The 57316-nt window shown below is 65.9% G+C and carries 55 protein-coding genes, 1 tRNA gene and 1 rRNA gene (1 of these 57 cut by a window edge); 34 read left to right on the top strand and 23 right to left on the bottom strand.

Features of this window, described 5'->3' with window-relative positions; translation table 11 throughout:
- The first annotated feature begins 6 nt into the window (after positions 1–6).
- Positions 7–120, top strand: a 5S ribosomal RNA gene (gene rrf, locus TL10_RS01380).
- A 123-nt stretch (positions 121–243) separates the two neighbouring features.
- Here rrf and TL10_RS01385 read toward each other — a convergent pair.
- Both TL10_RS01385 and TL10_RS01390 read right to left on the bottom strand, forming a co-directional pair.
- A complete protein-coding gene (locus TL10_RS01385; protein ID WP_043984185.1) occupies positions 244–753 on the bottom strand; it encodes a methylated-DNA--[protein]-cysteine S-methyltransferase in 510 nt (169 codons plus the stop codon).
- On the bottom strand, positions 750–2261 hold the full coding sequence (locus tag TL10_RS01390; RefSeq protein ID WP_043984187.1) for a DNA-3-methyladenine glycosylase 2 family protein: 1512 nt from the start codon (positions 2259–2261) through the stop codon (positions 750–752). Before TL10_RS01390 ends, TL10_RS01385 begins: the two co-directional genes overlap by 4 nt.
- A 274-nt stretch (positions 2262–2535) precedes the next feature.
- Between TL10_RS01390 and TL10_RS01395 the strand changes: the two genes are divergently transcribed.
- A complete protein-coding gene (locus TL10_RS01395; RefSeq protein WP_234711339.1) occupies positions 2536–4527 on the top strand; it encodes a DUF1214 domain-containing protein in 1992 nt (663 codons plus the stop codon).
- 1 nt (position 4528) lies between these two features.
- Here the strand turns inward: TL10_RS01395 and TL10_RS01400 are convergent, their stop codons facing one another.
- Both TL10_RS01400 and TL10_RS01405 read right to left on the bottom strand, forming a co-directional pair.
- Positions 4529–4825 carry a hypothetical protein gene (locus tag TL10_RS01400; RefSeq protein WP_131630659.1) on the bottom strand — a complete coding sequence of 99 codons (297 nt, stop codon included), beginning with the start codon at positions 4823–4825 and terminating at the stop codon, positions 4529–4531.
- A gap of 43 nt (positions 4826–4868) precedes the next feature.
- Complete coding sequence (locus tag TL10_RS01405) at positions 4869–6461, bottom strand: adenylate/guanylate cyclase domain-containing protein (RefSeq protein WP_043984193.1); 1593 nt, start codon at positions 6459–6461, stop codon at positions 4869–4871.
- 64 nt (positions 6462–6525) lie between these two features.
- Here TL10_RS01405 and nucS point away from each other — a divergent pair, with 64 nt between their 5' ends.
- Both nucS and TL10_RS29935 read left to right on the top strand, forming a co-directional pair.
- Positions 6526–7194, top strand: a complete 669-nt coding sequence (gene nucS / locus TL10_RS01410) for an endonuclease NucS (RefSeq protein ID WP_043394692.1) — start codon at positions 6526–6528, stop codon at positions 7192–7194.
- Entirely contained in the window at positions 7191–7481 is a 291-nt protein-coding gene (locus TL10_RS29935; RefSeq protein WP_390892866.1) for an Rv1322 family protein, read from the top strand. The genes nucS and TL10_RS29935 overlap by 4 nt, the downstream gene beginning before the upstream one ends.
- Before the next feature lie 7 nt (positions 7482–7488).
- Here the strand turns inward: TL10_RS29935 and mce are convergent, their stop codons facing one another.
- Complete coding sequence (gene mce / locus TL10_RS01415) at positions 7489–7965, bottom strand: methylmalonyl-CoA epimerase (RefSeq protein ID WP_043394575.1); 477 nt, start codon at positions 7963–7965, stop codon at positions 7489–7491.
- 83 nt (positions 7966–8048) lie between these two features.
- On the opposite strand from mce, the gene TL10_RS01420 reads away from it, so the two are divergent.
- The 3 genes from TL10_RS01420 to TL10_RS01430 all read left to right on the top strand — a co-directional run bounded on the left by TL10_RS01420 (position 8049) and on the right by TL10_RS01430 (position 10634).
- Positions 8049–9230, top strand: a complete 1182-nt coding sequence (locus TL10_RS01420; protein WP_043984353.1) for an acetyl-CoA C-acetyltransferase — start codon at positions 8049–8051, stop codon at positions 9228–9230.
- A 131-nt stretch (positions 9231–9361) separates the two neighbouring features.
- Entirely contained in the window at positions 9362–9721 is a 360-nt protein-coding gene (locus TL10_RS01425) for a DUF3817 domain-containing protein (protein ID WP_043984198.1), read from the top strand.
- A 13-nt stretch (positions 9722–9734) separates the two neighbouring features.
- Complete coding sequence (locus TL10_RS01430) at positions 9735–10634, top strand: tetratricopeptide repeat protein (protein ID WP_043984200.1); 900 nt, start codon at positions 9735–9737, stop codon at positions 10632–10634.
- Between the two features lie 51 nt (positions 10635–10685).
- Here the strand turns inward: TL10_RS01430 and TL10_RS01435 are convergent, their stop codons facing one another.
- Positions 10686–11519, bottom strand: a complete 834-nt coding sequence (locus TL10_RS01435; RefSeq protein ID WP_043984354.1) for an alpha/beta fold hydrolase — start codon at positions 11517–11519, stop codon at positions 10686–10688.
- Positions 11520–11562: 43 nt separating this feature from the next.
- On the opposite strand from TL10_RS01435, the gene TL10_RS01440 reads away from it, so the two are divergent.
- On the top strand, positions 11563–12150 hold the full coding sequence (locus tag TL10_RS01440; RefSeq protein ID WP_043984202.1) for a TetR/AcrR family transcriptional regulator: 588 nt from the start codon (positions 11563–11565) through the stop codon (positions 12148–12150).
- A 72-nt stretch (positions 12151–12222) separates the two neighbouring features.
- Here TL10_RS01440 and glgB read toward each other — a convergent pair whose 3' ends face one another.
- Together glgB and TL10_RS01450 are read right to left on the bottom strand one after the other, a co-directional pair.
- On the bottom strand, positions 12223–14406 hold the full coding sequence (gene glgB, locus TL10_RS01445) for a 1,4-alpha-glucan branching protein GlgB (protein WP_043984203.1): 2184 nt from the start codon (positions 14404–14406) through the stop codon (positions 12223–12225).
- Complete coding sequence (locus TL10_RS01450; RefSeq protein WP_110788928.1) at positions 14403–16469, bottom strand: alpha-1,4-glucan--maltose-1-phosphate maltosyltransferase; 2067 nt, start codon at positions 16467–16469, stop codon at positions 14403–14405. Before TL10_RS01450 ends, glgB begins: the two co-directional genes overlap by 4 nt.
- A 149-nt stretch (positions 16470–16618) precedes the next feature.
- Between TL10_RS01450 and glgP the strand changes: the two genes are divergently transcribed.
- Together glgP and TL10_RS01460 are read left to right on the top strand one after the other, a co-directional pair.
- Positions 16619–19237, top strand: a complete 2619-nt coding sequence (gene glgP, locus TL10_RS01455; RefSeq protein WP_043984205.1) for an alpha-glucan family phosphorylase — start codon at positions 16619–16621, stop codon at positions 19235–19237.
- On the top strand, positions 19234–20079 hold the full coding sequence (locus tag TL10_RS01460) for a virginiamycin B lyase family protein (protein WP_043984207.1): 846 nt from the start codon (positions 19234–19236) through the stop codon (positions 20077–20079). The genes glgP and TL10_RS01460 overlap by 4 nt, the downstream gene beginning before the upstream one ends.
- Here the strand turns inward: TL10_RS01460 and TL10_RS01465 are convergent.
- Positions 20076–21290, bottom strand: coding sequence for an FAD-dependent oxidoreductase (locus TL10_RS01465; RefSeq protein ID WP_043984208.1), 1215 nt, complete (start codon positions 21288–21290; stop codon positions 20076–20078). The two genes, TL10_RS01460 and TL10_RS01465, sit on opposite strands and share 4 nt — an antisense overlap.
- Before the next feature lie 84 nt (positions 21291–21374).
- On the opposite strand from TL10_RS01465, the gene TL10_RS01470 reads away from it, so the two are divergent.
- A complete protein-coding gene (locus TL10_RS01470; RefSeq protein WP_234711340.1) occupies positions 21375–21842 on the top strand; it encodes a MarR family winged helix-turn-helix transcriptional regulator in 468 nt (155 codons plus the stop codon).
- 162 nt (positions 21843–22004) lie between these two features.
- On the opposite strand, the gene TL10_RS01475 is transcribed toward TL10_RS01470, so the two are convergent.
- Positions 22005–24002 (bottom strand): ATP-dependent DNA helicase, encoded by a 1998-nt coding sequence (locus TL10_RS01475; protein ID WP_043394559.1) that lies wholly within the window; start codon positions 24000–24002, stop codon positions 22005–22007.
- Positions 23999–25285, bottom strand: coding sequence for a nicotinate phosphoribosyltransferase (locus TL10_RS01480; protein ID WP_043984211.1), 1287 nt, complete (start codon positions 25283–25285; stop codon positions 23999–24001). Before TL10_RS01480 ends, TL10_RS01475 begins: the two co-directional genes overlap by 4 nt.
- 44 nt (positions 25286–25329) lie before the next feature.
- On the opposite strand from TL10_RS01480, the gene clpS reads away from it, so the two are divergent.
- From clpS to TL10_RS01520, 8 genes are all read left to right on the top strand, one after another.
- A complete protein-coding gene (clpS, locus tag TL10_RS01485) occupies positions 25330–25629 on the top strand; it encodes an ATP-dependent Clp protease adapter ClpS (RefSeq protein WP_043394555.1) in 300 nt (99 codons plus the stop codon).
- A 3-nt stretch (positions 25630–25632) separates the two neighbouring features.
- Positions 25633–26214 carry an oxidative stress transcriptional regulator AosR gene (aosR, locus tag TL10_RS01490; protein ID WP_043394554.1) on the top strand — a complete coding sequence of 194 codons (582 nt, stop codon included), beginning with the start codon at positions 25633–25635 and terminating at the stop codon, positions 26212–26214.
- The gene (locus TL10_RS01495; RefSeq protein ID WP_043984213.1) at positions 26211–27230 is read left to right on the top strand and encodes a P1 family peptidase; all 1020 of its coding nucleotides are present in this window, start codon (positions 26211–26213) and stop codon (positions 27228–27230) included. The genes aosR and TL10_RS01495 overlap by 4 nt, the downstream gene beginning before the upstream one ends.
- 57 nt (positions 27231–27287) lie before the next feature.
- Positions 27288–27947 carry a rhomboid family intramembrane serine protease gene (locus tag TL10_RS01500; protein ID WP_043984214.1) on the top strand — a complete coding sequence of 220 codons (660 nt, stop codon included), beginning with the start codon at positions 27288–27290 and terminating at the stop codon, positions 27945–27947.
- Between the two features lie 138 nt (positions 27948–28085).
- A complete protein-coding gene (locus tag TL10_RS01505; protein WP_043394551.1) occupies positions 28086–28853 on the top strand; it encodes a cyclic nucleotide-degrading phosphodiesterase in 768 nt (255 codons plus the stop codon).
- A 50-nt stretch (positions 28854–28903) separates the two neighbouring features.
- On the top strand, positions 28904–29686 hold the full coding sequence (gene rph / locus TL10_RS01510; RefSeq protein ID WP_043394550.1) for a ribonuclease PH: 783 nt from the start codon (positions 28904–28906) through the stop codon (positions 29684–29686).
- A complete protein-coding gene (gene rdgB / locus TL10_RS01515) occupies positions 29679–30284 on the top strand; it encodes an RdgB/HAM1 family non-canonical purine NTP pyrophosphatase (protein ID WP_043984217.1) in 606 nt (201 codons plus the stop codon). Before rph ends, rdgB begins: the two co-directional genes overlap by 8 nt.
- Before the next feature lie 158 nt (positions 30285–30442).
- Entirely contained in the window at positions 30443–31354 is a 912-nt protein-coding gene (locus tag TL10_RS01520) for an endonuclease domain-containing protein (RefSeq protein ID WP_234711342.1), read from the top strand.
- A gap of 61 nt (positions 31355–31415) precedes the next feature.
- On the opposite strand, the gene TL10_RS01525 is transcribed toward TL10_RS01520, so the two are convergent.
- Positions 31416–32030 (bottom strand): TetR/AcrR family transcriptional regulator, encoded by a 615-nt coding sequence (locus TL10_RS01525; protein WP_043984218.1) that lies wholly within the window; start codon positions 32028–32030, stop codon positions 31416–31418.
- 55 nt (positions 32031–32085) lie between these two features.
- On the opposite strand from TL10_RS01525, the gene TL10_RS01530 reads away from it, so the two are divergent.
- A complete protein-coding gene (locus TL10_RS01530) occupies positions 32086–32979 on the top strand; it encodes a haloalkane dehalogenase (protein ID WP_043984221.1) in 894 nt (297 codons plus the stop codon).
- Between the two features lie 6 nt (positions 32980–32985).
- Here the strand turns inward: TL10_RS01530 and TL10_RS01535 are convergent, their stop codons facing one another.
- The 3 genes from TL10_RS01535 to TL10_RS01545 are packed head-to-tail and all read right to left on the bottom strand — an operon-like array spanning position 32986 to position 34517.
- A complete protein-coding gene (locus TL10_RS01535) occupies positions 32986–33324 on the bottom strand; it encodes a DUF3817 domain-containing protein (RefSeq protein WP_043394541.1) in 339 nt (112 codons plus the stop codon).
- The gene (locus TL10_RS01540; protein ID WP_043394539.1) at positions 33321–33692 is read right to left on the bottom strand and encodes a hypothetical protein; all 372 of its coding nucleotides are present in this window, start codon (positions 33690–33692) and stop codon (positions 33321–33323) included. The genes TL10_RS01535 and TL10_RS01540 overlap by 4 nt, the downstream gene beginning before the upstream one ends.
- Before the next feature lie 48 nt (positions 33693–33740).
- Positions 33741–34517, bottom strand: a complete 777-nt coding sequence (locus TL10_RS01545; RefSeq protein WP_234711343.1) for a hypothetical protein — start codon at positions 34515–34517, stop codon at positions 33741–33743.
- Between the two features lie 87 nt (positions 34518–34604).
- On the opposite strand from TL10_RS01545, the gene TL10_RS01550 reads away from it, so the two are divergent.
- A tRNA-Leu gene (locus tag TL10_RS01550) sits at positions 34605–34688 on the top strand.
- 324 nt (positions 34689–35012) lie between these two features.
- Here TL10_RS01550 and TL10_RS01555 read toward each other — a convergent pair.
- Together TL10_RS01555 and TL10_RS31905 are read right to left on the bottom strand one after the other, a co-directional pair.
- Entirely contained in the window at positions 35013–36560 is a 1548-nt protein-coding gene (locus tag TL10_RS01555) for an IS1182 family transposase (protein ID WP_043984225.1), read from the bottom strand.
- Between the two features lie 246 nt (positions 36561–36806).
- A complete protein-coding gene (locus TL10_RS31905; protein ID WP_260973477.1) occupies positions 36807–36938 on the bottom strand; it encodes a hypothetical protein in 132 nt (43 codons plus the stop codon).
- Positions 36939–37135: 197 nt separating this feature from the next.
- Here TL10_RS31905 and TL10_RS01560 point away from each other — a divergent pair, with 197 nt between their 5' ends.
- Positions 37136–38224: a fatty acid desaturase family protein gene (locus TL10_RS01560; protein WP_043984229.1), complete on the top strand. Its 1089-nt coding sequence runs from the start codon at positions 37136–37138 to the stop codon at positions 38222–38224.
- A 21-nt stretch (positions 38225–38245) separates the two neighbouring features.
- Here the strand turns inward: TL10_RS01560 and TL10_RS31120 are convergent, their stop codons facing one another.
- Positions 38246–38419, bottom strand: coding sequence for a hypothetical protein (locus tag TL10_RS31120; RefSeq protein ID WP_157850338.1), 174 nt, complete (start codon positions 38417–38419; stop codon positions 38246–38248).
- 476 nt (positions 38420–38895) lie between these two features.
- Here TL10_RS31120 and TL10_RS01565 point away from each other — a divergent pair, with 476 nt between their 5' ends.
- Genes TL10_RS01565 through TL10_RS01575 form a run of 3 tightly spaced genes read left to right on the top strand, consistent with a single transcriptional unit; the run spans position 38896 to position 42568 of the window.
- A complete protein-coding gene (locus TL10_RS01565) occupies positions 38896–40083 on the top strand; it encodes a glycosyltransferase (RefSeq protein WP_043984230.1) in 1188 nt (395 codons plus the stop codon).
- The gene (locus TL10_RS01570; RefSeq protein ID WP_043984233.1) at positions 40071–41093 is read left to right on the top strand and encodes a hypothetical protein; all 1023 of its coding nucleotides are present in this window, start codon (positions 40071–40073) and stop codon (positions 41091–41093) included. The genes TL10_RS01565 and TL10_RS01570 overlap by 13 nt, the downstream gene beginning before the upstream one ends.
- Complete coding sequence (locus TL10_RS01575) at positions 41090–42568, top strand: glycoside hydrolase family 130 protein (RefSeq protein ID WP_043984235.1); 1479 nt, start codon at positions 41090–41092, stop codon at positions 42566–42568. The genes TL10_RS01570 and TL10_RS01575 overlap by 4 nt, the downstream gene beginning before the upstream one ends.
- 3 nt (positions 42569–42571) lie before the next feature.
- Here the strand turns inward: TL10_RS01575 and TL10_RS01580 are convergent, their stop codons facing one another.
- Complete coding sequence (locus TL10_RS01580) at positions 42572–43444, bottom strand: NYN domain-containing protein (RefSeq protein WP_043984237.1); 873 nt, start codon at positions 43442–43444, stop codon at positions 42572–42574.
- Between the two features lie 87 nt (positions 43445–43531).
- Here TL10_RS01580 and TL10_RS01585 point away from each other — a divergent pair, with 87 nt between their 5' ends.
- From TL10_RS01585 to TL10_RS01595, 3 genes are all read left to right on the top strand, one after another.
- Positions 43532–44407 (top strand): formylglycine-generating enzyme family protein, encoded by an 876-nt coding sequence (locus tag TL10_RS01585; RefSeq protein WP_043984239.1) that lies wholly within the window; start codon positions 43532–43534, stop codon positions 44405–44407.
- Positions 44408–44663: 256 nt separating this feature from the next.
- On the top strand, positions 44664–45326 hold the full coding sequence (locus TL10_RS01590; RefSeq protein ID WP_043984240.1) for a DsbA family protein: 663 nt from the start codon (positions 44664–44666) through the stop codon (positions 45324–45326).
- Positions 45327–45721: 395 nt separating this feature from the next.
- A complete protein-coding gene (locus TL10_RS01595) occupies positions 45722–45922 on the top strand; it encodes a hypothetical protein (protein ID WP_043394524.1) in 201 nt (66 codons plus the stop codon).
- 47 nt (positions 45923–45969) lie between these two features.
- On the opposite strand, the gene TL10_RS01600 is transcribed toward TL10_RS01595, so the two are convergent.
- The gene (locus TL10_RS01600) at positions 45970–46560 is read right to left on the bottom strand and encodes a TIGR03086 family metal-binding protein (RefSeq protein ID WP_082067800.1); all 591 of its coding nucleotides are present in this window, start codon (positions 46558–46560) and stop codon (positions 45970–45972) included.
- 127 nt (positions 46561–46687) lie between these two features.
- Between TL10_RS01600 and TL10_RS01605 the strand changes: the two genes are divergently transcribed.
- Positions 46688–48106 carry an SDR family NAD(P)-dependent oxidoreductase gene (locus tag TL10_RS01605; RefSeq protein WP_043984244.1) on the top strand — a complete coding sequence of 473 codons (1419 nt, stop codon included), beginning with the start codon at positions 46688–46690 and terminating at the stop codon, positions 48104–48106.
- A 25-nt stretch (positions 48107–48131) separates the two neighbouring features.
- On the opposite strand, the gene TL10_RS01610 is transcribed toward TL10_RS01605, so the two are convergent.
- Positions 48132–49421, bottom strand: coding sequence for a DUF2786 domain-containing protein (locus TL10_RS01610; protein ID WP_043984246.1), 1290 nt, complete (start codon positions 49419–49421; stop codon positions 48132–48134).
- Positions 49422–49632: 211 nt separating this feature from the next.
- Here TL10_RS01610 and TL10_RS01615 point away from each other — a divergent pair, with 211 nt between their 5' ends.
- Entirely contained in the window at positions 49633–50031 is a 399-nt protein-coding gene (locus TL10_RS01615; RefSeq protein WP_043984248.1) for a DUF4267 domain-containing protein, read from the top strand.
- A gap of 18 nt (positions 50032–50049) precedes the next feature.
- Here the strand turns inward: TL10_RS01615 and TL10_RS01620 are convergent, their stop codons facing one another.
- Both TL10_RS01620 and TL10_RS01625 read right to left on the bottom strand, forming a co-directional pair.
- Positions 50050–50949 carry a hypothetical protein gene (locus tag TL10_RS01620; protein WP_043984251.1) on the bottom strand — a complete coding sequence of 300 codons (900 nt, stop codon included), beginning with the start codon at positions 50947–50949 and terminating at the stop codon, positions 50050–50052.
- Positions 50950–50957: 8 nt separating this feature from the next.
- On the bottom strand, positions 50958–51293 hold the full coding sequence (locus tag TL10_RS01625) for a hypothetical protein (RefSeq protein WP_043984254.1): 336 nt from the start codon (positions 51291–51293) through the stop codon (positions 50958–50960).
- A 262-nt stretch (positions 51294–51555) separates the two neighbouring features.
- On the opposite strand from TL10_RS01625, the gene TL10_RS01630 reads away from it, so the two are divergent.
- From TL10_RS01630 to TL10_RS01645, 4 genes are all read left to right on the top strand, one after another.
- Positions 51556–51870 (top strand): hypothetical protein, encoded by a 315-nt coding sequence (locus tag TL10_RS01630; RefSeq protein WP_043984255.1) that lies wholly within the window; start codon positions 51556–51558, stop codon positions 51868–51870.
- A complete protein-coding gene (locus TL10_RS01635) occupies positions 51870–52175 on the top strand; it encodes a hypothetical protein (RefSeq protein WP_043984256.1) in 306 nt (101 codons plus the stop codon). The genes TL10_RS01630 and TL10_RS01635 overlap by 1 nt, the downstream gene beginning before the upstream one ends.
- A 655-nt stretch (positions 52176–52830) precedes the next feature.
- Entirely contained in the window at positions 52831–56148 is a 3318-nt protein-coding gene (locus TL10_RS01640; RefSeq protein WP_043984258.1) for a hypothetical protein, read from the top strand.
- A protein-coding gene (locus TL10_RS01645; RefSeq protein WP_043984259.1) for a DEAD/DEAH box helicase family protein crosses the window boundary here: on the top strand, positions 56145–57316 show its start. 3832 nt of this gene lie beyond the right edge of the window; only the first 1172 of its 5004 coding nucleotides appear in the window; its start codon is at positions 56145–56147; its stop codon lies off the right edge, out of view. Before TL10_RS01640 ends, TL10_RS01645 begins: the two co-directional genes overlap by 4 nt.

The raw sequence follows: 57316 nt of genomic DNA on the forward strand, positions 1-57316 counted from the left end.
TAGAGTTACGGCGGCAACAGCGGCAGGGAAACGCCCGGTCCCATCCCGAACCCGGAAGCTAAGCCTGCCAGCGCCGATGATACTGCCCTGCACGGGCGGAAAAGTAGGACACCGCCGAACACAAATTGACCTCGACCCCCGATGAAAATCGGGGGTCGAGGCATTTTTGCGTTTTGACGCATTTCTATTTCGGCCTCTATTTCGGCGCCGCGGAATTCCACGGCGCCGGCCGACGTCGTTCCATCAGTCGAATAGCGTCGGCTCCTCGGTGCCAGACCGGCTCTTCTCCAGATTGAGCAGCAGTTTCTTGCGATCCAATCCGCCGCCATATCCCGTCAGGCTGCCATTCGCCCCGATCACACGATGGCAGGGCACGATGATGCCGACCGGATTGTGCCCGTTCGCCAATCCGACGGCCCGTGACGCTCCCGGCGATCCGACCTGCACGGCGATTTCACCGTAGGAACGCGTTTCGCCGTACGGGATGGTCAACAGCGCACCCCAGACGCGGCGCTGGAACTCGGTGCCGATGAGGTCGAGCTCCAAGTCGAATTCCTGGAGTTCGCCGGCGAAGTACGCCGTGAGTTGGTCGACGGCCTCCGGAAATGCGGTCTCGTCGGGCTCCCAGCCGTCATGGCTGGGTTCGTAGGTCTGGTCATCCATCCGCAGATGTCGTATCCGGCCGTCGCGGCCGGCGAGGGTGATGGTGCCGACCGGGCTCTGCATGGTCCGGGTCTGCAAGGTGGCGGTCATGCCTGCTCCTGTCGGGGTGATGGCGTCGTCAATGGCGGCCATTGGTTGACCGCATGATCCAGGGAGGTCCATAGGTGTTGCGTGGCGTAGGCGCGCCACGGGCGCCACTGCGCACTGTGTTCGATCAATTTGCGTGGATTATCCGGCAGCCCAGCTTGTTTGGCCGCGGCCTGGACCCCGAGATCGCTGGCAGGAAAGGCATCGGGATCACCGAGCCCCCGCATCGCAATGACCTCGGCTGTCCACGGCCCGACCCCGGGCAGGTCGGCCAACTGGGTACGGGCCTGCAGCCAGTCCGATCCGGCGTCGAGCTCAAGGGTGCCGGCGGCGAGTGCGCCGATCAGTGCGACAACGGTCCGTCGGCGGGACTCCGGGAAGGCGAGGTGGCTCGGATCGATCTCGGCCAGCTGCGAGACGGAGGGGAAGACATGCGTCAAGCCGCCCGCCGGGTCGTTGATGGTCGGGCCGTAGGCCACTGCCAGCCGGCGGGTATGCGTCGCTGCCGCCTTCATCGACACCTGCTGGCCGATCACCACCCGCAGTGCCAATTCGTTCTCGTCGACCGTGCGGGGGATCCGCTGCCCAGGTGCCTTGGCAACGATGGGTGCAAGGTTCCGGTCGGTGTTGAGGACGTCGATGACGGCCTCGGGGTCGGCGTCGAGGTCGAGGAGTCGCCGGCATCGGGCGATCGCGGTGGCCAGGTCGCGGAAGTCGTCGAGGATCACCGTGCACTGGACGTGGTCGACGCTCGGCGACAGTCCGACGATGCCGGTGCCGTTGGGGAGCCGGAGGGTGCGGCGGAAAGCACCGTCGCGGACTTCTTCTACGCCGGGTACCGCGCCGGCCGCAAGATGGCCGAACACCCCTTCATAGGCGAAGGGCGTCCGAACGGGTAGTCGGACGGAAAGAGTTCCCGTGCCAGGGTTTTCGTTGGGTTGGAACCGGGTTTGAGCTCGTTGACGGAGTTCAGTCGGCGTCAGTGCGCACACTTCGCGAATGGTGTCGTTGAACTGGCGGATGCTGGAGAAGCCGGCAGCGAACGCGACGTCGCCGAAGGGCAGTTTGGTGGTCTCGATGAGGACGCGGGCCGTCTGGCTCCGTTGGGCGCGGGCGAGTGCCAAGGGGTTTGCGCCGACCTCGGCCTGCAGCAGCCGCTCGAGCTGTCGGGTGGTGTAGCCGAGCCTGGCGGCCAGCCCTGTGACGCCCTCGCGGTCGACGGTGCCGTCGGCGATCAGGCGCATCGCGCGGGCGACCACATCGGTGCGAATGTTCCACTCCGGCGATCCCGGCGACGCGTCGGGCCGGCAGCGCTTACAGGCCCGGAAGCCGGCCCGCTGCGCCGCCGCGGCGGTTGGGTAGAAGCGGACATTGCGCGCGAATGGCGGCCGGACCGGGCAACTGGGACGGCAGTAGATGCCCGTGGTGAGGACGGCCGTGACGAACCAACCGTCGAATCGGGCGTCCTTGGATTGGACTGCCCGATAGCAGCGGTCGAAGTCGTCGTACATGCCTTCGACAATGGCATGCGCCCTGGCCGAGTACTAGCGGAAAATCGACATCAACGTGGCTCGCGAGACAATTTTAATCATTTGTCTCGTTTTCTACTGACTTGTGTGTTGGGCTTTGTTATAACTGGAACGCGTTCTAGTCGGGGTCGAGGGGAAGCACATGCCAATGAACAGTCGTGAGCAGTTGCCAACTGGCGCAGCCAGATTCGTCGGCCGGGTTGGTGCATTGGCAGTCGCCCTGGGAATCGGCGTGGCCGTGGCAAGTAGCCCAGGCGTGGCGTTTGCGGCCCCGAGCGACGCCGGAGGGTCCTCGTCGGACAGCCATGCCAAGGGCGAGAGCCACGCCAAGGGTGGCGGGGACAAAGCCGACGCGAGCAAGCCGAAGACCGACAAAGGCGACAAGCGTCCGGGCGTCGTGAGTTCGGCGAAGAAGTCGTCGAAGCGGCCGTCGGGGAAGACGGATGTCGCGAAGCCGTCGGCCGCGAAGGATGCCACCGACACCGACAAGACATCCGGGCCTGAGGCCAAGCCCACCGCCCGGAAGGCCGCCAGCACGCCGACTGTGACCGCGGCCAAGAAGCCCCCGACAGTGCAGGCGACCGTGGCGGCGAAGGAGGACGCGCCCACGCGCTCCGTGCCGCGCGTGCATGCCATCGCGCCGGTCGCTGCAATCGGTGCGCCGGTCGCTGCGGCTACCGCGGCGGTGTCGCACGCGCTCGCGGCTGTGGGGCTGAACGGGACGGCGAATGCGTCCGGGAATCCGGTGGCACCGCTGCAGAATGCCGCGTTGTCCGCGCTGCTCGGCGCCACCCGTCGCGAGACCGCATCCTCCTCGGCGACAACGACATTGGCGGCTGCGCCAACGTCGCTGCAGAGCACGCCCACTGTGCTCGGCACGGCACAGCAGCTGGCTGCCGAGAGGAAAGCCAACGCCATCGTGAACACGCTGCCGATGCAGTTCATGAAGGCGATCCTGAAGTTTGCGTTCCAGATGAATGCCAAGCAGCAGTACTCCCAGGTCGGTGGGCCCGACCAGGAGAACCTGGACCAGTTGGGCCAGGCGGTCGACGAATACGCCCAACAGGCCGCCATGGAGTATCAGCTGCTCAACCCGATGCGACCGACGGTGCTGGAAATGGTTATGCCGCCGCATAATTGGTTCGGCCAGTCGATCACCGGCACCCGCATCCTGTACGACAACCCGGACACCATCTACCGGATGATGGCGGTCAACTCGACGTCGACGTACGTCATCAGCGGAAAGTTCGGCCCGGGGGAGCGGCCGGCGGAGACCACGTTCAGTGTGTTGACGGGCCTCGGTGGCAAGACCGCCGCGGTGCTCAATGCCAAGGACATGCAGATCAACCCGGACGGCACCTTCACCGTGACGGTGAGTTCCCGTCCGGCCGAAGCAGGACAGACCAACCATCTGCAGATCCCGACCGACACCACTTTGATCGTGGCGCGGAACACGTTGTCGGACTGGAACGCTCAGGAACCCATGAGCTTGTCCATTCAGCGGGTCAGTGGTCCACGGGACAGCCTGTTCGCACAGATCGGTGGCTTCGACATCCCCGGGCTGGGACCGGCCGTGTCCGGCAACCCGTTCCTGACGAACCTGGTCTCGCTCGTCCCGCCGCTGCCGGTGATGCCGCGGTTCCTGCAGGGCCTGGAAGCGTCGGTGATCCTCGCGCTCGGGCTGCGGATGGAACCGCAGTACATGGATGTGGCGACCAAGGATTCGTCGGGAAAGACGAAGGCGGCCAACGTCTTCACGGATCCCGAGAGCAATGCCACGTTCTTGTCGACCCAGTTGCAGAGCGCGGGGTACTTCCAACTGGCTGACAACGAGGCGCTGGTGCTGACGATCAAGCCCGGCGATGCCGGCTATTTCGTCGTGCCGGTGACCAACGACTGGACCATCACCAAGAACTACTGGGATCAGCAGACGAGCCTGAACATCGCGCAGTCGGTGGCAAACGCGGACGGCAGCTACACCATCGTGGTGTCGCCGACCGATCCTGGTGTGGCCAACTGGGTGTCCACCGGCGGCCTGAACCAGGGCACGATCTCGATCCGTTTCCAGGACATCGACACGGCCGGCACCAATCTGCCGAAGGTGAGCTCACAGGTGGTGGCGCTCGATGACCTCGGTACGGTGCTGCCGGCCGGGACGACGTATGTCACTGCGGCACAACGGCAAGCGGCACTCGACGCACGCAAGGCCGGATTCGACAAGAGGTTCGCGCCCTACCCGCAGGTGTGACTCACCATTCGTGGTTCGGGCATTGGACGTCGACATACACCGTCGCCGCGACCGGCCCGCCCGGTTTGAAGTTGCCGGGGTTGTTCACGCCGGTGACCCAGCAGACGCTGAGCGGCTTGACGTCGAAACCGTTGGTCCAGTTGATCTGCACGAGGTAGCCCTCGGCCTGGAGGTTGTTGATGACGTCGGCTGCCGAACCGCCGGTGTCGAGGGTGGGGTCGGCCGCGGCGAGCGGAGCGAGCGCCAGCGACACGGCGAGTGCGCCGGCGGCAGCAGCCATGACGGTGTGTCGCTTCATGATCACCATGATCCTCCGGATCTGTGTGAAGCAGATGTGAATTTCAGGCCAGGATGGCCAGTTGCGTCGGTTCGGACAGCCCGCGCAGGGTAACGGTGTCGCCCAAAGCCCAGTTCGCTCTTTCCGATTCACTGACGGCGTCGAGCATCGCCGCGGCGGCGGCCAGATGGCCCGGCACGGACTTGGCGAGTTCGCACAGTCGCGCCGCCGCATTGACGGGCTCGCCGATCACGGTGTATTCGAACCGTTCCTTGGCCCCGACGTTGCCGGCCACCACGGTGCCGGCGGCGACGCCGAGTCCGGCCTTCAGCTCAGGCACCTCGTCACGCAGCCGCGAGGCGATGGCCCGGGCGGCTGCCAGGGCGTCACCCTCGGTGCACTGCAACGACACCGGCGCCCCGAAGACCGCCAGCACCGCGTCGCCTTCGAATTTGTTGACGAACCCGTGGTGCCGGTCCACTTCGTCGACGATGACGGCGAAGAAGCGGTTCAGCAGGGCGACGACCTCGACGGCCGGGCGGCTGGTCACCAGTTGGGTCGAGCCGATGACGTCGACGAAAATCACGGCCGCGTGCCGTTCTTCGCCGCCGAGTTGAGGTTTCTCCTGCTCGGCGAGGGCGGCGACTTCACGCCCCACATGCCGGCCGAACAGATCGCGTACCCGTTCGCGTTCGCGCAGCCCGTGCACCATCGAGTTGAATCCGCGTTGCAGCTGGCCCAGTTCGGTGCCGTCGAAGACGACCAGATCCGTGGTCAGGTCGCCTTGCTCAACCCGGCTGAGCGCTTGTCGCACAATGCGAATCGGGCTGGCAGTCAGCCACGACACGATCCACATCAACAACGCGCCGAACACCAACGCGAACACCGCCAGGACCAGTACTGCGAAGGCGAATTGGGTTGGGGTGAGCGTGGATTGGGTAAGCGCGAACACCGCGGCCAACAGCACGCCGAGCATCGGCACGCCGGAACCGAACGCCCACACCACCATGGTTCGGCCCATGATTCCGGGTGCCAGCCGTGAGGGCGGTCGTCCGGCCTGAAGGGCGTCGGCGGCGACCGGGCGGAGCGCGAACTCGGTGTACAGGTTGCAACTGGTGGAGACGACGATGCCGGGGAAGGTGACACCCAGCAGCAGCTTGGGAATGAACTGAGTGTCGTGCAGGGCGTAGAGCGTGGTCAGCAATGCGGCGCCGGCGCCCCACAGGCAGAGCAGCACGAGCGTGAGCTGGCCCGGCGCCCGGAAGGTGTTGCGCTGGTCCTCGATTGTCGGGGTGCGTTCTTCGATGGCCCATCGCACGCTTTGAATCACCCTGTTGGTCGCCCACACCACGCCGATCAGGAAGGCGAGCAGGATGTATGTGGGCGCCACGATCGTGGTGATCCACCAAACGTCAGCCCTGAAGACGTTTGGAGTCGGGAACAGCACCGTCTCGATGAAAATCGAGACGCCGACGCCGATCATGTTGGCGACGATCACGAATGTGGTCAGGATCAGTTGGATGCGGATCCGGCGTCGGCGATGGGATTCGGAGACGCGCCCCAGAATCCACGATCCATATTCGGGCGTGGTGGTACGCGGGGTTATGGCTTCCCGTATCCGTACCAGGCGCGTCGTCCCGGCTTGGTCCGCAGTCATTGGTCGTCAGCCTAGTTCGTGGGGCGGGTCCGAACGAGGATTCGCTGCCCCTAAGGTGGGTCGGGTGCGTCTCGTGATCGCCCAGTGCACTGTTGACTACGTCGGACGTCTGACCGCACATCTGCCGTCGGCCCGTCGCCTGCTGTTGTTCAAGGCGGACGGGTCGGTGAGCGTGCATGCCGACGACCGCGCCTACAAGCCGCTGAACTGGATGACCCCGCCGTGCTGGATCACCGAGGAGGCTGAAGAGGGTCTCGTCTGGGTCGTCGAGAACAAGGCCGGCGAGCAGCTGCGGATCACTGTCGAGGACATCGAGCACGACTCCAGCCACGAACTCGGGGTCGATCCGGGTCTGGTGAAGGACGGTGTGGAGGCCCACCTGCAGGAGCTCCTCGCCGAGCACGTGGAGCTGCTCGGGGTCGGCTACACGTTGGTGCGCCGGGAGTACCCGACGCCGATCGGTCCGGTGGACCTGTTGTGCCGGGACGAGACCGGTGCGTCCGTCGCGGTGGAGATCAAGCGACGCGGCGAGATCGACGGCGTCGAGCAGTTGACGCGGTACCTGGACCTGCTGAACCGCGACAGCGTGCTGGCGCCGGTGGCCGGGGTGTTCGCTGCCCAGCAGATCAAGCCGCAGGCGCGCACGCTCGCTACCGACCGTGGAATCCGTTGCGTGACTTTGGACTACGACAAGATGCGCGGCATGGACAACGACGAGTTCCGGTTGTTCTGATGCCTCGGCGACGTCCGGAGCGGCCTCGGCGCGACCCGCCGCCGCTGCTCGGGCTGTCGTCGCGCCGGGTGGAGACCGGACCTGACGGGTACGACTATGAGGTGCGGCCGGTGGCCGGTTCGCGCGCCGTCAAGACCTACCGGTGCCCGGGATGCGATCACGAAATTCGCCCGGGCACAGCGCATGTGGTGGTGCTACGGGTCGACGATGCCGAAGACCGCCGGCATTGGCACACACCGTGCTGGGGGAATCGGGGAAACAGAGGACCGACCCGAAGGTGGTCCTAGATCAGGCTCAGTGCGCGGAGTCTTTGGCGGGCTCGACCAGCTCGATCAGTACGCCGCCGGCATCCTTCGGGTGGATGAAGTTGATGCGCGAGTCGGCGGTGCCACGGCGCGGGGCTTCGTACAGCAGGCGGACGCCGTCGGCGCGCAGGCGCTCGGACAGGGCATCGATGTCGCTGGTCCGGTAGGCCAGCTGCTGCAGGCCGGGGCCACGGGTGTTGATGAACTTGGCGATGGTCGACTTCTCGTCGAGCGGCGCCAGCAGCTGAATCTGGGCGCTACCGACCGCTGCGCCACGGACCGAGAGCATGGCCTCGCGGACGCCCTGGTCCTCGTTGACCTCTTCGTGCAGGACGATCATGCCGAGATGATCGTGGTACCAGCGAATGGCGACGTCCAGATCCGGCACGGCGATGCCGACATGATCGATGGCGGTCACCAGGGCGCTGGCCAGCGCGGGACGGGCATCGACGTGTTCGGTGGTCATAACGTAAAGGTAACCTGAGACGACCGAATTTGCGCCTGTGTGATCGGCCACATTAGCCGTTACAGATTTGTTGGAGGATGGAAATGACGACCTCGGTAATTGTTGCCGGAGCCCGCACTCCGGTGGGCAAGCTGATGGGTTCGCTGAAGGATTTCTCGGGTAGCGACCTGGGTGCCGTCGCGATCAAGGGCGCGCTGGCAAAGGCTGGCGTCGACGCCTCGCTGGTCGATTACGTGATCATGGGCCAGGTCCTGACTGCCGGTGCCGGCCAGATGCCGGCGCGTCAGTCGGCTGTTGGCGCGGGCATTCCGTGGGACGTGCCGGCGCTGACCATCAACAAGATGTGCCTGTCGGGCATCGACGCCATCGCCCTTGCTGACCAGCTGATTCGCGCCGGTGAGTTCGAGGTCGTGGTGGCCGGTGGCCAGGAGTCCATGAGCCAGGCCCCGCACCTGCTGCCCAAGAGCCGTGAGGGCTACAAGTACGGCAACGTGACCGCACTGGACCACCTCGCTTACGACGGTCTGCACGACGTTTTCACCGACCAGCCGATGGGTGCCCTGACCGAGCAGCGCAACGATCAGGACAACTTCACCCGCGCCCAGCAGGACGAGTTCGCCGCGCAGTCGCACCAGAAGGCCGCCGCTGCCTGGAAGGACGGCGTGTACGCCGACGAGGTCGTGCCGGTGTCGATCCCGCAGCGCAAGGGCGACCCGATCGAGTTCTCCGAGGATGAGGGCATCCGCGGCAACACCACCGCTGAGTCGCTGGGTGGCCTGAAGCCGGCCTTCCGCAAGGACGGCACCATCACTGCCGGTTCGTCGTCGCAGATCTCCGACGGCGCGTGTGCCGTCGTGGTGATGAGCAAGGCCAAGGCCGAGTCGCTGGGTCTGACCTGGCTGTGCGAGATCGGCGCGCATGGCGTCGTCGCCGGCCCGGATTCGACGCTGCAGAGCCAGCCGGCCAACGCCATCAAGAAGGCCGTCGAGCGTGAGGGCATCACGGTCGATCAGCTGGATGTCATCGAGATCAACGAGGCCTTCGCGGCAGTGTCGCTGGCCTCGACCAAGGAACTCGGCGTCGACGGAGCGAAGGTGAACGTCAACGGTGGTGCCATCGCCATCGGCCACCCGATCGGCATGTCCGGCGCCCGGATCACCCTGCATGCGGCGCTGGAGCTGGCCCGCAAGGGTTCGGGTTACGCCGTCGCGGCACTGTGCGGCGCCGGTGGTCAGGGCGATGCCCTGATCCTGCGCCGTCCGTAGTTTTCGCGGCACCGACATGACGCTTGCTGACGGATTTCTGCCGATTTTCGTCATCAACCGTCATCTCGGCGGCGACGAGGTGTGAACTACGCCTCGTAGTAGTCAGCCCGTCACTCGGGCACAATGGCGCCATGAACGCTGTTGCGCCCCGGGTGGCGGGCTGGTTTCGTTTGATCGCTCTGGCCGAGGCCCTCAGCTGGGTCGGGCTGCTGACCGGCATGTACTTCAAGTACCTCGGTACGCCCCGCACCGAGATCGGCGTGCAGATCTTCGGCATGGTCCACGGAATCGTGTTTCTGGCGTTCCTGGCCACCGGACTGATCGTCGGCTGGGCGGCGCGCTGGTCGATGCTGACCTGGGTGTCGGCGGCGGTAGCCAGCATCGTGCCGCTGGCCAGCGTGATCTTCCTGCGCTGGGCCGAGCGCAACGGGGCACTGGCTGTCGGGGCCGCTACGGCAGAGGCCGAACCGGAGACGTCGGCCGTCGCGTGACAGACTGGACAGCGTGACTCGTCCGCGTCCTTTTGGTCCCGCGCTGTCCGGTGCGGTCGACCTGTCCGCGCTCAAGAACCGTCCCGCCGAAGGCGCTGCCGCGGCTGGTGGCGCACCCGGTGGTGCTACCGGTGGCATCGAAATCACCGAGGCCAATCTCGAAGCCGAGGTGCTGATCCGCTCCGGCGAGGTGCCCGTCGTCGTGCTGCTGTGGTCGCCGCGCAGCGACTCGAGCGTTCAGCTGGGCCAGACGCTGTCCGCGCTGGCTGCCGAGGACGGTGGCACGTGGTCGTTCGGCACGGTGAACGTCGACACCGCACCGCGCATTGCGCAGATGTTCGGCATTCAGGGCGTCCCGACGGTCGTCGCTCTGGCCGGTGGGCAGCCGATCACCAGCTTCGAGGGCGGCCAGCCGGCTGACCAGCTGCGGCGCTGGGTGGACTCGCTGTTGCAGGCGACCGCCGGCAAGCTGGGCGATGGCGCCGAGGGCGAGGAGGAGCAGGTCGACCCCGCGCTCGCGCAGGCTCGAGAGCTCCTCGACAGCGGTGACTTCGACGGCGCCTTGGCCGCGTACCAGGCGATCCTCGACGCCGACCCGGCGCACGTCGAAGCCAAGGGCGCCGTCCGGCAGATCGCGTTTCTGCAGCGCGCGTCGGCGCAGCGTCCTGAGGCCGTGCGTCTCGCCGACGCCTCGCCCGACGACATCGACCTGGCCTTCGCCGCCGCTGACGTACAGCTGTTCCAGCGCGACGTCGACGGTGCCTTCAATCGGCTGATCGCGCTCGTCAAGAAAACCGCGGGCGACGACCGGACCCGCGTGCGCACCCGGCTCATCGAGTTGTTCGAGCTGTTCGACCCTGCCGACCCCGAGGTCATCGCCGGCCGGCGCAACCTCGCCAACGCGCTCTACTGATCTCTCGCGAGCAGACATAAAACTGTCGATTTTGGCTTGAAATCGACAGTTTTATGTCTGCTCGCGGGAAGCGGTGACCGAAGCCCAGAAGTCTGTGACGGCCTGAGCGATCGCGTCGGTATCGACGAGTAGTGGGCCGACGTGTCCGGCTCCGGTGAGGGGCACGACGCGGGCGTCGGGCATGGTGTCGGCGGCGGCCTGGGCGGCCGCGGGGGACCAACCCTGATCGCCGAGGTCGCCGGTCATCAGCAGCGTCGGGACGGTGACGGCGGGGAGCAGGTCGGTCAACGCGTGCCAGCGATGCATGAATCGGATTGTGCGTCTTACTGATTCGCGGTCCATCGCCCGGAACGCGGCTTTGAGTTCGGCGGCTTGGTCGGGATGGGTGGCCTCGGCGCCACCGAGGAGGACGTTGAACAGCACGTTGGTCAGCAGGGGATTGGGGCCGAACAGCCGGTAGGCCGCGGCCAGCGGATGCGTCTGGGTCCAGCGCTGGCGTCGGCTGACGGGCGTGATCGGTGCCGCGATGGTGGTCAGGCTGCGCAGCCGGTGCGGCTGTGTTGCCGCCAGCGTGATGCCGACGTGGCCGCCCCAGGCGTTGCCGATCCAGTCGACCACATCGAGGCCGAGCGCGTCGAGCACTTCGCCTGCGGCACAGGCGCATTCAGCAAGAGTGAAGTCTCGGTGTATCGGGCTGCTCGCGCCGTATCCCGGTCCGTCGATCGTCACCACTTGGCGCTGGACGGCCAGGCTGTCGACGAGCGAACCCCAACTGCGCGAGTCGACCCAGAGGCTGTGCCACAAGACGGCGGGAGGTCCGGTTCCGGTGCGACGCACGTGCAGATCGCCGAGGCGGGTGTGGACGTGCGCGTCGAGTGTCGTCATGGCGACCTCCATACAGTCTGTATGCTGATACCATACAACTTGTATGGTCACGGTCAAGGGGGATTCGCGGGAGCGGCTCATCGCAGTCGCCAGTGAGTTGTTCGGTGAGCGGGGCTATCACCAGACCGGTACCGAGGAGATCGTCCGCCGCAGCGGCGTGACCCGCGGCTCGCTCTATCACCATTTCGCGGACAAGGAAGCGCTGTTCGAGGAAGTCTTCGACCGCGCCGACCAGGTCGTGAGTGCCCGGGTTCGCGCGGCCGCCGCGGCGGCCGCCGAACAGGGGAAGGACGGGTGGTCGGTGTTCCTTGCCGGCTGGGATGCAGCGCTGGACACCGCGGTTGACGCGCCGCTGCAGCGTATCCGGGTGGTCGACGCGCCCGCCGTACTCGGCTGGCAGAAATGGCAGGAGCGCAACGCGCGGTACACCCTGGCCAACGTCGAAGCCGGCCTCGTCACCCTACTGGAGCAGGGTGTGCTTGCGCCGCAGCCGATTTCACCGTTGGCAGTGCTGCTGATGGGACTCAGCAATCAAGCCGTCGCGGCAATCGCAGGGGCGCCGGATCCAGTCCGGGCACGCCGCGACATTGGTGCCGCGCTGCGTCGTCTCCTCGACGGCCTGCGCACCTGACTTCGCGAGCAGACACAAAACTGTCGATTTCGTCTTGAAATCGACAGTTTTGCGTCTGCTCGCGGAAGAACGCTAGGCGGGCTTGAGCCAGAGAGCCGACATCGGCGGGAGCACCAGGACTGCGGAGGCAGGACGGCCGTGCCAGGGCTCGTCGGTGGCCTCGACCGCGCCCATGTTGCCCGCGCCCGCACCGTTGTAGACCGTGGCGTCGGTGTTCAGCAGCTCGTGCCAGGTCCCGGCGTGTGGCAGGCCCAGTCGGTACTGCGCATGCTCGCTGCCGGAGAAGTTGAAGATGCAGGCGATGGACGACCCGTCGTCGCCGAACCGCAGGAAGCTCAGCACGTTGTTGTTGGAGTCGTTGGCGTCGATCCACGAATAGCCCTCGGGGCTGCTGTCGCGGGACCACAGCGCGCGGTTCTCGCGGTAGATGCCGTTGATGTCGCGGACCAACTGTTGCACGCCGGTCGAGAAGCTGTGCTCGCCCAGCTGGAACCAGTCAAGCCCGCGTTCCTCGGACCACTCGGCGCGCTGGCCGAATTCCTGTCCCATGAACAGCAATTGCTTGCCCGGGTGTGCCCACTGATAGGCGAGCAGCTGACGCAGGCCGGCCGCTTTGGCGTGGTCGTCGCCGGGCATCCGGGTCCACAGCGTGCCCTTGCCGTGCACGACTTCGTCGTGGCTGATCGGCAGCACGTAGTGCTCGCTGTAGGCGTACAGCATCGAGAACGTCATCTCGTGGTGGTGATAGCTGCGATGCACCGGATCGTGGCTGATGTAGTCCAGGGTGTCGTTCATCCACCCCATGTTCCACTTCATCGAGAAGCCAAGGCCGCCAAGGTTTGTCGGCCGGGTTACGCCAGGCCACGAGGTGGATTCCTCGGCGACGGTGACGATGCCGGGCACCAGCTTGTGGACGGTGGCGTTCATCTCCTGCAGGAACTGCACCGCCTCGAGGTTCTCGCGGCCGCCGTAGATGTTGGGGGTCCAACCGCCTTCGGGACGGGAGTAGTCGAGATACAGCATGGAGGCGACGGCATCGACGCGCAGGCCGTCGATGTGGAACTCTTCGAGCCAGTACAACGCGTTCGCCACCAGGAAGTTGCGGACCTCGTTCCGGCCGAAGTCGAAAACATAGGTGCCCCAGTCGAGTTGCTCGCCGCGGCGCGGGTCAGCGTGTTCGTACAGCGGCGTGCCGTCGAAGCGGCCCAGCGCCCACGAGTCCTTGGGGAAGTGCGCGGGCACCCAGTCCACGATCACGCCGATGCCGGCCTGGTGCAACGTGTCGACCAGGTACCGGAAGTCGTCGGGCGTGCCGAGCCGTGACGTCGGCGCGTAGTACGACGTCACCTGGTAACCCCAGGAGCCGCCGTACGGGTGCTCGGCCACCGGCAACAGCTCGACGTGTGTGAAGCCCTGCGCCTCCACATATTCGGTGAGCTCGACGGCCAGTTCCCGGTAGCTCAACCCCGGTCGCCAGGACATGAGATGCACCTCGTAGGTGCTCATGGGCTCGACGATCGGGTTGAACGTCGCGCGCTCGGTCATCCAGGCGTCGTCGTGCCAGACATAGGAACTGACAAAGGTTTTCGACGCCGTCAGCGGCGGCACCTCGGTGCTGAATGCCATCGGGTCGGCGCGATCGGTGACGGCGCCGTTGGTGCCGTTGCCGCCGTGGATCCGGAACTTGTAGAGGCTGTCGGCCTCGAATCCGGGCCAGAACAGCTCCCACACCCCGGACGAGCCCAGTGCCCGCATCGGGGCCTCGCTGCCGTCCCAGTGATTGAAGTCGCCGATCAGGTTGACGCCCTTGGCGTTCGGCGCCCACACCGCGAACGAGAATCCCTCGACTACGCCGTCGGGTGTGGTGAACGAACGAGGTTGTGCGCCAAGGATTTCCCACAACCGTTCGTGGCGGCCCTCGGCGAGTAGGTGCAGGTCCATGTCGCCGAGCGTCGGCAGAAAGCGGTAGGGGTCAGCCGTGGCATGCACGACGTCGCCCGGGTACTCGACCTCGAAGCGGTAGTCGGCCAGCTTGGTGAATGGCACCTCGACCGCGAACAGGCCGCCCTCGATGGCCTGCATCGGATAGCGCTTCTTGCCGATCAGTGCCGTGACCCCGGTGGCGTGCGGCCGCAGCGCCCGGATGACGGTGTTCTTGCCGTACTCATGTGCACCCAGAATCGAATGCGGGTCGTGGTGCTCGCCGGCCAGCAACCGGGCCAGCTCGGCCACGGGTGGCCGGACATGGCTCGTCACGGTTGCCTCCGCAGGAGGTTCAGCCGCTTGTCGTACGGGATTTGCGGCATGTTCACTACGTGGGCTACCGCTTTGCCCGGGTCCAGTCGCACGTAATTCGATGCGCCCCATTGGTATTCCTCACCGGTGATCTCGTCGCGTACCCAGAACCGATCATGTTCCTCCATGCCGAGGGCGCCCATGTCCAGCCACAGCGTTGCCTGCTCGGGGCCGAATGCGTTGAGCGTCAACACCACAAGGACGGTGTCGCCGGTGACGGGGTCGAACTTGCTGTACGCCAACATCGAGTCGTTGTCGACGTGATGGAACTTGATGGTCCGCAATTGGCTGAGCGCGGGGTGCACCCGCCGGATCTCGTTGAGCCGGGTCAGCAACGGCTCGAGGGACCGGCCGCCGGCCAGAGCGGCCTCGAATTCGCGTGGCCGCAACTGGTACTTCTCGGAGTCCAGGTACTCCTCGCTGCCCTCGCGAAGTGCCAGGTGCTCGAACAGTTCGTAGCCGGAGTAGACGCCCCAGGACGAGCTCAGGGTGGCGGCCAGCACCGCCCGGATCGCGAACATGCCTGGGCCGCAATGCTGCAGGCCGGCATGCAGGATGTCGGGGGTGTTGACGAACAGGTTCGGCCGGTAGAAGTCGGCGTACTCGGCGATCTGCTGGCCGAATTCGGTGATCTCCCACTTGAAGTTGCGCCAGGTGAAGTACGTATACGACTGCGTGAAGCCGAGTTTCGCGAGCCCGTAGAGCCGGGCCGGGCGGGTGAACGCCTCGGACAGGAACAGCACGTCGGGGTCGATGTTCTTGGCCTGGGCGATCAGCCAGGCCCAGAAGTTCGCCGGCTTGGTGTGCGGATTGTCGACGCGGAAGATCTTGACGCCGTGCGACATCCAGAACTTGACCACGCGCAGCACTTCGTCGTACAGGCCGGCCGGATCGTTGTCGAAGTTCAGCGGGTAGATGTCCTGGTACTTCTTCGGCGGATTCTCCGCGTACGCGATGGTGCCGTCGGGCAGCACGGTGAACCACTCCGGGTGGTCCTTGGCCCACGGGTGGTCCGGCGCGCATTGCAGCGCCAGGTCGAGTGCCACCTCCAAGCCGTTGTCGCGGGCGGCGGCGACCATGTCGTCGAATTCGGCGATGGTGCCCAGATCCGGGTGCACCGCGTCGTGGCCGCCTTCGTCGCTGCCGATGGCCCAGGGAGAGCCGACGTCACCGGGCGCGGCGGTCACGTTGTTGTTCGGCCCCTTGCGGTGCACTTTGCCGATCGGGTGCACCGGCGGCAGGTACAGCACGTCGAATCCCATTGCGGCAACTCGCGGGATGGCCTTTGCGGTCGTGGCGAACGTGCCGTGCACCGGCTGACCATCGGCATCCCAGCCGCCGGTGGAGCGGGGGAAGAGCTCGTACCAGGCGCTGAACCGGGCCCGCGGCCGGTCGACCCAGATGCCGTATTGCTCTCCGCGAGTGACCAATTCACGCAATGGGTACTTGCGCAGCAGGTCGGTGACGTCGGGTGCGAGGGCTGCTCCGGCGCGGATGAACGGGTCGCCCTCCTCCCGGAGCCGGCGCGCGGCGGCGAGCAGCGGGGCGCGGTCGCCCTGCGGGACGGCCGTGGCGGCGCGCTCCAGTAGCCCCGCACCGATCAGCAGGTCATTGGACAGCTCCGCCTCGCTCTGGCCGGCGTCGAGCTTGGCGGTGATGGCGTGGCGCCACGTGGCGATGGGGTCGCCCCAGCCGTCGACACGGAACGTCCACAGACCGACCGCATCGGGCGTGAACTGACCGTGGAACACGTCGGGCGTATAGCCCGGCGCCATGGGCATGCGGGTCGGCTTGACCTTGGCCCGCGACGGCGCCGGCACCGGCGTCGCGCCCGGCGGGGTGTCAGCGAGCTGCGGGTAGACCGGGCCGTGGTAGCGCACCACCAGCGTTGCGGCGACGGCGTCGTGGCCTTCGCGCCACACGGTGGCGCTGATCGGAACCACTTCGCCGACCACGGCCTTGGCGGGATATCGACCTGCGGACACCACGGGTGCGACGTCGTCGATCTCGATCCGACCGGCCACCAAATCACTCCTTACCCGGGACTACGGGACTACGCATACCCACCGTAGTAGCCCATGACACCCGATGGGCAGTGACCAGTTGGATGGGCATCCGGGCTGTCACCGAACTGACCCTGCATACGCAAGAAATGTCAGTAAGGTTGGCTCGTGTGAAAGCCCTCCGCCGGTTCACCGTCCGTGCCCACCTGCCCGAACGCCTCGCCGCTCTGGAGCGGCTGTCCATCAACCTGCGCTGGTCCTGGCACACGCCGACCCAGGAGCTGTTCGCGGAGATCGATCCGGCGCTGTGGGAACAGGTCGGCGCCGACCCTGTGGCGTTGCTCGGGGCGGTCAGCCCGGCGCGTCTCGATGAGCTGGCGGCCGACGACGACTTCGTCGGCCGGGTGAACCACCGGGCCACCGATCTGGACAGCTATTTGAGCCGGCCGCTGTGGTACCAGGAGCAGGCCGACCACGCGCTGGACGGCGGTCCCGCGATGCCGAAGGGCATCGCGTACTTCTCCATGGAGTTCGGCGTCGCGGAGGTCTTGCCGAACTACTCGGGCGGTCTGGGCATCCTCGCGGGCGATCACCTCAAGTCGGCGTCAGACCTCGGGCTGCCGCTGATCGCGGTGGGGCTGTACTACCGGTCCGGCTATTTCAAGCAGTCGCTGACGGCCGACGGCTGGCAGAACGAGAACTATCCGTCGTTCGATCCGCAGGGTCTGCCGCTGCGGCTGCTGACTTGGGCCGACGGCCAGCCGGCGCTGGTGTCGCTGAACCTGCCGGAATCGCAGGTGCTGCGGGCGCGGGTATGGGTGGCGCAGGTCGGACGAGTTCCGTTGCTGCTGCTCGATTCTGACATCCCCGAGAACGATCATGAGCTGCGCTCGGTCACCGACCGGCTCTACGGCGGCGACCAGGAACACCGGATCAAACAGGAGCTGCTCGCCGGCATCGGCGGCATCCGCGCGATCCGGGCGTTCACCGAGATCGAGGGCATCGACGCGCCCGAGGTCTACCACATGAACGAAGGCCACGCGGGTTTCCTTGGCGTGGAACGTATTCGGGAGTACATCAGCGGGTCCGGGCTGGACTTCGAGACCGCGTGGACGGTGGTGCGGTCGTCGACCGTTTTCACCACCCACACCCCCGTGCCAGCCGGTATCGACCGGTTCCCGGTGCAGATGGTGCGTCGATACTTCGATGACACCGTCGCCTCGCCGCTGCTGCCTGAGGTGCCGCTGTACCGGGTGGTCGCGTTCGGCGCGGAGGACGACCCGGAAAAATTCAACATGGCGCACATGGGTTTACGGCTCGCGCAGCGGGCCAACGGGGTGTCACTGCTGCACGGCCGGGTCAGCCGCGGCATGTTCAACGAGCTGTGGCCGGGCTTCGACCAGTCGGAGGTGCCGATCGGGTCGATCACCAACGGGGTGCATGCGCCGACCTGGGCAGCGCCGCAATGGCTGGAGTTGGGCCGCGAGCTGGTCGGCGTGGAAGGAATGGCGGCCGTCGACCAGGCGGCAGGGGAGCCGCAGTTGTGGCAGCGGTTGCACGACGTCGATCCCGGTCACCTGTGGTGGATTCGGTCGCAGCTGCGCGAGATGCTCGTCGCCGACGTGCGGGCCCGGCTGCGCCGCTCGTGGCTGGAGCGCGGTGCCACCGAGGCCGAACTCGGTTGGATTGCAAACGCTTTCGATCCGTCGGTGTTGACCATCGGCTTTGCCCGCCGGGTGCCCACCTACAAGCGACTGACGTTGATGCTGCGTGACCCGGAGCGGCTGGAGCGGCTGCTGCTGGACGAGTCGCGGCCGCTGCAGTTGATCGTCGCGGGCAAGTCACATCCCGCCGACGAGGGCGGCAAGGCGCTGATCCAGCAGGTGGTGAAGTTCGCCGACCGGCCCGAGGTGCGGCACCGGATCGCCTTCCTGCCGGACTACGACATGTCGATGGCGCGGCTGCTGTACTGGGGCTGCGATGTGTGGCTCAACAACCCGCTGCGTCCACTGGAGGCATGTGGCACGTCGGGCATGAAGAGCGCGCTCAACGGTGGGCTGAACCTCTCGATCCGCGACGGCTGGTGGGATGAGTGGTACGACGGCGAAAACGGTTGGGAAATCCCGACTGCCGACGGCGTCACCGACGAGACGCGCCGCGACGACCTCGAAGCCGCCGCGTTGTACGACCTGATGCAGAACTCGGTGGCGCCCAAGTTCTACGAGCGCAACGAGCACGGCGTGCCGATGCGCTGGGTGGAGATGGTGCGGCACACGCTGCAGTCCCTGGGACCCAAGGTGCTGGCATCGCGGATGGTGCGCGACTACACCGAGAAGTACTACGCGCCTGCGGCACAGTCGTTCCGGCGCACGGTGGAGCCGGTCGACGGCGTGCCGTACGGCGCGGCCCGCTCGCTGGCGGCCTATCGGCAGCGGGTGACGGAGGCCTGGCCGAAGATCCAGATCACCGACGTGGACAGCTACGGGCTGCCCGATACGCCGCTACTGGGCTCGGAGTTGTCGCTGACTGCCACCGTGAAGCTGGCCGGGCTGCGCACCGATGAGGTTGTGGTGCAAGCGGTTCTGGGTCGGGTCGATGCCGGCGACCAGTTGGTCGACCCGGTGACGGTGCCGATGGCGCACACCAGTTCCGGCGACGGCGGCGTCGAGGTGTTCTCCGCGACCACGCCGCTGCCGGTGGCGGGTCCGGTCGGGTACACCGTGCGAGTGTTGCCGCACAACGCATTACTGGCCGCTGACAACGAGCTCGGGCTGGTCACGCTGGCGTGAGTGCTCTGACTGTTGCGGTCGATGGCGGACCGTACGCGCTGGCGGCTGGTCCGGACGGCGCGATGTGGGTGACATTGGTGTCGGCGGGTTCGGTGGCTCGGATCGACGCCAGTGGTGAGGTGCGGGTGTTCGAGGTCGGTGCCGACAGCCGCCCGATGCAGATCTGCGCGGGACCCGACGGGGCCATGTGGTTCACCTGCTCCGGCACAGACCAGCTGGGCCGGATCGCCGGTGACGGTGCGCTGACGTTCGTCGAATTGGATTCGGGCAGTGCACCGTTCGGTATCACTGTGGGACCCGACGACGCGGTGTGGTTCACCGCCATGGACACCGGAACGGTGGGCCGGGTCGGGGCCGACGGCGCGGTCGAGGTGGTTGCCGTGCCCCGCGGGATGCCGTCGATGATCGCTGCCGGCGGTGACGGTGCGCTGTGGTTCACGCTGAATCAGAAGTCCGCCATCGGGCGACTGACGGTCGCCGGTCAGCTGTCCATCCGGCCGACACCGACACCGTCGGCGGGGCCGGTCGGCATCTGCGCCACTCACGATGACGCGGTGTGGTTCACCGCAATCGGCGCCGACAAGCTGGGCCGCATCCCGCTCAACGACGCCATCCAGGAACTCGATCTGCCGGGCAAGCCGCACGCGGTGGTCGCCGATGAGGCCGACGGCGTGTGGGTGAGTCTATGGGGTGCGGACGGAATCGCACGGGTCACCGCCGATGGCGAGGTCTCGACGTTCGATCTGCCGCCGGGCAGCGAGCCGCACGGGTTGGCCGTCGACCGTGATGGCGCGCTGTGGGTGGCGTTGGAATCCGGATTCGTGGTGCGACTGCCGGTCTAGGCGGGTACCGGCTGGACGCTGCTGTCGAAGTCGATGTGGTGACCCTGTAGCCACATCATTGAGCGGCCACCATCTTTCGCGCCCTGCCGGAATACCACCGGCAGGATCAGGTCACGGAGCAACCGTCCGACCGGCCCCGCCGCCTTGCTGTTGGCCGACCGGTGGCCGTGCCGGACGATCTTCTCCACCCGGTGCCGGCGCAATGATTCGAACGTCGTGAAAGCCGTTGGGATGTCGCGGCAATCGCGCAGGCACTGCGCGAGAATCACGGCGTCCTCGACGGACATCGACGCGCCCTGGCCCGCTGACGGTGCGGTGGCGTGGGCGGCGTCGCCGATGATGATCTGATTGCGGTGGTTGTGCCACCGTTTCACCACCGGCAGGTCGTAGGTGGCCCACCCGACCATCGGACCGGGCGCGGCGTCGATGATCGCGTGAGCGGGCCCGACATCGCCGGACATCAACTGGTGCAGCCAGTTTCGCCACTCGGCATCGGTCATGCCGGACAATGCGCCGCGTTCGGGTTCGCGGGCCATCGGCGGATTGGCGAACCAGACGGTGCCGCCGTCCGGGGTGGGGAACCAGGCGAAGAAGCAGCGGGTGCCGAACTGCATCCGGAATTCCTGGGGCGGCACATCGACGGTGAAGTTCGGGATGTAGCCACCGACATTGAGTACCGGCACGTAGCGCGGAGCCCGTGCGCCGGGGTCGATTCCGCAACGTACCGCGGAATGCACACCGTCACAGCCGATCAGCAGATCACCGGATGCGGCGCTGCCGTCGGCAAACTGGGCGTGGACGCGGCCGTCGGAAGTCGTTGACGCGGAGACGAATTCCTCGCCGTGGCTGTACCGGGCACCACGGGCTGCGGCCAGCGTGTTCAGTTCGCGGTAGAGGTCGGCTCGGCGCATCATGATCGACAGCTGGCCATCCGGGCGTTGTGCGGCCATCGGGATACGCCCCAGTTTCTTGCCGCTGCCGGTGATGAAGCTGATGGTGTCGTTGGGGTAGCCCAGGTTCTCGAGCGGCCCTGCGGCATCGACGGCTCGCAGGGCATCCATGCCGTTGGCCTGAAAGTTCAACCACGCGCCGCGGAGATCGGCGCCGAACGGGGAGCGTTCATAGATGTGGGCATCGATACCGATGCGTTGCAGCGCGATGGCCAGGACGGGGCCGGCCACGCCGGCGCCGATGATGAGCGCTTTGGTCATGCGTGTTCCTCGGTTTGTCGCCATCTGGCTCGACGATCGGATAACTTGATTGTCAAGCAATATCCTGAAAGGTGGATCGCTCGATTGTCAAGCGAAAAGTCGATATCTGACAGTCTGGGCGCGGCGGTGCAGGGCTACCAGGCCGCGGTCGACGACTTCGACCGCGAGGTCGCGCGCCTGCTCGGCGTCAATGCGACGGATGCGCGGTGCCTGGAGATTCTGCTCCAGGAAGCCCCCGACGGCGTCACTCCGCGGGAGCTGGCCGACCAGCTGGGCCTCACCACCGGCAGCGCCACGACGATGCTCGACCGGTTGGAGAAGGTCGGCTACGTGACGCGCTCAGCGCATCCCAGTGACCGGCGCAAGCTCCTGGTCCACGCCACCGCCACCGCGCGGGAGCGTGCTTTCGCTCTCATCGGTCCGTTGGTGGCCGAGGGGGAACGCACCTTGCTGAGTCGCTACAACGCCAAACAGCTGGAGCTGATCACCGAATTCCTCACGCGGGCAGCCGAACTGCAGCGCCAACACGTCGCGCGGTTGCGCGGGATGTGAACAACGTCGGGCGTGTCGGCTCTCTCTAGGACATGTGTGGCCCGGACCCGTCACCATGTGCTGACATGGTCAGCACATGGTGACAATGTCAGCCTCAGCTGACAGCTCCCAGCGCGATGTGGTGGGGAGAGAGCTCCAGCAGCCGCGTCGACGGCGGGCCCGTCAGCTCGACGCCGCCAGCCGCTCCAGCGCGCTGCGCACCCGAACGGGATCGGTGGTCGACCAGTAGGGCGGCAGCGACGACTGCAGGAAGCCGCCGTAGCGCGCCGTCGCCATCCGGGAATCCAGGATTGCGATGACCCCGCGGTCGTTGACGCTGCGCAGGAGGCGCCCGGCGCCCTGCGCCAACAGCAACGCGGCGTGGGACGCGGCCACGGCCATGAAGCCGTTGCCGCCGCGGGCCGCGATGGCGCGCTGCCGGGCGGTCAGCAGCGGATCGTCGGGGCGGGGGAACGGGATTCGGTCGATGATCACCAACGACAGCGACGGCCCCGGCACGTCGACGCCCTGCCACAGCGACAGCGTGCCGAACAGTGATGTCTCGGCGTCTTCGGTGAAGCGGCGCACCAGGGTTGACGTCGAGTCCTCGCCCTGGCAGAGCACCGGGGTGTCCAGGCGCTCGCGCATGATCTCGGCGGTGGCCTTGGCGGCCCGCATCGACGAGAACAGTCCGAGGGTGCGGCCGCCGGCCGCGGTGATCAGCTCGTAGATTTCGTCGAGTTGTTCCGGAGCGGCGGCGTCACGGCCGGGCGCCGGTAGATGCTTGGCGACGTACAGAATGCCTGACTTGGCATGGGAGAAGGGCGATCCCACGTCCATGCCCTTCCATTTCGGTGGCGTCGCTGTGCTGTCCTCGGGCACCGACAAGCCCCACGCCCGGGCCATCGACTCGAAGCGCCCGCCGATGGTCAGCGTCGCCGATGTCAGCACCGCCGTCACCTCGCCGAAGAGCCGCCCGCGTAGCAGCCCGGCCACTGACAGCGGGGCGACCCGCAGGATGTGTCGCACTGAGCCCCTGGACTCTTCGCGATCCAGCCACACCACGTCATATCGATCGGGGATGGCGGGCACGAACGAATCGATGATGCGGGACGCGGTGTCGCTCAGATCGGTCAGCGAGGTGACGGCCTCGCTGCGCGCCGCGGCGGCGGTGGGGTCGGACGGCGCGGTATCGATCGCCATCTTGACCTTGTCCGTCGAGTCGCGGACCACCGTCAGGTAGGTGGCCAGCTCGTCGTCGAGCACGTCGATGCGTCCGGCTTCCATGTCGTGGATGGCCGACGACAGCGTGGCGATGGAGGCCTCGAGGCGTTCTGCCAGTTCGGGTTCCACCAGCCGGGCCGCCCGTCGAAGCGTCACGGCCATGGATGTCGCCGACAGTTCGCCGGTGGCCACGCTGGTCACGCGGTCCACCAGCTCGTGGGCTTCGTCGACCACCAGCAGTTGGTGCTCGGGCAGGACGTTGACCTCGGAGATGGCATCGATGGCCAGCAGCGCGTGGTTGGTGACGATGACGTCGACCGCCCCGGCCTTGGCGCGCGCCTTCTCGGCGAAACAGTCTGTGCCATAAGGGCATCGGGTGGCGCCGATGCATTCCCGCGCGCCCACACTGACCTGCGACCAGGCCCGGTCCAGCACGCCCGGCACCACCTCGTCGCGGTCACCGCTTTCGGTGTCGGACGACCATTCGATGAGCCGCTTGACGTCGCGGCCCAAGGCGGAGGCGGCGACGGGGTTGAACAGTTCCTCCTGCGGGAGATCCTCGTCGGCCTGCGCTCCGCTGTGAACCTTGTTCAGGCACAGGTAGTTTCCGCGGCCCTTGAGCAACGCGAACTCGGGCCGGCGGGGCAGGTGCGGGGCCAGGGCGTCGGCCAGCCGGGGCAGGTCGCGGTCGACCAGCTGGCGTTGCAGGGCGATGGTGGCCGTCGACACCACGACCGGCTGATTCGACGCCACGGCGTGTGCGATCGATGGCACCAGGTATGCCAACGACTTTCCGGTGCCGGTCCCGGCCTGCACCGCCAGGTGCTCGCCCTTGTCGAAGGCGTGGCCGACGGCTTCGGCCATCTCGATCTGCCCGCTGCGCTCGGCTCCGCCGAGGGCGGATACCGCGATGGACAGCAGGGCGGAAACGTCGGTCGGATCGGTTTTGCGGCTCACGCGCCCACCAGTCGGGTCGGGATGGCCGGCTCGCCGCGGGAGAGTTTGAGCCCGTCCCAGGGCAGGCTGCGTAGTCCGGCGGCGACGCGCGCGCGGGCGTCGGCCAGCGACGAGTCGCACACGACGGAGCCTGAACGCACCAGCGGCACCGTCAAGACGCGTCCGTCATCGACTGGCGGTGAACCAGCCGGGTGCACCACCTCTTCGACGATGGTTCCGGACTCCTTCGCCAACCGCAGTGCGGCTTTGCGTCCACCGTGAGATTCCTTGTGGCTGCTGCGTTTTGCCACCGGCATGCCGTCGACCTCGACCAGTTTGTAGACCATCGACGCGGTCGGCGCACCGGAACCGGTGACCACCGACGTGCCGACGCCGTAGACGTCGACGGGGGCTGCGGCCAGCCCGGAGATCGAGTACTCGTCGAGGTCGCCGGACACCACGATGCGGGTGCCGGTCGCGCCCAACCAGTCGAGCTGGTCGCGGACCTGGCGGGCCATCACGCCGAGGTCGCCGGAGTCGATACGCACCGCGCCGAGCTGCGGCCCGGCGACGGCGATGGCGTTGGCCACGCCCTGGGTGATGTCGTAGGTGTCCACGAGCAGCGTCGTGCCGACGCCCAACGCGTCGACCTGGGCCCGGAACGCGGCCACCTCGTCGGGACCGGTCGTCGCGGTGTGCACCAGGGTGAAGGCGTGCGCACTGGTCCCCAGCGCCGGAACCCCGAACGACCGCTGCGCCTCCAGGTTCGAGGTGCCGGTGAAGCCGGCGATGTACGCGGCGCGCGCGGAGGCGACCGCCGCCTGCTCATGGGTGCGCCGTGAGCCCATCTCGATCAGCGGCCGACCCACTGCCGCGCTGACCATGCGAGCGGCCGCCGAGGCGATCGCGGTGTCGTGATTGAAGATCGACAGCACCAGCGTCTCGAGGATCACGCACTCGGCGAACGTGCCGTGGATCGACAGCACCGGCGAATCGGGGAAGTAGAGCTCGCCCTCGGGGTAGCCGTCGATGTCGCCGCGGAACTCGTAGTCGGCCAGCCAGCGCAGCGTCTCGGGGTCCAGGAAGTCCAGCGAGGCCAGCGCGTCGTCGTCGAACCGGAACTCGGCGAGCGCGGACAGGAACCGGGCGGTGCCGGCGACCACGCCGTACCGGCGCCCGAACGGCAGTCTTCTGGCAAACACCTCGAACGACGCGCGGCGGTGTGCGGTGCCGTCGCGCAGCGCAGCAGCGAGCATGGTGAGCTCGTATTTGTCGGTCAGCAGAGCTGCGGTCACAGAGCTCACCGTACTGGTTCTGCGACTGGCAACCACCCGGCTATTCTGGGCTCATGGTTCTGGGTGCCCCGGTCGCGCGGACAAGCCCGGCGACTGACGTCGAAGAGGCGGCGAGCCTCGACAGTCCGTGGGTGACCATCGTCTGGGACGACCCGGTGAATCTGATGACCTACGTGACCTACGTCTTCCAGAAGCTGTTCGGCTATAGCGAGGTGCGCGCCACCGAGCTGATGATGCAGGTGCACACCGAGGGCAGGGCCGTCGTCTCGGCGGGCAGCCGGGAGTCGATGGAGGTCGACGTCACCAAACTGCACGCAGCCGGACTGTGGGCAACCATGCAGCAGGACCACTGACCGATGCGCAAGTGGAAGCGGGTCAACACGTCGTCGGGTGTGCGCATCAGGTCCGGCCTGGAAGCGCACGAAGTCATGATGCTGCGCAACTTGGTCGGCTCGCTGGTCGAGATGCTCGATGATCGCGAATCCGCTTCACCGCGTGACGAACTCGCCGAGCTGACCGGCATGAAGATCGGGCCGTCGCAGGCCCCTGATGACGACACCATGCGCCGGCTCCTGCCGGACTTCTACCACGATCCGGCCACGCATCCGGATGGCCGCGCCGCCGGTGAGAGCCTCAACGGTGCCCTGCGCAGCCTGCACGAGCCGACGATCGTGGACGCCAAACGACAAGCCGCCCAACGGCTTCTGGATTCGTTGCCGGAACCGGCCGGCAAGTTCGAGCTGACCGAGGAGCAGGCGGAGGGCTGGGCGTCCGCGATCAACGATGTGCGGCTGGCGCTCGGCGCGATGCTCGACATCGGACCCGATGGGCCGCAACGTCTTTCGCCGGACCATCCGATGGCGGGGCATCTGGAGGTGTATCAGTGGCTGACGTATCTGCAGGAGTACCTGGTGCTGAGCCTGCTGGACGAGCGGTGACGGGCTCCATCACCGACGTCGCCGGCATCCTGGTCGGCAATCACCACCGCATCGAAGACGCCTCCCTGGGCGGCGGGTGGGCCACCGGCACCACCGTCGTGCTGGCGCCGCCCGGAACCATCGGCGCGGTCGACGTCCGCGGGGGAGCGCCCGGCACCCGCGAGACCGACCTGCTCGACCCGTCCAACAGCGTGCAGCACGTCGACGCGATCGTGCTCACCGGCGGCAGCGCCTACGGGCTGGCCGCGGCCGACGGCGTCATGACTTGGCTCGAGGAACACGACCGCGGCGTGAAGATGCCCGGTGGACGGGTGCCGATCGTGCCGGGTGCAGTGATCTTCGATCTGCCGGTGGGGGCGTGGGCCAACCGGCCGACGGCCGAGTTCGGCTACCAGGCAGTGGCCCAGGCCGGCACGGGTGTGCCGACGGGCAACGTCGGCGCGGGCGCCGGTGCGCGGGCGGGCGCGCTCAAAGGTGGGCTCGGGACGGCCTCGGTGACGCTCGAGAACGGCGTCACCGTCGGTGCGCTCGTCATCGTCAATGCGGCCGGCCACGTCGTCGACCCGCAGACGGGACTGCCGTGGGCGGCCGACCAGATCGCCCGGTTCGGGCTGAAGTCTCCGCCGCCCGACCAGATCGAGGCGTACCACACCCGGGTGAAAGACCCGAAGCCGCTCAACACGACCATCGCCGTCGTCGCGACCGACGCCGCGCTCAGCCCGGCCGGTTGTAAGAAGGTGGCCGTCGCCGCGCACAACGGGCTGGCCCACACCATCCGTCCGGCGCACACCGCCGTCGACGGCGACACCGTCTTCGCGCTCGCGACCGGACGGGTCCATATCGAGCCGGACCCCGCGACACCGGAACAGATGAACCCCGAAACGCGCCTCATCTCCGAGATCGGGGCGGCCGCCGCCGACGCGCTCGCGACCGCCGTGATGGTCGGGGTGCTGGCCGCCGAGTCGATTGCCGATATTCCGACCTACCGCGACCTGCTGCCAGGAGCCTTCGGCTGAGGCGTTCCGCCGGTAGCCTGGGGGTATGACGTCAGCGAGTAGCGGAGCGGATCGCGCATGACTTCGGACCTGTCGACCACCTCATCCAAGCCGCAGCCGCCTGCGACGTGGAAGGTTGGCGGCGTCACCATCGTCGGCTTCGTCGGGCTGCTCTGGCTCATCGAAGGCTGGGATGCGCTGCATCAGCAGCGGCTGAATCAGGACGGCATCCGGCCGTTGGAGACCGACGGGCTCTGGGGCATCTTGTGGGCGCCGCTGCTGCACGCCGACTGGGCGCACCTGATCGCCAACACCGGCCCGGCCCTGGTGCTCGGGTTCCTGGTGACGCTCGCCGGCATGGGCCGGTTCCTCGGGGCGACGTTGATCATCTGGATTCTCGGCGGATTCGGTACCTGGCTGATCGGCAACATCGGCGCGCCGCGCGGTGTGGAGTCCGTCCACATCGGGGCGTCCGGGCTGATCTTCGGTTGGCTGACGTTCCTCATCGTGTTCGGGTTCTTCACTCGGCACGCGTGGCAGATCATCGTCGGCATCATCGTGTTGTTCGTCTATGGCGGTGTGCTGTGGGGCGCGCTGCCGGGCACATTCGGCGTGTCGTGGCAGGGCCATCTGTGCGGTGGCCTCGCCGGCGTGCTTGCTGCGTATTTGCTGAGTAGTCCAGAAAGAGAAGCGCGCGAACGGCGTAAGGGTTCAGCCCTGCCGTCGATTCCGACGTAATTTGCTGAATTTGGAATTCGCCGCGCGCGGTGTTGCCGGAAGCGTGATCGGTATCGCTTTCGGGACCAATCGAGAAACTGGCCGCCTAAAGGTGCCGTCTTTTCGTCGCAGGACGTGTTGACGTGGCAAGCTAGGGGTGTGCGCCTCACCATTCTCGGTTGCTCCGGCAGCGTGGGTGGGCCGGATTCTCCGGCCTCGGGCTATCTGCTGACCGCTCCGGACACCACGCCGATGGTTATTGACTTCGGCGGCGGGGTACTCGGTGCACTGCAGCGGCATGCTGATCCGGGCGCCGTAAATATATTGCTGTCACATCTGCACGCCGACCATTGTTTGGACTTGCCCGGGCTGTTCGTCTGGCGTCGGTATCACCCGAATCCTCCCGTTGGTCGCGCGCTGATGTTCGGTCCGGCGGCCACCTGGCACCGGCTCGGTGCGGCGTCGTCGCCCGAGGGCGGCGAGATCGACGACATCACCGACATCTTCGACATCAAGGTCTGGGTCGACGGCGAAGACGTCGAGATCGGCTCGCTGACCGTGACGCCGCGACTGGTGTGCCACCCGACGGAGTCGTACGGCATGCGGTTCACCGATCCGTCCGGCGCGACGCTCGTCTACTCGGCTGACACCGGCTACTGCGACGCGTTGGTTGATCTCGCCCGCGGCGCCGATGTGTTCCTGTGCGAGGCGTCGTGGACCGACTCGCCCGACCGCCCGCCGAAGCTGCACCTGTCCGGCACCGAGGCGGGACGCGCCGCCCGCGAAGCCGGGGTCAAAGAGCTCCTGCTGACCCACATCCCGCCGTGGACCTCCCGCGAAGACGTCATCAGCGAGGCCAAGGCCGAGTTCGACGGACCTGTGCACGGCGTCGTCTGCAACGAGTCGTTCGACATCACCCGCCGGTAAGACTTGGGCAAGTCGGGGCCCCGCTTTGGGCGGCCCGCTAGGGTTGTCGGGTGTCCAGACGAGAAGACGGTCGCCTTGACGACGAGCTCCGCCCGGTAAAGATCACCCGAGGATTCACCAAGCACCCGGCAGGGTCGGTCTTGGTGGAGTTCGGCGAGACGCGGGTCATGTGCACCGCCTCGGTGTCCGAAGGGGTGCCACGCTGGCGCAAGGGCTCCGGGTTGGGCTGGCTGACCGCCGAATACGCGATGCTGCCGGCCGCCACGCATGACCGCTCCGACCGCGAGTCGGTGAAGGGCCGCGTCGGTGGACGGACCCAGGAGATCAGCCGGTTGATCGGCCGCTCGCTGCGCGCGTGCATCGACCTCAGCGCCCTCGGCGAGAACACCATCGCCATCGACTGCGACGTGCTGCAGGCCGACGGCGGTACCCGCACCGCGGCGATCACTGGCGCGTACGTCGCGCTGTCCGACGCCGTCACCTACCTGGCCGCGGCCGGGCGCTTGAAGGATCCGCGCCCGCTGTCGTGTGCGATCGCCGCCGTGTCGGTCGGTGTGGTCGACGGCCGGGTCCGCACGGACCTGCCCTACACCGAGGACTCGCGCGCCGAGGTCGACATGAACGTCGTCGCCACGGATACCGGGACTCTCGTCGAGGTGCAGGGCACCGGCGAGGGTGCGACGTTCCCGCGGTCGACGCTGGACAAGCTTTTGGACGCGGCTTTGGCCGCGTGCGACCAGTTGTTCGCGCTGCAGCGTGAGGCGCTGGAGCTGCCGTACCCGGGCGTGCTGCCGGAGTCGTCCGGCCCGGCCAAGAAGGCATTTGGTGCCTGACCTACTCGTTGCTTCCCGCAATGCGAAGAAGCTTGTCGAGTTGCAGCGCGTTCTCGATGCCGCGGGTGTCGTCGGTCTGAGGTTGTTGTCGTTGTCTGATGTGCCCGAGTATCCCGAGGCGCCCGAGACCGGGGCGACGTTCGAAGAGAATGCCTTGGCCAAGGCTCGTGATGGCTTTGCGGCCACCGGAATCGCTTGCATCGCAGATGATTCCGGGGTTTCCGTCGATGCGTTGAACGGCATGCCCGGGGTGCTGTCGGCCCGGTGGGCCGGGCGGCACGGGGACGATGCGGCGAACCTTTCGCTGCTTCTCGGCCAGATTCAGGATGTACCGGATTCGCGCCGCGGCGCGGCGTTCGTGTCGTGCTGCGCGCTGGTTTCGGCTGCGGGTTCTGTTGTAGTTCGCGGTGAGTGGCCCGGCGCTATCGCGCGGGAGCCGCGGGGTTCGGGCGGGTTCGGGTACGACCCCGTGTTCGTCCCTGCCGGTGGTTCGGTGTCCGCGGCGGAGCTGACTGCTGCCGAGAAGGATGCCGCATCCCATCGCGGACGGGCGTTGGCGCAGTTGGTGCCGGCGCTGCGGGAGTTGGCTGGTTCCTGAGAGCGGCCGGCGCACTGCCGTCGTCCAACGCAATTGCAGGGCGATTTTCAGGCTGTTTTTCCGCCACACAGTTGCGTTGGGGAACCATCCGCGGGTTATCCACAGGCTGCGCCCGCCGATGCTGGCGAGATTCGCGATCCGCTGGGCACACTGCCGTGGTGGGGGAGCCATTTATCGGGAGCGAAGCCCTATCTGCGGGCCGCCTGACTCGTCATCAGTTGCGGACGAACTTTGTGGCTGTGCACAAGGACGTTTACGTGCCGAGAGGTACGAGGCCGACCGCGATCATGCGAGCAAAGGCGGTGTGGCTGCGATCCAAACGCCGGGGAGTGCTCGCGGGTTTCTCGGCGGCCGCGTTGCATGGGGCCAGGTTCATCGGGCCCGAAGTACCCGCCTACATCTGTGACCGCTACTGCCGCAGTGAGCGCGGTGTCGTGTTGTGGCGAGACATCCCACCCGACGACGAGGTGTGCTGCATCGGCGAGATGCGGCTGACGACTCCAGTACGCACCGCGGTTGATTTGGCCCGAAGACTTCCGGAGGATGCTGCCGTCGCTGCCATTGATGCGTTGGCTCGCGCAGCACGACTGACGGTGGCTGATATTGAGACGGCAGCGGAGCGTCAGTGTGGACAGCGGGGGATTCGCCAGGCGCGGAAGACGATTGCACTAGTTGACCCGAAAGCCGAGTCGCCCAGGGAAACGGCGTTGCGGCTGTTGATCATTCGGGCCGGGCTTCCGAAGCCGGAGAGTCAGTACCCGATCTACAACGAATATGGAGCGCTGATCGGGGTTGTCGATTTCGCATGGCCGGAGTTGAAGATCGCAATCGAGTACGAGGGTGTGCACCACACCGATCCGGATGCAGTTCGTCGAGACATCGCGAGGATCGAGTGCATGGTTGAGGTGGGTTGGCTCGTCATTCGGGTGACTGCGCGCGACCCGGCTGGCGTCGTACTGCATCGGCTCATCAACGGTCGTGCTTCGCGGGGTGCGGTTGACGATATTGCCTGGCGATTCCCACGGGACGAGGCGGAGAGACTGTGGCCCACTGAGATGCGGGCGTCGTAGCGATGGCTCCGGGCTTTCCGACCGCAACCGCAAGGCGGTTTTCAGGCCGAATTACCGCCGCCTAGTTGCGTTCGGCGGAAGCTGGATTGGTCAGGTAGCCGTCGATGAAAGCGTGCAGTGCAGGTGCCAGGTGCGCGACGCCGGAATCGTTGAGCTTGGCCAGCAGGATGATGCCCTGATACTGCGCGAGTAGCGCATGGGCGAGCTGCTCGGGATCGGTGCCCGGCCGCAGGGTTCCGTCAGCCAGGGCTTCTTGGCACACGAGTGCCATGTGGTGCTGCATCGCAGCCAGGGTGTGTGCGAGATGGGCGCGGAGATCGTCGTCGGTGGTGGACAGTTCGGCGGCGAAGTTGCCGAAGGGGCAGCCCACCGCCCGGCCGAATTGCGCTTCGAGCGAGGACTGGATGACGCCGATGGCGTCGGGGACGGCGTGCAGCTTTTCGGCGGGCGTCGCGGTGGGTGAGCCGGTCAGTTGACGCTGAAAGGCCTTGGCGTGTAAGTCGATAACGGCTTTGCCGAGTTCCGATTTCGACGGAAAGTAGTGGTAGAAGCTGCCCTTCTTGATGTCGGTCGCGCGGCAGAGTTCATCGACGCCGACGGCCTGGTAGCTGCGTTCGAGGAAGAGGCGGGCGGCGGTCGCCACCAGGCGTTCGCGGGCATCTGAACTTCGGGGCACCTGACAATCGTAATTAGTAGTTGACCGGTCGGTCAACTATGGCTAGCTTGACGACATGACCGCCACCACCACTGAGATTTTCCGCACCCCGGACGAACGCTTCGTGAATCTGCCGGGTTATGACTTCGCGCCGAACTACGTCGACATCGACGGGCTGCGGCTGCACTACCTCGACGAGGGACCGCGCGACGGCAAGCCCATCGTCTGTTTCCACGGCGAGCCGACGTGGGCGTTCCTGTACCGCAAGATGATCGGCGCCTTCGTCGACGCCGGGCACCGCGTGATCGTGCCGGACTATGCAGGCTTCGGCCGCTCGGACAAGCCGACCGACCGGCGCTGGTACAGCTACGACCGGCACGTCGACTTGGTGACCCGGCTGCTGGGCGGTCTGGATCTGCACGACGCCACCGCCATCGTGCAGGACTGGGGCGGGCCGATCGGCTTGCGGTGGGCAACGGAGAACGCGGATCAGGTTGGGGCGCTGGCGATCTTCAACACGGGGCTGTTCACCGGCCGGGTATCGAAGGGCTTCATGGCCTGGCGCGCCTTCGCGGAGGCCAATCCGGACCTGCCCGTCGGTTTCGTGATTCAGGGTGCGACGACGACGGAGCTGTCACCCGAGATCGTCGCGGCGTACGACGCGCCGTTCCCCACGGCGGAGTCCAAGGCCGGCGCCGCGCAGTTCCCGCTGCTGGTGCCGATCACCGAAGACGCCGCGGGTGCGACGGAGATGCGCGCGGTCACCGACGCACTGTCGCGCTGGGAGAAGCCCGCGCTGGTGGCGTTCTCTGATCAGGACCCGGTGTTCCCGTATCCGCGCGCGGGCGAGGCGTTCGTCGACCTGATCCCGACCGTGGCCGAGCAAGTGCGGATCGAAGGTGCGTCGCACTTCCTGCAGGAGGATCGGGGCGAGCAGCTGGCCGCCGAGGTCCTCAAGCACCTCGGCTGAGACCGGTCAGAGGTCGAAGCGCTTCTTGACGTCCTCGGTGCGGAAGTGCTCGACGATGATGCCGAGCAGCGGGACCGTGCCGGCGAACAGCGTGCCGATGGTCTGCCCGAGGGGCCAGCGGACCTTGACCGCCAGGTTGAACGTGCAGAGCAGGTAGGCGAAGTACACCCAGCCGTGGACGATGCCGATCCAGTTCAGGCTGGCGTCGTTGAAGATGTAGTGCGCGACCAACTCGTAGCAGAGGGCAATGAGCCAGATACCGGTCGCCCAGGCCATCACGCGGTAGGCGATCAGGGCCTTGCGGATGGTGTCTTTCGACAGGGTGGTCGGCTGCGACTCGGTCATGTGGTGGTCCTGTCCTGTTTGTCGTTCTCGGCCAGTTCGGCGAGGTAGGCGTTGTACTCGTTGAGGGTCGGGTCCGCGGTGTCTTTGGCCGCCTTGGGGCGCTCGGGGAGCAGACCCTCGGGGATCTCGGTGGGCCCATCGGTCGACGGCGCGACGGGGCCCTCGTCTTCGTAGCGGACGAACTTGTAGTAGCCGTAGAAGCAGAATGCGCCGAACATCGGCCACTGCAGCGCGTAGCCCAGGTTCTGGAAGGTGCCGGCGCTGGACTGGAACCGCGACCACTGCCACCAGGCCAGGGCCATGCAGCCCAGGGCAGCGACGGTCACCAGCACGATGAGCGCCGGCCTCCTACGCCGTGTAGTGGACATAAAGCAACGGTACCGCGCGTGACGTGCGGTTTGCGATTCGCGGCCGGGCTACGACGCCGGACGTTGGACACACGGCCACGGCACCAGTCTGGACTTCGGGCCGATGAATTCGTCGAGACGAGCGGTGTCTGCTTTGCGGTAGATCGACAGTTGCTTCCTCGACGACCGCCGCCAGTGGATGCCGAGTTGGTCGAGCGCGCCCGTGAACAGGTTGACGATGTCCTCGGACAGGTTGGTGAAGTGGTAGCGGACGCTCATGACGCCGCGGTCGTTGGCGACGACGCGGCAGCCACCGCTGTGGATGAGACCGACGATGAATTCCTCGGTCGCCTGGTCGACGAGGTCACGTTGCCATTCGTCGAGCGCAATACGACGATCGTGCTTCCTGCCTGGGCCGTGCTGCGGGAAGAAGCAGGGCCAGTGCTTTGAGTACAAGTACACCTCGACGCAGCCCTTCTTCTGGACTGTCGCAGCGTGTTGGCCGGGCATCACGGCATCGATTGCCTCGCGGCAGCGCGTGATGATCGTGGGGTACTTCTCGTCGAGAGCGATCCGAAGTCTCCATACCTTTCTCGTACGGGATATACATCCATCACCGAGATAGAGACCCAACAGATATGCGTACGGCGCGGCGGGCAGCAAGGTGAATTCGTGCACGACCCCGCACGGCGACGAACGATCGTGTTTGACCAGGGTCGTTGGTGGTCGTACTCGCCAATCACGGACGGTTGAGCGCGGGACGCCAGTCTCGCGCGAGATCGCGCAGTCGTTCATGCCGGTCGCGATGAGGGATTGAACGTGATCGAACTCGTCGAGATTGCGCACGGAGCCTCCGTCAATCGTTGTCATCAACATATGACGGTGGTCCGACAAGTTCTGGGCGGCGCTGTACCGCTATCCTCATAGGGTCGCGCGGGCGTGGCGCAATCGGTTGACGCGCGGGTTTTAGGTGCCCGTGTTCGAAAGAACGTGTGGGTTCGAGTCCCACCGCCCGCACTCAGTGGGTGAATCGAGTCATGGGGTTACCGATGACTCGATTCATCGGTGACAGGCGATCGTGGCGTCCTGGCCGGGGTCGGCCTGCCTCAGCCCGCGGCCGGTTCGACGGCCCGGCCACGCTGATATCGACAAGGTGCCGCCAGCGCTATGGCAGCACTGGGCTAGGAGTCTGCTGAATAAGGCGGGTTTGGGGTGGAGTGTCTCAAGGGCGCTCGGTGGCGCGTGTGTGTTGCGAGTCAGACCTGAGGGTCGACAATTCGAGGGTGACGCCGCCGTATTGAGCGTGACATCTGGTGACGCGGGTGGCAATGCCCGGTCTTGTTAGGCGATGGCCCAGGTGGTGCCCGTGTGGGTCAATCCGAGGGTGATCAGCCGTCGGAGGTTGAGTGCGGCTGATCGGTGGTGTAGCCAGTGGTCGTTTTTGGTGGTGCCGCGGTAGCGGACTTTTCGGTTGCCTCGGGTCAGCCAGGCGATGGAACGTTCGACCATCGGTCGATGCTGTCGATACTCGTTGAGCCACTCCGGATTTCGTGATCGGACGCGCGCGGCGCGTTGCAGGGCGTCGTGCGGGCCGACATGCAGCGCTTTACCTGCCGCGGCGGTGGTGCAGCGGGCCCGCAGCACGCAGCCGGTGCAGGCGGTCTTGAAGGTGGCCCAGCCGGCCTTGCTGATCGGCCGGCTCACCCCGGCCGGGCACACCGCGATGCCGCTGCGGTGATCAACCTTGAAGTCATCGATGGTGAACCCGCCGGCGATGGCGGGACGTACCGGCGCGGACTTGACCCGATCGAGGTGGCCACGGTCGGCCAGTTCGGCACGCAATTCGCCGGTGCCATACGCCGAATCGGCGAGCACCGTCACCGGGGTGGATTCGCCGTCGAGCAGCGCTACCGCGACGGTGGCTTCGTGGTTGTCCGGGCCGTTAGCCCCGGTCAGGGCGCAGTCGGTGATGATCCCGGTATCGGGTTCGATCGCGATGTGGGCTTTGTAGCCGTCTTGGCGGCGGTGCACCGTCTTGTGAACGTGGCGGGCTTGGGGGTCGACGGTCGAGATAATCCGGTCGGGGGCGACTTTCTGGGCGATGCGCCACCGCCCGTCGGTGCCGTCCGAGCCCGGGGCCGGTTCGACGTCCTGGCCGGCGACCAACGCCAACAAGGCGACCGCTTCGGCGCCCCGCGGCCCGAGCTCTTGCTCGGGTAGGTGCCCCAACAGCCGGTGCGCATCACCGACAAGGCTGTCCACCAACGCTTCTCGGGCCCGCTGATCGTTCCAGGCGATGGCCGGTTTACCCGGATCGGCGTAGTCATGAGCGGTGCAATGAGCGGTGATCACCTCCGCCGCGCCGGGCACCTCACGGCCGACCCGGCGGATCGCGGCGATCAACTGCGTCACGGTGTCCTGGGTGGCCACCGCATCATCGAGAACTGTGGAATCCAGGGCGCGCCGCGTTTTGCCCGCCAGCACCCCGGTCGCGGTGACCACCTCTATGACCGCTTCGAAGATCCGATCCGGGCGATCGGAGGCGGCCAACCGGCGCCGCCAATAGGTCAACGTGGTGGAGTGAAACGCTGCCGCCGTGATCGGCAACCCGCACGCCGCTTTCCACCGCAGATCGAAGGTCACCGCGTCCACCGTCTCGTTATCGGACAGACCGTGCAAGGCCTGCAACGTGATCACCGAAGCCATCACCTCAGCCGGCACGCTTGGACGCCCGCGTCGTGACGGGAACAGATCGGTGAACATTCCCTCCGGGAACAACTCACGGCGATGGGCTGCCAGGAACGCAAACATGCTGTCCGGCTTGAGTAGATGCCCCGCCACCGACTCAGCATCCAACAACTCACGCTGATCATCAGATCGACCCTGCACCCACCAATTATCGGCGAAATCCCAGGTCAACCACCGCCCGCCACGCGGGATTAATTCAGCAGACTCCTAGCGGAATGTGGTCCGAACCGCCGGACGTTCACCTGCGATAGGGCATCGAAATGGATTGGAAGGCAGAGAAATTCGCACAGACAGCCAGACGCGGACGCGGTGAAACTGCCGCGTCCGGCGTCCAGGCTGTCAGTGACGCACTACGAAAAGCGTTGGCCTGCTTTGTTGTTCCCTGTGTCAGCGCTTCTTGGAGTGCAGCACGCCTTCGACCGGCGCCGGGTCCGTCTTGGCGCGCTTTTCCGCGCGTTTCTCTTTGAGCGACTTGCCGGGCTTCTTGGACATACTCTGGCGCGGAGATTTGTCAGACATGACTGGCCCCTTTGTTCGGGGGCCTGGATGGTCCCTATCTTCCGACCATACGCGCACCGCAGACAGGCAGGCAATGCAGTAGTCAAGGCTACTGACGGCCCATGTGGCGCCGTTGCGTGCTGGGGCATAGGCTGGTGGTGACACACACCCTAGGTGGCCAAGACCCGCTGCCGCGCGTAGACGGACCGGGAATTCCTTTGTCTATCAATGATATTGCCGCGTACGCGCGGCTGACCCCAGCGGACGTCGAGGCGTTCGGGGCTGAACTGGACACCATTCGCGCCGACGTCGAGGACTCCCTCGGTGCGAAAGATGCGGCCTATATCCGTCGCGTCATCACATTCCAGCGGATTCTGGACATCGTGGCGCGGCTCCAGATCGCCCGGAGTCGGTCCAGGGTCGGTTGGGCGGTGGGCTCGGCGGCGTTGGCGTACGCGAAAATCGTTGAGAATATGGAGATTGGGCACAACGTTTCGCACGGTCAATGGGACTGGATGAACGATCCGGAAATCCACTCAAGCACCTGGGAGTGGGACATGGTGGGGCCGTCGGCGCAGTGGCGGTACTCGCACAACTACCGCCACCATGTGTTCACCAATGTGGTCGGGGTGGATGACGACCTGGGATTCGGGGTACTCCGGGTGACCCGCGATCAACCCTGGAAGCCCGCATATCTGTGGCAGCCTCTGCGAAACATGTTGTTGGCCTTGGCCTTCGAATGGGGTATCGCGCGCCACGGATTTCATTCCGAAACCGAACGGGCCAGCACGGAGGACGCGAGGCAGGTGGTGAAGAAGGCGATGCTGATCAAGATCGCCCGACAGACCGCCAAGGACTACCTTGTCGTGCCCGCGCTCAGTCTGCGCCGCTGGCGCCGAACCCTGGCAGCCAACGCGACCGCCAACCTGCTGCGCAACCTGTGGTCGTACGTGGTGATCTTCTGCGGGCATTTTCCCGATGGCGTGCAGACCTTCGCCCCGGAGATCCTGCGGTCCGAGACCAGAGCGGAGTGGTATCTGCGTCAGATGCTGGGAGCCGCGGACTTCAAAGCCGGTCGGGTGCTGGCATTTTCGAGCGGAAACCTGTGCTACCAGATCGAGCATCACCTGTTTCCGGATCTGCCGAGCAATCGGTTGGCGCAGGTCAGTGTTCGGGTGCGTCAGCTGTGTGACAAGTACGACCTGCCTTACACCACCGGCTCGCTAACTCGGCAGTACTTGCAGACCGTGCGGACCATCTGTCGGCTGGCATTCCCGGATGGCGCTACGGCTGTCAGTCACGGATGAGCGCCGATGACCGGCAATGCGTCAAACGTCGAAGGCCCGTTGGATTTTGGCCCGCATCTGTCCGGTGTCGGCGGAGGCTTGATGCGCCTGTCCGTCGTCGTACGGTCCATTGTTGCCGACGCTGAAGCCGAAGTAGCTCTTGGTGGCGTCTGACGCACGTTTTGCTTTGCGGGCCATGGTTTTTGCGAGTTTCATGTTTGGTCTTTCTATTGTCAGTTCAGTGCAGCGCGTTGGTCCGCGCTGGGTTTCAGGTCCGGTTTGTCAACCGCAGCCGAATTACGTTGTCACCGTGGGTTACTCGGTGGCAACGGGCTCAGGCGCATTGGCGTAACACGTTGTATGCCTTCGGTTCTGGCATTCGGCCGCCCAGACGGGCATGTCGGCAAGTTGTCGGCCATGGTGATCCGAAGGCATCAAGGGTCACCGATACGTTGGGCTCGAACAACTGGAGTTCTGTCCACCTGTCACACTACACCCGTTTGCTGCCGTGAACTGCAACGACTGGTCAACAGGGCCGCTGCTCGCTCCGCTCGGAGGGGCTCGGGGGTGTAGCGTGGAAGAGGTTGGGAACCCAGTCAGTGCGGGCGTAGTCAGCCTTTTGCCGCTTGCATTCCCCCGAGCAGCCGCTCGCGCCGGACACGCCTCGGTGACAACCACGCGACGGGATCACCATGAAATCGCAAGCCAGTCTTCAATTTTCAGAAACATCGGTACTGAGTCACCAGAGTGCCGGCCTGCCGAGCTTCGGGATTCTGAGCACCTATCCACCGACACGATGCGGCCTGGCGACCTTCAGCGCCGCACTGAGCCGCGGGTTGGCCGTCAACGGCGCTGATGTCAGTGTGGTTCGCGTCGCAGACGGGTCATCCACCAGTGACGCTCGTGTCGTCGGGGAACTGACCAACGGATCGGCGTCGTCAGCGGCAGCGGCGGTGGATTTGCTCAGCCAGAGCGATGTCGCCGTGATCCAGCACGAGTACGGCATCTACGGCGGCCCCGACGGCGATGAAGTCGTCGACATCATCGGCGCCCTGCAGGTCCCGTCGATCGTTGTCGCACATACGATTCCGAAACATCCGACGCGGCATCAGCGGTCGGTACTCGAGGCCATTGTGACGCTCGCCGACCAGGTGGTGGTGCTGTCCGACGCCGCGAGCGCGCAATTGCGTCACGGGTTCGATGTAGAGCGGCGGAAGATCAGCACGATTCCGCACGGTGCGACCGTTCCGGTTCATGGCTACACCAAACGCGGCGGCCGGCCGACGCTGCTGACCTGGGGCCTGCTGGGGCCGGGCAAAGGGGTCGAGCGCGTCATCGATGCGATGAGCGGGCTACACCAGCTCAACAGCCGGCCGCGTTACGTGGTCGCCGGCGAGACCCATCCAAAGGTGATCGCCGCCGACGGCGAGGCCTACCGCGACGCCCGGATCGAGCAGGCACGGTGCACCGGGGTAGCCGATGCGGTGCACTTCGATGCCGGGTACCGCGACATCCCGTCGTTGATCGCGCTGATGCTGTCCGCAGCAGTGGTTGTGCTGCCGTATGACTCCACCGATCAGACCACGTCCGGCGTCTTGGTCGACACCATCGCCAGTGGCCGGCCGGTTGTCGCCACGGCCTTCCCCCATGCGGTCGAGCTGCTGTCGACCGGGGCCGGCATCGTGGTGGCGCACGACGATCCCGACGCGCTCCGCACGGCGCTGCGCACGGTACTGACCGAACCTCGGTTGGCCGGCGCGATGTCGGCAGAGGCGCGCCGGCTGGCTCCGTCGATGGCCTGGCCGATCATCGCCAGGTCGTATCAAGCTCTGGCGCAACGGATTCTGACCAAGCGACCGGAGCGGACGTGGCTGCAATAGTGCCGTCCCCGAAGTTCGACCATCTGCTCGCGTTGACTGATCGGCATGGCACCTTCGAGCATGCGTGTGGCGCCGAGCCGCGCCTGGAACACGGTTACTGCACGGACGACATGGCCAGAGTTCTGGTCGTTGCCAGTCGCGAACCTGACGCCGGGGACGCCGTGCATGCACTGGCCAGGTTGGCCGTGAAGTTCCTCAACGAGGCGCAGGCGTTCGCCGGCGGCTGCCGTAACCGGATGGACCGCCACGGTCGCTGGACCGACGACTTCGCGTTCGAGGACTGCTGGGGACGCTGCCTGTGGGGCTTGGGCACGGCCGCCGCGCACAGCGATGTCGGTCTGGTCCGCAGCCTGTCGGTGGTCCAGTTCGAGCGAGCCGCACATGGCCGGTCGGTATGGCCGCGCGCGATGGCGTTCGCGGCGCTGGGCGCCGCCGAGTTGCTCAGCGTCGATCCTGACCATGCGGCGGCGCGTCACCTCATCGATGACTACGCCGCGGGTGTGGCAGAGCCGAACGGCGACCGGGATTGGCCATGGCCTGAGGCACGGCTGTCGTACGCCAATGCGCTACTGCCCGAGGCGATGATCGCGGCCGGCGTCGCCCGGGACGACTCGGAGCTGTGCCAGCACGGCCTGGACCTGTTGGAATGGCTGATCGATGGCGAGACCGTCGACGGGCACCTGTCGGTGAGCCCGGCCGGGGGCTGGGCGGCAGGCGATCCTCGGCCCGGATTCGACCAGCAACCCATCGAGGTGGCCACGCTGGCCGATGCGTGCGCCCGCGCCTCCGATGTGGACGCCAGCGCGCTCTGGCCGAACACCGTCCGGGCAGCTGCGGCCTGGTTCCAAGGCACGAACGATGTCGGAGCGACGATGTGGAATCCGGCAACCGGCGGCGGATTCGACGGACTGCAGGCCGACGGGGTCAACCTCAACCAGGGCGCCGAGTCGACGCTCGCGGTGCTGTCCACGTTCCAGCAGGCCCGCCGCCTGGTCACGGTGTCCCAATGACCGCAGTGCGGTCGGGGCTGGTCACACGAAGCAGGCTGCGGTTGACCGCAGACCCGGCACGGGTGATCACCCGGCTGTTCGTTCCGGGGCAGGAGGGCTTCGAGGTCCAGGATTCGCGCGCCGGTGCCGTGCTGCAGCGAGTGCTGGCGCTGGACGAGGCCGACGTGCGGTCAGCGCTCGACAGCGTCGTCCGTCGATTCGACCACCGGCACCGTGATCTGGCTGGTACCTTTCGGCGCCATGCGCGCGAGCTCGCTGATCGCCTCGAGCCCGGCACCAAAATCTCCGAGACTCGAATGTTGTTGGTGGGTGCGACATTCACCAGTGAGTTCGCGATCGAGGGGGCAGCACTGTGCAATCCGAGCATCGTCGCGCACCCTGATCAGACGGGTGTGGCCGCGGGCAGTCTGCGATTTGTGCTGAGCGTCAGGGGAATCGGGGAGGGGCATCGGTCCTCGATCGGGTTTCGGACGGGCACCGTGGACCATGCGGGCTGCGTCACGATCGACGATCGAGCTCCGGTCGCCACTGTCGGCACCGTGGTGCCGACACTGCTCGACGCGGTGGTGTTTCGCAGCGAGCTGGCCCGATTGGACGACGCCGGCGAGGCCGCCGACTATGTGCTCGACGCGCTGGGCGACCAGTTCACCCGCACCGACCTCGATGAACAGGTGGACAAGCTGCTGCTCCACCGCAGCACCCGCAAGCACGCGCCGGCGACCATCGCGCTGATCCGGGATATCGCCGATCGGTCGTATGCTGTCGAATTCTCCTCAGCCACAGACATTTCCGAGCATGTGCTCTGGCCGGCAACTGGTGCCGAGGCGGCCGGCATGGAAGACGCGCGCTTCGTCCGCTTCGTCGACGACGACGGTACCGCCACCTACCACGCCACCTACACGGCGTACAGCGGATCGCAGATTCGTCAGCAGTTGTTGACGACCGACGACTTTCGCTCGTTCACGTCGATGCCGATGGTCGGCGCGGCGGCCGCGAACAAGGGCCTGGCGCTGTTTCCCCGCCGGATATCCGGACGGTTCGCAGCGATGTCCCGGTCGGACCGGGAATCGAACACCCTGGCCTACTCCGACCACCTTTCGGTGTGGAGCGATGCGTCGACCTGCCAGCGTCCGGTAGAGGCCTGGGAGACACTGCAATTGGGCAACTGCGGGGCACCCATCGAGACCGACGCGGGCTGGCTCGTGCTCACCCATGGTGTCGGTCCGATGCGGACGTACTCGATCGGCGCGGTTCTGCTCGACCTCGATGACCCGACCCGGATCATCGGTCGGTTGCCGGAGCCTCTGCTGAGCCCCGAGAGTGACGAGCAGGACGGCTACGTGCCGAACGTGGTGTATTCGTGTGGCGCCGTGGTGCACGGCGACACCCTGGTGCTGCCCTACGGTATCGGCGATGCCGCAATAGGTTTCGCCACTGTGCCGCTGCCGGAGCTACTGGCGGTGCTGCGTCTTTAGGGCCTATTGCGGGACGTGCAGCCGCACCATCCGCGTCGTCGAACTCTCGTCCAGCTCGACGACGTCGGTGCGCGAGCGCAGGAAATCGCTGAAAGACCGGAATCCCAGGGACTTTTCGCTGAACGACGGGTCCATCCGCTTCATCTGCGCCTTGACCGCCGAGTTGTGCAGCCACTCGACGTCGTCCTTCTCCAGCCCGATCTGCAGCGCGCGGGTCAGTAGAGCGGTCGCCGAGATCTGAGGATCCGGGGGTTCGGGCTCGGTGGGCTCGGTGGGTTCGGCGGTGCGGCGGGCGCGTTTCGGCGGCGCTGATTCGGCGGACGGCTCGAGTGCCGGGACGCCGGGCAGCGCGTCGTAGCTGACGAACTCGTCGCAAGCCGCCGCGAGCGCCCGGCTCGACGATCCGGCCACCCCGATACCCACCACGTACCGGCCAAGACGCTTGCAGCGCTGGGCCAGCGGAATGTAGTCCGAATCGCCGGCGGCGATGACGACGTGGGTGAGGTCGGGTAGCCGGAACATGTCTTCGACCGTGTCGACGGCCAGCCGGATGTCGGCGCCGTTCTTGCCGTACGCCGCGGCGGGGAAGAGCTGCACCAGGTCCACCGCGCGGCCGACGAGCTGCTGGCGGTAGCCGGCGTTGACGTCGGCGGACCAGTCCGCGTAGGCGCGGGTGAGCACCAACGTGCCGAAGGACGACGCGAAATCCAGCACCGCCCCGACGTCGACGGTGGCCTGGGTCAGCTTGTCCTGTTCGAGGCCCTTGGCCTTGTCTTTCTGAAACGAGTTGCGGCCGTGGACCTGGTCGTACCGCGATATCACGATGTTGTCGAAGTCGAGGTAGACCGCTACGCGGCTGGCAGCGGTATCCGTCATCTGTCTAGTGTCGTCTATCCCGGCGAGTAAAAGCTCCGAACCCCACTCGGGCGCCCTTTTTTGCGCGCCAATGCATAACCTGTCGGGGTGCTCACCGAACTGATCGCCCTCAGCGGCGGGTCGTACCGCATGGGTTCGCAGGGCTTCTACCCGGAGGAAGCGCCGGTCCACGATGTGACAGTCGCGCCGTTCTCGATCGAGCGGCATCCGGTCACCAACGGGCAGTTCGCCGAATTCGTCTCCGAGACCGGCTATGTCACCGTTGCCGAGCAACAACTCGATCCGGCAGCGTTTCCCGGTGTGCCCGCCGAAGACCTCATTCCCGGTGCGCTGGTGTTCCATCCCACCGCGGGACCGGTGGACTTACGCAACTGGCGGCAATGGTGGACCTGGGTGCCCGGCGCCTGTTGGCGGCATCCCTTCGGTCCCGAATCGTCGATCGCAGACCGGCTCGACCACCCGGTGATCCAGGTCGCCTATCCGGACGCGGCGGCGTACGCGGCGTGGGCGGGACGGCGACTACCCAGTGAAGAGCAGTGGGAGTACGCCGCCCGCGCGGGCGCGACGACGGTCTACGCCTGGGGCGACGACGTGCGGCCCGACGGGCAGCTGATGGCCAACACCTGGCAGGGCCAGTTCCCCTACCGCAACACGGGTGCGCTGGGCTGGGTGGGCACGACACCCGTTGGCACGTTCCCGCCCAACGGCTTTGGGTTGGTCGACATGATCGGCAACGTGTGGGAGTGGACCACCACCCGGTACACGCCGCGGCATCAGGACAATCCCGAGGTCTCCGGATGCTGCCCGGCGCCGTCCGGTGACCCGGCGATCATGCAAACCCTCAAGGGCGGCTCGCACCTGTGCGCGCCGGAGTACTGCCATCGGTACCGGCCGGCGGCGCGGTCGTCGCAGTCACAGGACAGCGCGACATCGCACATCGGGTTCCGCTGCATCGCCGACTGAGCTGGCGCGCGAATCGGTCGCCTCTCCGTTCGTCGCCAACCTCGCCGGAGGAAAGGCCTTGCAGTTCAACGGACTTGACGACGCAAGCTTGGGTCGGCTGAACCGGATGTCGGGGCGGTTGGGCGCGTAGGCGCTTGGGTGCTTCATCGAATCCGGTGCCCAATGACGGCGTTGCTAGCGCGACGCTGACGTCGAGCCAATTGCCAGACACGGGAAACTGGCGGACTTCTCCGGGCGGCACGGGCATGATGGACGTATGGATTGGACACGACTGACCCGATTGGTTCGCGCGTTGGGCGCTGTCGCGGCGGTGGTCGTGTCGCTGCTGTGCGGACCGATCGCCGGGACGGCGAGCGCGGCGGTCGCGGCACCGGCGGGTGACGTCATCTCCATCGGTGACCCCAACGCCCTCGGACAGGTCGATCTCTACCTGGACCCGCTGTGCCCGTACAGCGGCAAGCTGATCCAGAAAGAAGGCGACGAGCTGGGCCGTCGTATCGAGAACGGCGCAATTCGGGTGAACCTACGGCTGGTGAATTTCCTCGAAAAGTATTCGGCGAGTGGCACATACGATCGCCGGGCGATCTACGCCGCGTTCGCCGTGGCCGGCGAGTCGAAATCGAGTGACGTGGCGTGGCGCTTCGTGCAGCAGATCTTCTCGAAAGAGCACCAGCCGAAAGAGGGCGGGCCGACGGATCTGAGCAACGATCAGCTGGCTGTCTTGGCGGGGGATGCCGGCGCACCGCAGCAGGCCCAGGACCTGATCCGGGTCGGCCTGCCGGTCGGCTACGACTCCCGGGCGATCGCCGCCAACAACCTCAAGCTCCTGCACGAGTTTCCGAACCCCGGTGTGCCGCAGGTCGTGATCGACGGGCAGATCATCGACGACGACGATTGGCTGAGCCGGATTCCGGCCTGAGCGCTGGCCAGTAGCGACGATCCCACCTCGGTAGGCCGTCCCGTTCTTCGACGGGGCGGCCTCGTGCGTTGCGGCGTCAGGGAGACCGTGGCGCCGGGTAGGGGGATGTGTTCGGGCTCCCTACGTCGAGCGTGGGCCGTGGCGTGATCCGCGACGGCGTGTCGACCCAGCAAGGCGCACGTTCGACGTACGGCGTTTCTCTGCAGCTCGGGTGAACCGACAGTCTCGCGCCCGGGCCGGCCTGGGCGCGGTTCCCCCGATTGGGGGACACGGGATTCACCCGGTGCGGGGGCCGGTTGGCGGATACCAGTCGACGTCGCCGGACGGCATTCTTAGTTCAACATCGGAACACACCGGAAAGAACTTGAAAAGCCTTCCCGCACAAAGGAGTCGACATGAACCTCACCCACCGCATCGCCGCCGGATTCGCCCTCGCCGCCGCCCCGGCCGTCATCTTCCTGGGCGCCGCCACCGCGCACGCCGATGTCTCGACCAACAACACCCCGGTCGGTACCCACCACGCGTTCCCGCATCAGCAGAACGCCCCGCAGCCGGGCACCCCGGTGCATCACCACCACCAGCACAACCACCGCTGAGACTTTCTGTCACCGCTGAGGCCGCCCCTGTCATCGACGGGGCGGCCTTACGCACTGGGGCTGACAGTCCTGCCGAGGAACGCCAAGAGCTTCGTGGTGCGCGACGCATCCGCCGGCGCAAGCTGCGCCGGCCCGAACGCGCCGGGGCGTCGCAGGAGCTGCTCCGGAACCGACTGGACCAGCCCTTCGGACAGGGCGAGCAGGTCGTCGGGCAGCTCGATCGATTCGCCCAACGAGCGGTGCAGGTCCCAGCTGTGCAGCGCCAGATCAGCCACCGGGAACATCAGCGCCCGGCGCAGCGAAACCTCGCCCTGCGGGGACTTGCGTAGGGCATCGAGGTCCGCCGTGGGGAGGGCGTCGCGCAGTCGAATGCCCAACTCGCTCAGGTGCGTGGCAGGGTCGTCATACATCCAGTCCGAGGGTTTTGAAGGTCCGTCCCACAGCTCGCCGTCTTCGACCAGCACGATGACCCTGGTGGCGCTACCCGTTGTGTGCCCGACCAATTCGCGCACCGTCCACTCCTGCAGGTTCGACGGATCGTCCCAGCGCTGCGCGGGAATCTCCCGCACCGACGCGGTGAACAGGTCGAGTGCCTCGGCGGCCAACACGTCAATTCGGGGAGTCGTGTCTTCGCTCATAGACACCACCGTACGAGCGGGCACCGACAGAATCTGGCTGCCGAATCGAGGCGACGGTCGGCCGGCGCCGAACCGTCGCCGGTTCGCTAATTGGCCTGATCAGGGCCAGTCCCCGTACCCTTCCACGGTGACCGCGATCGATCCCGACGAGCTCAGCACCTGCCTGCGGGTGCTGTCCGAGGCGAGCGCGCTGCCGCCCGAGCACCCCGACGCCGTTGCTGTGCGCCTGGCCACCGCGAAGATGTTCAAGGCGTTGAAGAAGGAGCGCCGGACCGCCAAACGCGACGCGATTGCGGCCGCTGACCGCGCCGTCATCGCCGCTACAGCCACGGGTGCACCGGGACGGATCGACGATGAAACCCAGGGGCTACCGCTGGTATCCACCACGGTCGGGGCCAGTGCGGGCACCCTGCTGCGCTCGCGGGCCTGCTACATCTGCAAGAACCACCACACCGTGGTCGACGCGTTCTACCACCAGCTTTGTCCGGACTGCGCCGCCTTCAACCGGGCCAAGCGGGACGCTCGCACCGACCTGACCGGTCGTACCGCCCTCCTCACGGGTGGGCGCGCCAAGATCGGCATGTACATCGCGCTGCGGTTGTTGCGCGACGGCGCGCACACCACGATCACCACCCGGTTTCCCAATGACGCGGTACGCCGCTTCGCCGCGATGGAGGACAGTGGCGACTGGTTGCACCGGCTGCGGGTCGTGGGAATCGACCTGCGTGACCCGGCTCAGGTGGTCGCTTTGGCCGACGAGGTGGCCGCGCAGGGGCCGCTGGACATTCTCATCAACAATGCGGCACAGACGGTGCGCCGCCCGCCGGGCTCGTACGCCGCGCTGGTGGAGGCCGAGCGCACCCCGCCGCCGGAGTTGGTGGACGTCATCACCTTCGACCACGTCAGTGACGCGCATCCGCATGCCCTGGCCGGGAGCCTCGGCGAGCACCCCTCCGCGCACGCGCTGACCGAGCTGGCTCTGACCGCGCGCAGCGCGTCGCCAGAGCGGATCGCCGCCGGCCTGGCGATCGACGCGGGTGGGTTGTTGCCGGACACCGCGTCGGTCAACAGCTGGACCCAGCGGGTGCACGAGGTCGACGCGATGGAGCTCCTCGAAGTGCAGCTGTGTAACCAGACGGCGCCGTTCATTCTGGTGAGTCGGCTGCGTCCGGCTCTCGCCGCCTCGCCCGCCCGCCGCAAGTACGTGGTGAACGTGTCGGCGATGGAAGGCCAGTTCAGCCGCGGCTACAAGGGCCCCGGGCATCCGCACACCAACATGGCCAAGGCCGCGCTGAACATGCTGACCCGCACGAGCGCGGGGGAGATGCTGGAGCAGGACGGCATTCTCATGACGGCCGTCGACACCGGCTGGATCACCGATGAACGCCCGCACCCGACCAAGCTGCGGCTGGCCGAAGAAGGTTTCCACGCGCCGCTGGATCTGGTGGATGGTGCTGCGCGCGTGTATGACCCGATTGTGCGGGGCGAATTGGGCGAGGACATCTACGGGTGCTTCTTGAAGGACTACGCGAAGAGTCCTTGGTAGCGAGACCCGTCGGGCCGAGCACCGCTCACCCCGCGATCGGGCGGCGCACATCCAGCTGGGCAAGGTCGGCGGCGATACGCCCGGCTGACCATCCAGCGCCGTCGGACGCCGACATCATGCGAGGGATCGTCGATGGGAAGAGCTTGTCGGTGAGGTCATCGGTTGCCTGGCTGCGCGCTGCCAGCACCGGAAGGAGCCTGTCGAGGTCCAGTTCGGTGGCCGCCGTCGTAGAGGTGGCGGTGAGGCGTTCACCGATGCGTGCGGCGTACGAGAGGAGAAATGACTGGCGAAACGAGCGGGTACGGGCTTGCGCGCCGGTGGTCGTACGGCCCACCGCCAGCATCGCGCGGTTGGCCTGGACCAAGAGCGAAGTAGAAAGCAGCTCAACGAATTCCAGATCGCAGTCGGCACCGATGACGGCGACGAATCCGACCTTCTCCGCGCATACGATGCGACACCGGTTGGCCGTAGCCACGGCCTGTACCAATGCTGACTTGGCGATGACGTAGGGATTGTCGATCCAGATTCGTCGAGCGGTCGCCTCGGCTGCGCGACCGCGCTCGTGGTCGCGGATTGCGTGGTGCAGCGAGTATCTGCTCATCAGTTCTTGCGCCTTGGCTGACAGGGTTTCGGCTTCTTCGGGAAAGTTGGTGGCCTCAGCCTTGGCCAGCAGCGCGCGCACCCGGCTGAGCGCTTTGGCGTCGGCCGTGTTCGGCTCGACCGCGGCATGCTGGTGCTCGCCGGGCAACGGCAGCAACGGTTGGAGTTTCGGCAGGGTTCCCAGGAACCGCAGCACCTTGAGCATGACGGTCAATGCCGCGTGATGGTCGACGGCGTTCCTGTCCGCCCAGTCCCGTAGCTGCCAAGCGCCGGGCACGACTGTCGCGGGCAACGCGGCGAGTTCGGCGCGCCATCGCGGGTGCAAGGTGGAGACGGGATACTGCCGGGACTCGCGCACGACGGCCTCGGCCAAATATCCGGCTGCTGAAGTGTCGAGGCGGCGGCGGGCGAACTCGTGCAGATCGTTGGGTGACCAACCCACCCGCCACGCGACGCCGATCGCATCGGTCAGCGCCGCTTCGGCGGCAATGTCGAGATCGTTTGCCCGACTTGGGAATTCGTTCAGTAGCTCCGCTGCGTGGAAGTCCGCGTCGTGGGCGGGGCAATGCGCAGATTTGTACAGGGCAGCGGTGAGGTGGTCGAGGATGGCGGCCCGGTCGTACCCGGGATCGGTGCTCCGGTGTTCTCGTCGGGGCGATGTGCGGCGGCGGTCGTGGTGCTTGGCGGTGCGCTTCTGGCGGTTACGGCGGCTCATGCCGGGAGTCTGGCGCAACGGTCCGACAAGTAGCCGCGACTACCGCGCACACCACCGCAGTGTGGTTCAGTGCAACCGGGCCGCGTCGCCGGCGCGGCGCATGTACGCGGTGAAACGCTGGAGCTGGTGATCTTGCTGAGCGCGTGTACCGACGGACACGACCGGAGCAACGTGCCCGCACGCGGCAGCCTGTGGTCCTACGCTGCGAACCATGTCTGTTGACCGTGCTGGGTTCGTCGTGGGTTGTATCCGCCTTGCGTCGGGGGTCTCGTTCCTGGTCGACCCAGCCCGGGCCAATCGGGTGTGGGGTGACCCCGAGAAGCCGACGGGATCGACGTGGTTGCTGCTGCACTCAATGGGTTACCGCGATGCGTTGATTGGCGGGCTGCTCGCCGCGGCGGCGCTGCGTGGTCGGGACACCCGCGGTTGGTTCCTGGCCTCGGGTGGTGCCGACGCGGCAGATCTGTTGGGCGGCATGGGTGTTCATCATGAGATGAGGCCGTCGCAGAAGTACATCGGTCTCGGAGGTGCCGTCGTCGGGATCGGTGTCGGGCTGTGGGGTGCGACGCGGCGCCGGTCTCGTGGTGTGGGAGCTGCCGTCACTGCCTGACCGAGGGTTGGGCGCGCGTTATGCCGCCATCCGCGCTGAGGTGGCTGCCGCGATCTGGTTGAGGTGGCCGGTGGCGACCTGCACCGAACTCTGGTGGGGGAGCGCGTCGACGTACTCGTAGGTGATGTGCGGCAGGGTCGGCGGGTTGGTCGCGTAGAAGGCGACGGCCCGGTCGATGGCCTCGACGAGGGCGGGGCCGCCCACGATCGGGTCGGTGACGAGCGCCAGCACCTGCTGGGCGAGGCTGCCCTGGCCGGTGAGTCCGGCGATCAGTGCGATGGCCGCGTTGATGCTGATGCCGAGTTGGACCGCGGCCTTGTAGACGGCGGTGATGTCGCGGCCGGCCTGGTTGTTGGGGGTGGTGGTGTAGAGGTCGCCGGGGTTGGCGAAGTCCCACCAGGTGTCAATGCCGTTGGCGTCCTTGGGGATTTGCGCGGCGGTCAGGTTGGTGGCGGCGATGCCGCGACCGCCGGGGTCGGTGCCGCCGGGGAAGGTGTGGCCGGTCAGGCGCCACGGGTTGCCGAAGGTGTAGCCGCCGATCAGGTTGGGCCGGGCCCACTGCAGGCTGCCGGTCATGATCTCGGCCAGGACCCGGGAGGCGGCCTCGGCGCCCTGGCTGTAGCCGCCGAGGGCGAAGGTCTGCTTCGGGTAGTTGGTGATCCAGCCGATCGCGTTGGTCACCGCGATCCGGACCGACTCGGCGTAGCTGGGGGAGAGCGGTGCGCCGGGCGGGATGGGCCCGAAGGTCCAGGGCGCTTGGATCGGGACTTCGAAGACCAGGTCTGGGTCGGCGGCGTGGATGACGTCCGAGGGATAGCCGGTGCCGGGGGCGGCCCAGGTGCCGGCGAAGGTCAAGACCGCGTGGCGGACGTGGTAGACCCCGGAGATGTTGGCGGCGATATCACTGAAAGTGGTCATCGCTCAGCTCATTTCGCGGTGGTGGGGAGTCCGTTTGCTTTGCGCCACTGGATGGCGAATTCCATGAGTTCGATGAGCACGTCGCCGCTGTCGCGGGTGATGCCGTCGCTGAAGGTGTGCACCCAGGCGATCTGCTCGGCGGTGGTCACCTGCTGTTCAAAGGCGTCGAAGGTGCCCTGGTAGGTCTGGCCGTTGTGGGTGGAGTTCCACGGGCCGCGGTTGGGGTCGTCGACGATGTCGCCGATGTTGCGCGGGTGGCGGGCCAAGACCGCACGCCAGGGTTGGGGCATGCCGTTGGCCGTGACGCCGGAGATGTCGGTCTGGAGTGATTGTGCATCAGCCATGGTGGTGCCTCCTGGGTTGTGGCGCTTGTTCTCCCTGGACGTGCGGCCGTGGGCTGGAATGCCTTGTGGCGAGAGCTTTTGTGATGCGAGAGGCTGGCGGTCGGGGGTGGTCCCCAGACCGGTGTGCCGCCTCATGTCTCGTCATGGCCCGCCTTATTTGACTAGGTCGTCCAATTTCCACAGTAGGCCGGGATTGATAGGCCGTCGAACTTGTCGGTGGGCGGTGCGACGATGTGCGGCTCACTCAAATCAGGAGGAAGACATGAAGAAATTGTTGGTGGCAGCGATGACCGTCGGGGTGGCTGTGGCGTTGAGCCCGACGGCAGCGGCCGAGCTGTCGTGGACGATGCCGAACCTGGTCGGGATGGATCTGCAGGGCGCTCAGGATGCGATCCAATCGCTGACCCGTGGTGCGGTGTGGTTCAGCGGGTCGACGGATCTGACGGGCAAGGGCCGGGCGCAGATCATCGATCGCAACTGGCAGGTATGTACGTCCACGCCGGCGGCGGGGGCGACGATCACGACGAGTACCGCGGTCAGGTTCGGGGTGGTGCGGGATAAGGAGAAGTGTCCGTGATGGCGGACTCGGACTTGAGCATGTTCGTGTCGAACGCATGGCGGGCGCGCTTCGGTTGGGACACCATGACGTCGCAGCAAAAGGTGACGCTGGCTGCGTATGGCCTCGCGATGTTCCGTGAAGGATCGGACGCCGCGCGGTCATCGGTGCTCTGTGACGACATCGACAAGGTCAAGTACGAAGGCCGCCTCGTGATCTTGGACGACAGAAGTCGTTGGGAAGTCGACCCCTTCGACGTCGGCGCTGTCGACATGTGGAACTCCGGCGACAAGATCGCGATCATCCCGGCGTCATGTACAACCTGACCGATGCCGACCATGCTGATGTGTCAGAAGAGGAATGATGCATGGCAAGAGGCACGCTACGGGGAATGGTGATGAATCGACTCCCGTTCGAGCGCGGACCACTCTGTGACTTACTAACGCGCCAGCGCGCGCGAGCCTTACCTGTTCAGGCCCCGGTCCGTTGCATCGAGCTTGACGAGGGCAATATCGACGTGCGTTTCGACAACCTCGTTTAGCAGTACGGGCGGGTTGCTGCGTCATCCTGGCGTATCCGTCAATTAGGCTCGCAAACACAGTAAACTGACAGCTCCGGCAGTTCTGGGGGTCGTGAGCTGCAACGCCGTTGTCAATTCTGCTGCTGAGTAGACGATGCGCGTGATAGTGAAACAGTTGAGTACTAGGGGGCCAAGTGTTCAGCATCTACGACAGCAAAGTTAGATGCGGCGAATCGGCCCACTGTGGAATCGCCGAGCGGACTTCTGCCGGACTAAGTCGATACGTTGGCAGATTTCGCCGCGTTGGTTCCCTCCAAGGTGCGAGACCCGCTTCATTGTCGGTGGTCTGTGTGATGCTGTCGGGCTGCCTCGCAGAAGGGCCGAGGTTCGAATGAAGGAGCGTTTGATGCTCGGGCGCACTACCGCCAACCTAGCCACTCACTACTCAAGGTCGGCGTGCGATGACTGACGTGACGACGAAACGGAAAGTTTCGGCATACGAACTGCTGGATATCCGGGAGCGGCAGTGGCGCGCGCGGGCAGAGGCAGTTTCGCTCGCTGCCGAGACGCTGGACGAAATCCCCGCTCCACGCCGAGAGAAGGCGCTCGAAGCGTTTGGGCGATTGCTGTCCAAGCAGGGTCCAGGCGCTGCGCGTGACCGAATGCTTCGGCGGTGGCCTGCCGTCCATGTGCTTGCGACTGCGGGCGTAGCAGCCGATCACTATGAGCGGGGGACATTCTGGCCCAAGCTGGTTTCGATTGTCGGCATAGACCCGGACCCTGAGTTTCAGAAGCATTGGGGCGAGGCGTTCTTGGATAATCTTCGAAAGCTCCAACTTCCGGCCTTCGAGAATGACGGCGATGCAGGTACCAGGTACGTCGGTCGGATTCTCCTCCACGCGGGAATGCCGACGTATTGCCTCGATGACTTCTTCAAAATCCTTTCATGGAAGCGAAGCAGCACCACAGGTTTGACGCCGCAAGAGTTCATTTCCTGGGCTGCTGAGAAAGCCGCCGGCTCGGGTTTCAAGAGCGTTGACATGCCCGTGCAACGGTTCGTCCGTTACGGCGATGAGTTCGCGGTCGACGTCGTTGAACGTTCGTTCGAGCTGCTTGACGCGGTCGCGTTGGGTGCGTCCGCCGAGGATGTTGCATTGCCACAGCGTTTTTGGGAAGTGGCTCGTGAGTTTCACGACAAGCGAGGCATCACGCGCGTTGCTGACCACGGCGCGGGTGAAGCAACAACCAGCCTGCGGCCGCGACTAGTTCTCGATCCATTCGGGCAGGGTTTGCTGCTCAGGCTGCCTCCAGTAGGTGACGCGCCTGATGGAAAGGCTGTCTGGCTTGTTGCGCTCGGCGAGGAAGTGCAGCGAGTTGCAACCGAATCGCTCTGGCCGGGATCTCATGAGCCTGCACCACAGACCGATGTAGCAGTCGGCAAGCCAGTGCGCTCAGCCTCGGTGGCTCTTGCCGGACGCGAGGATCTTCAGCTTCCGATGATGGTCGTGGACGACAGGGATCCGTTACTCGCTTTTGGCGAGGACTGTGAGTTGATTCCGGCCAGCATGCCGATGCCGGCAGCGAAGGTCTGGCTCCTGTATCCAGGCAGCCTGGACGATCTCAAGGCGTCTGGAAAATTCCGGGTCGGCATTGAGAGTCCGTTGCCGCCAGGGTGGGATGGATTTTGCTTGCTGCAGGCCGATCTCTCGGAAGCGGATGACATATCGATCGGCGGCAGCACGCGTAGTGTGCGGAAGTTGGCGGCGGCGCGAATCGACACCGCGGATCCCGTTCGCGGTATCCGGACGAGCTCTGGGCTACCGGTCATCGCGACCTTGCCGCAGATCCGAATTCCAGCAGGCATGACCAATGCCGACTGGGACATGTCCCTGTTGGATAGCGCCGGCGATGTGATTACTCGTCAACGAGTGTCTGGAACTGAAGACCCGAATACATTGTGGGACAAGCTACCTCGACCCATCATCGGCACATTCACCTTACGAATTCGAGGCCCGTGGGGGCGCGGGGCCAGCAGGAATTTCACCATCGTTGAGGGCCTGTCGTTGTCGATGACCCCGCCTTGGCGGCGGTTCGTTCCAGCCGGACTTCTGCCGTGCTCGGTCACGGTCCAGGCTGCTGACGGCGTTGAATTATCGTGGACGCAAATCGAATTCGGTGAGCGCGACCGCGAACATCGGCTTAGAGTTGGCGTGGGCGGCGAATTTCGGTCGTTGGTCGTTTCGCCTCCGCACATGACAGTCGCCTACCAGTCGGTGAACTTATCGATCAATCCATCGGTTCGGCCGTTGTCCCTCATATGCGAAGACTTGCGGGAGCACGGAGGCCAGTTAGTGCTCGACGTAGGTTCAGCGGCTGAGCCTGTGCTGCATGTCTTTTCGAACCATCACATGGTTCAAACGCTGTCAGCGCACAGTAGTCGCGTTGGCGTGTACCGATTCAACCTGGCTGAGATTGCCGACACACTCGCGGATCACCCGCACGTTAGTTTGGCTTTGAGTAATGACGGTGAGCTTGTTGTTGCGACGTTGAGGCCGCGAACACTCTTCACCGGCATTGAACTGAGTGGGCGCGAGCTTGAACTCACCGACTGCGTGAATGTCGACGGCCTAAGTACGTATTTGTTCGCCACCCGTGCACCATGGCGCGATCCTGCTTGTGTTCCAGTTACCGACGGTCGAGTTAGGTTGCCGGACTGGCTAGTTGACGCCGGACCGATTCGTGTGATGGCTCGAATCGAAGACCCATGGGTTCCGTTGCCGCCGCCGGAGTGGCCTCAGCCTGGCCAATCCAGGCTGGTCGAAGCAGAAGGATGGGTTGGTGGCGGCGATGCAGAGGAAACCGCGATCTCGATGTTCCTGGCTGGTGACGCGTCACAAGGCGTAGAGGTCATCGACTTCGCACGGCTATGGACCGCGAGGGCGTTACTGCCGAACTTGGGCCTCGGCGCTCGGATCAGAGAAGTCTCCGATGCGATTGATACCGAGGTTTATGCCAACCCGGCGGAGGCATTGGCTGCGCTTACTGGCTCTGAGGCCCCTAGCGAAGCGATTCCGTCATTGATGGTGCGCTCTGGTCTCGCATGGGCGAATTTGGCTGACGCGCACGCGGACTCAGCTCCTCCGTGGACGGTGCGTGGTGCACTTCCGGCGGCATTGCTGTCAGCAGCAGACTCTCTGTGGTCCGATGACGAGATTGACGCCGCTGTCGGAGTCTGCGGTGACGCCGTCACCGGGTTGTTGGATGGCGACGACCCGTATGCGAGTGCCGGACGCATCGACGAGTCAGCTGAGCTTTTGGACCAAAACTCGGCTCTGCGTGAGCAGTTCATCAGGGCGGCGGGTCTAGTCCCACAGGGCCTGCTGTCCGCGGATTCCCGGGTCCTTGCGGTGATGGATCTCGTTGCGCAGCGTCGAGATCCGCGTCTTGAATGGTTAATGCGACATGCACGCAACGTTTTGACGGAAGCCGAGCGGCTGATCCGGATGATTGGTGATGAGGCAACGCAGAAGGCGTTTGATGCGCGCCAACATCACTCGAGAGTAGACGGATGGCGTGTCGTTCCTGCGATCTCGATGGCTCTGGCACTCGCAGCCAGACACGCTTCGCGTGGCCATGCTGATGCGCTTCGCTGGATGCAACGTGAACAACGCGCGTGGGAGAGCCTTGCTGCGGTCGTGCCTCAGCTAGTCACTATCGATTTGATCATCGCGGAGCTCGTCGTAGGGCGTCGCGCACAGGAAGCAGAGACATCAGAATGACCAACAGCATCGATGCAGTATCGACTTCCGAGGCGATCAAGGCGACCTATCGTCGCTACTTGTCATCGCTTCTTGCCGTGAGAGATCCGAAGGTCGACGCTGCGCTTCGCGAAGCCATCGACGGTACCGACATGCTTGACAAGGGTCCGTACCTAGAAGCGACACCGCCGTACGCGCCAGGAAAGTCCGCACGCGCCCTCATCTCGGAAGGCGTTCTCGCGCCGAGTTTCGCCGACTTGGCCAGTGACGCCTTGCCGTTGGACCGGCCGTTGTATGTACATCAGGAGCAGGCGGTCCGCAAGGTCGCAGACGGACGAAACATCCTGGTGGCGACGGGAACTGGCTCCGGTAAGACCGAGTCATTCTTGTTCCCGATTCTCGACAGCTTGGTCCGAGAACGAGAGCAAGGCACTCTGGGCCCGGGGGTGCGAGCGCTGCTGCTCTACCCAATGAACGCCTTGGCTAACGACCAGATGAAGCGCCTACGTAGCCTGCTGGCCAATTGCCCCGACATCACTTTTGGGCGTTACACGGGCGAGACTGAGACTGACCCACGTAAGGCCCGAGAGTTGTTCGCAGAGTTGAACATAGACGAGCCTCTGCTACCCAACGAAATCCTGAGCCGGCAGGAGATGCGGGAGCGTCCGCCGCATCTGCTGCTCACCAACTACGCGATGCTCGAATACTTGCTACTGCGTCCGCTCGATATGGACTTGTTCGCCATCGGCGATGAATCCAAGTGGCGCTTCCTCGTAGTCGATGAAGCGCATGTCTACGACGGGACTCAAGGTGCGGAGATCGCGATGCTACTGCGTCGTGTTCGCGACCGAGTTGCACCCGATGGGGCGATTCAGTGCATCGCCACATCGGCCACAGTGGGTAGTGATTCGGATCCGAGTGCCGTGACTCGATTTGCTTCGAACCTCTTTGGTGAAGATTTCGCGTGGGATCCGAATAACTCTCGCAACCAAGACATCGTTATGGCTCGGCGTGTCGATGCACCGACTGGACCGTACTGGGGTCCATTGAGCGCGGCCGACTATGTTGCACTTGCAGCTGAGTCCGACGTCGATGCGGCAGTACTAGCGGCAGCGGGCAAAGGTGGATGGCTGCGGGCCGAAGACAGCGAGATGACCGCAGCCACAGCGCTTTCCCACGAGAAGTCGCT

The organism is Mycolicibacterium llatzerense (assembly GCF_000878195.1).
Lineage (GTDB): Bacteria > Actinomycetota > Actinomycetes > Mycobacteriales > Mycobacteriaceae > Mycobacterium > Mycobacterium llatzerense.

Coding starts and splice junctions, on each gene's coding strand:
- TL10_RS01590 (WP_043984240.1), top strand. CDS start 44,664: ATGGATTGGACACGACTGACCCGATTGGTTCGCGCGTTGGGCGCTGTC.
- TL10_RS01535 (WP_043394541.1), bottom strand. CDS start 33,324: ATGACCGAGTCGCAGCCGACCACCCTGTCGAAAGACACCATCCGCAAG.
- TL10_RS01575 (WP_043984235.1), top strand. CDS start 41,090: ATGACCGCAGTGCGGTCGGGGCTGGTCACACGAAGCAGGCTGCGGTTG.
- TL10_RS01595 (WP_043394524.1), top strand. CDS start 45,722: ATGAACCTCACCCACCGCATCGCCGCCGGATTCGCCCTCGCCGCCGCC.
- TL10_RS01565 (WP_043984230.1), top strand. CDS start 38,896: ATGAAATCGCAAGCCAGTCTTCAATTTTCAGAAACATCGGTACTGAGT.
- TL10_RS01435 (WP_043984354.1), bottom strand. CDS start 11,519: ATGACGACACTCGACGCGCACGTCCACACCCGCCTCGGCGATCTGCAC.
- TL10_RS01580 (WP_043984237.1), bottom strand. CDS start 43,444: ATGACGGATACCGCTGCCAGCCGCGTAGCGGTCTACCTCGACTTCGAC.
- TL10_RS31120 (WP_157850338.1), bottom strand. CDS start 38,419: ATGAAACTCGCAAAAACCATGGCCCGCAAAGCAAAACGTGCGTCAGAC.
- TL10_RS01425 (WP_043984198.1), top strand. CDS start 9,362: ATGAACGCTGTTGCGCCCCGGGTGGCGGGCTGGTTTCGTTTGATCGCT.
- TL10_RS01390 (WP_043984187.1), bottom strand. CDS start 2,261: ATGTACGACGACTTCGACCGCTGCTATCGGGCAGTCCAATCCAAGGAC.
- TL10_RS01465 (WP_043984208.1), bottom strand. CDS start 21,290: ATGACCAAAGCGCTCATCATCGGCGCCGGCGTGGCCGGCCCCGTCCTG.
- TL10_RS31905 (WP_260973477.1), bottom strand. CDS start 36,938: ATGTCTGACAAATCTCCGCGCCAGAGTATGTCCAAGAAGCCCGGCAAG.
- TL10_RS01630 (WP_043984255.1), top strand. CDS start 51,556: ATGAAGAAATTGTTGGTGGCAGCGATGACCGTCGGGGTGGCTGTGGCG.
- clpS (WP_043394555.1), top strand. CDS start 25,330: ATGGTTCTGGGTGCCCCGGTCGCGCGGACAAGCCCGGCGACTGACGTC.
- TL10_RS01530 (WP_043984221.1), top strand. CDS start 32,086: ATGACCGCCACCACCACTGAGATTTTCCGCACCCCGGACGAACGCTTC.
- TL10_RS01600 (WP_082067800.1), bottom strand. CDS start 46,560: ATGAGCGAAGACACGACTCCCCGAATTGACGTGTTGGCCGCCGAGGCA.
- TL10_RS01540 (WP_043394539.1), bottom strand. CDS start 33,692: ATGTCCACTACACGGCGTAGGAGGCCGGCGCTCATCGTGCTGGTGACC.
- mce (WP_043394575.1), bottom strand. CDS start 7,965: ATGACCACCGAACACGTCGATGCCCGTCCCGCGCTGGCCAGCGCCCTG.
- TL10_RS01385 (WP_043984185.1), bottom strand. CDS start 753: ATGACCGCCACCTTGCAGACCCGGACCATGCAGAGCCCGGTCGGCACC.
- TL10_RS01625 (WP_043984254.1), bottom strand. CDS start 51,293: ATGGCTGATGCACAATCACTCCAGACCGACATCTCCGGCGTCACGGCC.
- aosR (WP_043394554.1), top strand. CDS start 25,633: ATGCGCAAGTGGAAGCGGGTCAACACGTCGTCGGGTGTGCGCATCAGG.
- TL10_RS01610 (WP_043984246.1), bottom strand. CDS start 49,421: ATGAGCCGCCGTAACCGCCAGAAGCGCACCGCCAAGCACCACGACCGC.
- TL10_RS01635 (WP_043984256.1), top strand. CDS start 51,870: ATGGCGGACTCGGACTTGAGCATGTTCGTGTCGAACGCATGGCGGGCG.
- TL10_RS01420 (WP_043984353.1), top strand. CDS start 8,049: ATGACGACCTCGGTAATTGTTGCCGGAGCCCGCACTCCGGTGGGCAAG.
- TL10_RS01615 (WP_043984248.1), top strand. CDS start 49,633: ATGTCTGTTGACCGTGCTGGGTTCGTCGTGGGTTGTATCCGCCTTGCG.
- TL10_RS01400 (WP_131630659.1), bottom strand. CDS start 4,825: ATGAAGCGACACACCGTCATGGCTGCTGCCGCCGGCGCACTCGCCGTG.
- TL10_RS01500 (WP_043984214.1), top strand. CDS start 27,288: ATGACTTCGGACCTGTCGACCACCTCATCCAAGCCGCAGCCGCCTGCG.
- TL10_RS01440 (WP_043984202.1), top strand. CDS start 11,563: ATGGTCACGGTCAAGGGGGATTCGCGGGAGCGGCTCATCGCAGTCGCC.
- TL10_RS01620 (WP_043984251.1), bottom strand. CDS start 50,949: ATGACCACTTTCAGTGATATCGCCGCCAACATCTCCGGGGTCTACCAC.
- TL10_RS01405 (WP_043984193.1), bottom strand. CDS start 6,461: ATGACTGCGGACCAAGCCGGGACGACGCGCCTGGTACGGATACGGGAA.
- TL10_RS01640 (WP_043984258.1), top strand. CDS start 52,831: ATGACTGACGTGACGACGAAACGGAAAGTTTCGGCATACGAACTGCTG.